Source organism: Nocardioides allogilvus (genome assembly GCF_003047285.1).
Classification (GTDB): domain Bacteria; phylum Actinomycetota; class Actinomycetes; order Propionibacteriales; family Nocardioidaceae; genus Nocardioides; species Nocardioides allogilvus.
On record NZ_PZYX01000012.1, the window covers coordinates 1 to 56,259 of the forward strand.

Consider the following 56,259-nt stretch of genomic DNA (forward strand, 5'->3'; position numbering starts at 1 on the left):
GCCTCCGGTTCGGTGAGATGCGTCGCTGCTCCACACCTCACCCGGAGGCCTTCACCTGTGTCTAGAGCCGCTGCCTAACCTCCGTGGACAGAACACCTAGGCCGGAGCAGCGACGCTGAGCCGTTGTTCGCGCCTCAGCGCGCAGGCAGCAGGCGCTTCATCGCCTCGTGGGCGCCGAGCACCAACCGCGCACGATCCATCCCGTTGCGCTTCTCCGCCGCTGTGTCGTTCCCGCCGGCGATCCACACCGGCCCGTCGGCGAGATGGGCGAGCCCCTCGCGGGCGATGTCGTCGGGCTCGCCGACGTTGAGGCCGGGGATGTCGAAGTTCAGGCCCGCTCGCTCCATGGCCGGGGTGCGGGTGACACCGAGGACGAGCTCGAGCACGTCGACGTCGTGATCGCGCAGCTCGAGCCAGAGGCCCTCGGCGAAGACGCGGCTGAAGGCCTTGACAGCTCCGTAGATGCTCTGTCGGGCGGAGCCGAGGTAGCCGGCGAGCGAGCCGACGAGGATGATCCCGCCGCGACCGCGGGACTTCATGAGCCCGCCGAAGTGGTGGGTGAGGGCGAGCTGCGCGGTGATGTTCAGGTCGAGGACGCCCTGATGCCCGTCGAGATCGCCGTCGAGGAAGTCGTGGCCATAGCTGTTCGCGCCGGCGTTGAAGATCAGGAGACCGACCTCGATGTCGGACGTGGCATCCACGATGGCCGAGACCGACGCAGGATCCAGCAGGTCGAGCGCGAGCGTCCGGACCTCGACTCCGCGTCGCCGTACGGCAGAAGCGGTGTCATCCAGTGGGCCGGGCTTGCGCGCGATGAGCACCAGGTTGACCCCGGCGTCCGCGAGCTGGTGGGCGAATGACGCCCCCACACCCTCCGAGCCTCCGGCGATCACGGCCCAGGGGCCGTACTTCTCGAGCATCAGTGGGACTCTCCTTCAGGATTGACAGGCAGTGGATCGCCCGACTGCACGGGGAGGGCGCCACGCACGGCGGCCTCACGGATCGCGATGTCGAGCGCCGAGCAGCCCGCGAACGTGGCGTTGGGCCGACACCCGGGATCGGTGGCGCGCCGCTCCAGGCAGGCGCGCAGGGCCTCGCCGTGCCACTGGATGCTGGTCTGTTCCCAGCTGCTCTTGCGGACCTCGACCCGAGCCGAGCAGGTGGTGCACGTGACCGGCTCCATCGCCCCGTCGTCCAGTCGGACGTCGGGGCGCGGAGCGGGACGGTGGGTGGTCATGACGAAGCGCGAGCCGCGATGTTCGCGGCGACCTCGGCCCGCCAGGCCTCGTTGGGCTTCGTCGTGTCGATCTCGAACTCGAAGCGCTCGGTCATCTCGTCGGAGACGTCCTCGACGTCGACGTAGAACTGCTCGTACCAGCGACGCACCTGGTAGACCGGCCCGTCCTCCTCGCAGAGCAGCGGGTTGTCGATGCGGGCCTTGGACTTCCAGATCGTCACGTCCTGCTCGAAGCCGATCTTGATGAAGTCGCCCATCTTGCGGGCCATCTCCTCGGGCTCGGGGAGGTGGTCGGCCTTCTGCACGATGACGCCGTACTGCAGGACGAACGCGTTCTCGCTCACCGGGTAGTGACAGTTGATCAGCACGCTGTCGACGTCGCCGTCCTCGTAGTGATAGGTGAGGTCGTCGATCATGAACGAGGGACCGTGGTAGGCCGCGACGGAGGTGTTGCCGAGCATCTTGGGGACGCCGCTCTGGGTGGCCTGCGGGCGTGCGTCCTCACGTCCGACGCCGTTCATCCACTGGGTGGCGACGTGACCCTCGAAGACGTTCTTGAAGTGGGTGGGGAAGGAGTAGTGCACGTAGAAGAAGTGCGCCATGTCCACGATGTTGTCGACGACCTCGCGACAGTTCGCGCCCTCGATGAGGGTGGTGTACCAGACCCAGTCGGTCCAGTCGTCGCGCGAGGCGCCTTCGATCTCCGGGATCGTCACGTCGTCGGGCGGAGGATTGCCCTGCGGGTCGTTCCAGACGAAGAGGAGCTGGTTGCGCTCCATCGTCGGCCACGACGCCGTTCGCGCGCGGAGCGGGACGCGGCGGGCATAGGGGATGGCCTTGCACTTGCCGTCGCCGCCCCAGCGCCAGTCGTGGAAGGGACACGCGAGCTCGTTGCCCTTGATCGTGCCCTGCGACAGGTTGCCGCCCATGTGCCGGCAGAACGCGTCGAGGACGTTGATCGTGCCGTCCTCGCCCGCGAAGACCACCAGCTCCTGGCCGAAGGCCTTGACCGGGTGGGGCACTCCGTCGCGGAAGTCCTTCGCCAGTCCCAGGCAGTGCCAGCCGCGGGCGAACCTCGTCGGGGTTGCATCGGTCTCGATCCGACGGACCTCGTCTACTGCGGTCATGTTCTTCTCCGGTTCCTGGACAGCGGGATGGACGCTCCGCAGTCTCCGCCGCACAGGGGGGCCGATCGGGTCCTAGTCCCACTCACCGGTAGACGCCATCGGGAGGCGGTCCGGCCGCCCGCATCCTGAGCCCATGAGCAATGACGTCCTCGCGGCAGTCCGGCCACTCCTGAGCGGCATCGCCGAGCGTGCCCGCGCCACCGACGACGCCCGCCGCGTGCCGACCGAGACGATCAAGGAGCTGACGGCAGCCGGCGTGTTCCGGATGCTCCAGCCCACGCGGTACGGCGGCGCCGAGACCGACCCGGTCGACTTCTACGAGGTGGTCCGCGCGATCTCCGGGGCGTGCGCGTCCACGGGCTGGGTCACGTCGGTCACCGGCGTACACCCCTGGCAGCTGGGGCTCTTCCCCGACGAGGCTCAGCGCGACGTCTGGGGCCAGAACCCCGACACGCTGGTGTGCTCGTCGTACGCACCGGTCGGCCGCCTCACCGAGGTCGACGGCGGCTTCGAGCTGACCGGCCGCTGGAGCTTCTCGAGCGGCTGCGACCACGCCGAGTGGGCGCTGGTCGGTGCACTGGTGATGGGGGAGAAGGGCAAGGCGGTCGACTTCCTGACCGTGCTGGTGCCGCGTGCCGACTACGAGATCGACGATGTCTGGGACGTTATCGGCTTGCGGGGCACGGGCAGCAACGACCTGATCGTCGAGAAGGCCTTCGTGCCGGCCCACCGCATCCTGCGCAACTACGAGCACTCGCAGCTGCGCGGCCCCGGCCAGAAGGTCAACACCGGACCGCTCTACAAGCTGCCCTTCGGCGCGATCTTCACCACCGCGATCACCGCGCCGATCGTCGGCGTCGTCGACGGGTGCCTGTCGTCGTACATCGCGATGATGGGGGACCGGCACCGGCTCAGCCTCGGTGGTGGCCGGTTCGCCGAGGACCCGTTCGCACAGGTCGCCGTCGCGCGCGCCGCCTCGGAGACGGACGCCGCGATCCTGCAGCTCGACCGAAACATCCGGGCGCTGTTCGACTGTGCCGTCGCCGGCGAGGAGATCCCGATGGAGCTGCGCCTGCGCACCCGTCGCGACCAGGTGCGCGCCACCGAGCGCGCGCTGACGGCGGTCGACATCCTCTTCAAGACCGCCGGCGGCAACTCGCTCAAGCGCGGCAACCCGATCGAGCGCGCCTGGCGCGACGCCCACGCCGGCAGCGTGCACGTCGCCAACGACGTCGAGCGCGCGTTGGCGATGTACGGCCGCGGCGCCTTCGGCATCCCGGTCGAGGACAACCTCGTCTAGAACAGCGCCTTGACGAAGGCGAGCACGTCGTCGAACGAGTCGGCCACAGCTTGGCGGTGGTCGGCGCCGTCGTACGTCGCGTAGGTGACCGCGTCGGCCGGCAGTGTCGAGACCAGGTGCTCCGTCGCGCGCGGCGTCACCAGGTCGTCCTGGAGGCCCTGCACGATGAGCATCGGCACGTGCACCGGCAGACCGGTGACCTCCTGGGTGAGGAGATAGGCCGTCAGCGGGCCCAGGTCGGCATCCGGTCGGAAGACGTCCTCGGGGAGCAGCGTCTCGGCCACGAGCGTCGACTGCGGGAGGCAGGCCGTGCGGATCGTGTCGAGCAGGACGTGCGCCTTCTCGGTCAGCAGCGCGTCGGGATCGACCCGCGGGTCCGCGGCGGCCGCACCCACGAGGAGCGGCGGCAGGAAGCGGATCGCACCGGCCGAACCTGGCCGGGCCTCCTTGATCACCGGGGCCAACAGGCTGAGCCCGGTGCCGCCGGGCGCGATCGGGACGGCGCCGACCAGGCCGGGGGAGTCCTCGCGGGCGGCTGCGAAGAGTGCCGCCTGACCGCCCTGGCTGTGGCCAACCACGACCCACTGTGCGCCGATCCGCGGCTCGGCCGACCGGGCGGCGACGACGATGTCCTCGAGGCAGTTGGCGGCACTGTCACCGTGCATGTAGGGGTGCTCGCCGTCGGTGCCGAAGCCTTCGTAATCGGTCTTCAGGACGACGTAGCCCGCGGCCACCCAGCGATCGAGGGTCTGGTCCATCAGCCCGACGTACTCGTCCACCAGTCCGTCGCGGGTGTTCGCGGAGGGGGCGCACACGTTCGCCGTACCAACCGTGCCGTGGGCCCAGTTGATCACCGGCCAGCCGCCGTCGGGAGGCGTCGTCGGCGGGAGGGAGACGGTGCCGGTCACCACGATCGGCCCGTGCACGCCCTCGGAGGCATAGCGCACCAGCAGGTTGGTGGCCGCACTCGGCAGGGCAGCGTCGGTGGTGAGGGGCTCGACATCGAGCAGGGTGCCGCGGGTCTGGATCACTGAGGGCTGCGTCGTCACTGAGGGCTGCGTCATGCGGGCCATCGTCACCGCGCCTCCCTCGGCCTCGACGACCAGAGTCCCACTCATCGGTATCGGATGTCCCCGACCGGCGGTCTCTTCGCCAGTATCTTCGTCAGAACCAGTCGTCACAGGGGGAGACCATGCCCAGGATCGCCGAAGCCAGACCGTCCGCGGAGCCGAGCTCTGCCGGGCAGAAGGCGCGCTACCAGCGGATCCTGCGCGCGGCCGCCAAGCACGGTGCCGCCAACGGGCTCGAGCGGGTGCAGATGCACGACGTCGCCAAGGACGCGGGCGTCGCGATCGCCACGCTCTACCGCTACTTCCCGTCCAAGACCCACCTCTTCACCGCAGTCATGGCTCAGCAGGTCGCGCAGCTCGAGGAGGCGACCACCGCAGCAGACCTTGGCCAGGACCCGGTCGCGGCGGTCACCGAGATGCTGATCCAGGCCAGCCGTCAGCTGCTGCGCCGACCGCTCCTGGCCAACGCCATGATGCAGTCCAACAACGCCGCGCACGCCAGCACGGTCTCCGACGCCATCCGCATCGACAGCGCCTTCCGTGACCTGATCCTGCGCACCCTCGATCTCGACGAGCCCACTGAGCACGACTATCGGCTCGTGCGACTGTTGGAGCAGGCTTGGTACGGCGTGCTGACCCAGAGCCTCAACATGCGCGTCGAGCTCGCGGACGCCGAGGCCGACATCCGCCTCGCGTGCACCCTGCTGCTCGCCGAACGCTCCAACGCCGTCACATGAGTGGACTGAACCGCTTCGACGGGACCAGGGCGCTGGTGACCGGGGCGGCCTCCGGCATCGGCAGGGCCACCGTGCAGCGCCTCGCCGCCGAGGGGGCGCAGATCTTCGCCGTCGACCTGGATGCCGCCGGGCTCGCCTCGCTGGAGGGCATGCACACGCGGGTCGTCGACGTCAGCTCGGAGACCGAGGTCGTCGACGCGGTTGCCGCCGCCGCGCAGGTCCTCGGCGGCCTCGACGTGCTCGTCAACGTCGCCGGCATCCACCGGACCACCCCGATCGACTCCCTCCGTGTGGAGGACCTGACCCGGCTCTTCGAGGTCAACACCGTCGGACCGGCGATCTTCTGTCGCGAGGCCCTGCGCCACCTTCCCGACCACACGGGCGTCATCGTCAACGTGACGTCGTCGTCGGCGGCCCACGGCAACCCCTACATGTCCGCCTACTCGGCCTCGAAGGGTGCGCTGCTCAGCTTCTCGCTGGCGCTGGCGGCCGAGGTGGTCCACCGCGGGATCCGGGTCGTGCCCGTCTCGCCCGGCACCGTCGCCACCCCGCTCGTCGCCGGTGTCTCCAGCGACCTGGACATGAGCTACTACTCCCGCATCCGCTCGTTCATGGGCGCAGCAGATCCCGAGCAGATCGCCGGGACCATCGCCTTCGCGGCGTCGCCCGACGCCGCCTACCTGACCGGCGCGGAGATCCGCGTCGACGGAGGATCACATGTCTGAACGCACAGTCGCCGTCACCGGCTCCGCCTCCGGGATCGGCGCCGCCCTCACGAACCTCCTGCAGAAGCAGGGCGATCGCGTGATCGGCGTCGACCTTCGCGACGCCGATGTCATCGCCGATCTCTCCACCCACGACGGCCGCCTGGCCGCTGCCGCCGCAGTGACCTCTGCGGCCGGTGGCGTGCTCGACGGTGTCGTCACCTGTGCCGGCACCTCGGTGCCCGGTGAGCTGATGGTCAGGGTCAACTACTTCGGCACCACGGACTTCGTCACCGCGCTGCAGCCCGCGCTGGCGGCGTCCGCCGCTCCGCGCGTTGCGGTGGTCGGCTCGATCTCCGCCACGCAGCAGGCCGATTCCGACGTCGTTGCTGCGTGCCTGGCCGGCGACGAGAGCCTTGCCCTGGAAGCTGCCGCAGTCGTGATCAGCGACCGCCGCGCGCAACAGCTCTATCCGTCGTCAAAGTCCGCGTTGGCCCAGTGGGCACGCCGTACGGCGATCGAGCCGGGCTGGGCAGATGCCGGGATCCCGCTCAACGTCGTCGCACCCGGCGTCGTGCTCACGCCGATGACCGAGGAGCTCATCGCCGACCCGGTGATGAAGGAGGTCATGGACGCGGCGGTGCCGATGCCGCTGAACGGCTACCTCCAGGCTGAGGACGTCGCGCAGGTGCTGGCGTTCCTGGTGTCGCCGGAGAACAGCCACATCACCGGCCAGGTCGTCTTCGTCGACGGGGGCGCCGAAGTCACCCTGCGCTAGGTCGTTCTGAGCCTCCGCAAAGAAAAACTTCTAGGGTCGATGTCGAAGAGCCCGGCAGTCGCTCGACGTATGTGCGACCAGCAACTCACCGGCAACCACTAGGAGTGATCGCAATGCCGCGTTTCATGGGATTCGTCAGGATGCAGGAGAACCTCGGCACGCCGCCGCCGCAGTCGCTCTTCGACGCGATGGACGTCTACATCGGCGAACGGCAGGCCAGTGGCGTGTTCATCGACGGTGGCGGGCTCTACGGCACCGAGGACGCCGTGAACTTCGTGGTCCGCCAGGGAGAGGTCACCCGCGTCGACGGGCCCTACGCCGAGGCCAAGGAGATCGTGGGCGGCTGGTCGCTCCTGGACTACGCCACGGTCGAGGAGGCCGTGGCCGACCAACAGGAGTTCGCCGAGCTGCACGCGAAGCACTGGCCCGAGGTGACGGTGGTCGCCACACTGCGCCAGGTGTCCGAGGGCCCCGAGGCACCCGACGCCTGAACTGGACTCACTACGCTGGCCCCGTGCCGGCAGAGACCACGACGGACGATCCGATCGAAGCCGTCCATGCCGCGTGGCGGGCCGAGTCGGCCCGCCTCGTCGGCGCTCTCACCCGGATGACCCGGGACCTGGAGCTCGCCGAGGACCTGGCGCAGGAGGCGCTCGTGGCCGCGCTGGAGCAGTGGCCCACGACCGGCGTGCCCGCCAACCCGGCGGCGTGGTTGATGACCACCGCGAAGCGGCGCGGCATCGACCACTTCAGGCGCGCCGACAACCTTCGCCACAAGCTCGCGGAGCTCGAGCACGCTCGCAGGGGAGAGGAGGACGAGATGCCCGACCTCGACGACCAGGTCGACCACATCGAGGACGACGTCCTGCGGCTCATCTTCTTGTCCTGCCACCCCAGCCTGACCGTCGAGTCCCGCGCTGCCCTGACGCTGCGACTGGTCGGAGGGCTCACCACCGCCGAGATCGCTCGCGGCTTCCTGGCCGCGGAGTCCACCATGGGCCAGCGCATCTCGCGCGCCAAGAAGACACTGTCCGAGGCTCGCGCCGAGTTCGAGCTGCCCACAGGTCCGGAACGGACCAGGCGTCTCGACGACGTCATGGCCGTGATCTACCTGATCTTCAACGAGGGCTACACCGCCACCGCCGGCGAGGACTGGATGCGTCCAGACCTGGCGGGCGAGGCGATCAGGCTCGCGCGGATGCTGGCCTCGGTTGCACCCGACGAGCCCGAGGTGCTCGGACTGCAGGCGCTGCTGGAGCTGCAGGGCTCACGGACGGCGGCCCGCGTCGATGAGCACGGCGGGCCGGTGCTGCTGGAGGCGCAGGTCCGGACGCGGTGGGACCAGTTGATGATCCGTCGCGGGATGACCGCCCTGCAGCGGGCCGAGCTGCTCGCCAGCCGCGGGGCGCCGGTCGGCAAGTACTTCCTGCAAGCCTTGATCGCTGCACAGCACGCAAGCGCACAGCGTGCCGACGACACGAACTGGCGCCGGATCGCGGCGCTGTACGACGTCCTGGCCGAGGCTGCGCCGGGGCCGGTCGTCGAGGTGAACCGGGCGGTCGCCCACGGGCGGGCGTTCGGCCCGGACGCGGGGCTTACGGTGCTGAGTGAGCTGGACCCGGAAGTCCTCGGCGACTCGCCGCTCGTGCCGAGTGTGCGCGGAGATCTGCTCGAACGGGCCGGGATGCATGCGCAGGCGAGCGAGGCGTTCACGGAGGCGGCCGCGCGTACCAAGAACGAGAGCGAGCGTGCGCTCCTGCACGGCCGGGCCGTGCAGAACGCGGAAGTTCATTTTGGTAAATGAACTTCGCCGAGGGAGCCCGGGCCAGCATCGGGGCTTGACCCGTCATTCCACCGACGTGTCCTTCGTCGAGCATCACCGGAGCGAGGAAGATCCAGCCCGCTCAGTTCGCGATGTTCTCGATGCCCGTCGTGTCGAGCTCGGCCACGCTGTAGGCCGCATAGTTCTGGTACGGCGATCGGCCGGTGAAGTACGGCGACAGCTGGGTGTCGAGCTCGTCGACCGAGAAGGTGCCGGCGACGGAGGTGAACTTCTGCTCGACCTTGGGCGAGTCCATGAGCGCCACCATGTCGCCGTACACGACGAAGACCTGGCCGTTGATGCCCGCCGAGGCGGGGGAGGCGAGGTAGGAGACGAACGCGCCGACGCGCTCGGGGGCGAGCATGTCGAGCTGGTCGGGGCGGGTGTCCTCGGCGAAGACGTGGGCGGTCATCTCGGTGCGGGCACGCGGGCAGATGACGTTGGCGGTCACGCCGTAGCGCGACAGTCCCTGGCTCGCGGAGAGGGTGAGCGCGGTGATGCCGGCCTTGGCGGCGGAGTAGTTGGGCTGGCCCGCGGCGCCGAAGAGGAAGGCCTCGGAGGAGGTGTTGATCAGCCGGCCGTAGATGGGACCACCGGCCGCCTTCGAGGCTGCCCGCCAGTGCACGGCGGCGGCTCGGGAGAGCGAGGCGTGGCCCTTGAGGTGGACCCGGATGACGTCGTCCCAGGCCTGCTCGGTGAGGTTGAAGATCATCGTGTCGCGCAGGACGCCGGCGTTGTTGACGACGATGTCGAGGGAGCCGAAGGTGTCGACTGCGGCCTCGACCATCTGGTCGGACAGCGACCAGTCGCCCACGTCTCCCTTGACCGCGACGGCGCCGGGGCCGAGCGCCCGGATCTCGGCGACGACCGCGTCCGCGGCGTCGCCGATGTCGTTGACGACCACGTTGGCGCCGGCCTGCGCGAGGGCGAGGGCTTCGGCGCGACCGAGGCCGGAACCGGCCCCGGTGACGATGGCGGTCCTGCCGGCAAGGTTCGTTGTGCTCATGGGGCGAAGTTAGGAGCGGTCGGGCCCGGCGCGTCGGCGGTGCCCCGCTGAGTGGGACCGCGCCCGTCCCTCGCGGGCGGACGGTGGGAATCTGCGAGGGTGAACACTGAAGCCGTCATCGTCGACGCCGCGCGCACCCCTGTCGGTCGCCGCAACGGCGTCCTCTCGCACCTGCACCCCGCCGAGCTGCTCGGCGCCGCCCAGCTCGGCCTGCTCGCGCGATCGGGTCTCGACCCGGCCGTCGTCGGGCAGGTCATCGGCGGGTGCGTGACCCAGGCCGGCGAGCAGTCCAACAACGTCACCCGCAACGCCTGGCTGCACGCGGGGCTGCCCTACACGACCGCCTGCACCTCGATCGACTGCGCATGCGGCTCGTCCCAGCAGGCCGTGCACCTCGTCGCCGGGCTGATCGCGAGCGGCTCCATCGACGCGGGTATCGCCTGCGGCGTCGAGGCCATGAGCCGGGTGCCGCTCGGGTTCGCGCTGGCCGCCGGCGGCATGCCGATCCCGGAGACGTGGTCCGTCGACATGCCCGACCAGTTCACCGCGGCCGAGCGGATCGCCACGAAGCGCGGCATCACCCGCGAGATGGCCGACGAGCTCGGCCTCCGCTCCCAGCAGAACGCCGCCCGTGCCTGGGCCGAGGGCCGCTTCGACTCGCAGATCATCCCGGTCGGCGACGTGACCCGCGACCAGGGCCTGCGCGACACCACCGCCGAGGCGCTGGCCGGCCTGAAGCCGGTCATCCCCGACGGCATCCACACCGCGGGCAACTCCTCGCAGATCAGCGACGGTGCCGCCGCGGTCCTCCTGATGAGCAGAGAGCGCGCCGCGGCCGAGGGCCTCAGGCCCCGCGCCCGGATCGTGGCCAGTGCGCTGGTCGGCTCGGACCCCTACTTCCACCTCGACGGCCCCGTCGACGCCACCGCCCACGTCCTCGACAAGGCCGGCATGAAGCTCGGCGACATCGACGTCGTCGAGATCAACGAGGCCTTCGCCTCGGTCGTGCTCAGCTGGGCCCAGGTGCACGACGCCGACATGGGCAAGGTCAACGTCAACGGCGGCGCGATCGCCCTCGGCCACGCGGTCGGCTCGACCGGCGCCCGACTGATCACCCAAGCGGTCAACGAGCTCGAGCGCACCGACCGCTCCACCGCGCTGGTCACGATGTGCGCCGGCGGCGCGCACGCGACCGCCACGATCATCGAACGGATCTGACGTGAGCCTCGCCCTCGACCTGGAGCACCTCGACCTGCGCGATTCGGTGCGCGCCTTCACGACCCGCCACGTCACCGAGACCGTCATCCGCAACGCGGTCGACGCCAAGACCGAGGAGCTGCCGCCGTTCTGGCAGGCGCTCGCCGACCAGGGCCTGCTCGGCCTGCACCTGCCCGAGGAGCACGGCGGCTCCGGTGCCGGACTGCTCGAGCTCGCCGTCGTCGTCGAGGAGCTCGGTCGCGCGATGGCGCCCGGGCCCTTCCTGCCGACGGTGCTCAGCAGCGCGATCCTGTCCGCAGCGGGCCACACCGACCTCCTGCCCACTCTTCTCGACGGTACGGCGACCGCGGCCGTCGGCCTCGGCGAGGGCAGCCCGGTCCTGGGCGGCCAGACGGCCGATCTCTTCGTCCTGCCGGTCGACGGCGGCTGGGTGCTCGCCGAGCGCGACGTCGTCACGGTCACGGCGCTCGACAGCCACGACCTGACCCGTCGCCTGGCTGCGATCGAGGTCACCGGACCGACCACGCGGCTGGACATCGACCCGCAGCTCCCGCTCGACCTCGCCGCCGTGCTCTTCGCCGCCGAGGCCACGGGGATCGCCGGCTGGAACACCCGGACCGCCGCGGACTACGCACGAGTGCGCGAGCAGTTCGGCCGCCCCATCGGCCAGTTCCAGGCGGTCAAGCACCGCTGCGCCCGGATGCTGGCCCGGACCGAACAGGCCCGCGCCTGCGCCTGGGACGCCGCCCGCGCCCACGGCCCCGAGGCGACGCTCGCGGCGGCGGTTGCAGCGACCGTCTCCGTGGAGGCCGGCTTCTCGACGGCCAAGGACTGCATCAACACCCTGGGCGGCATCGGCTTCACCTGGGAGCACGACGCCGGCCTCTATCTCCGCCGCGCCCAGACGCTGCGGCTGCTGCTGGGCTCGACCGGCCACTGGCAGCAGCGGGTCGCTCGGCTCAGCCTGGAGGGCGTCCGCCGTTCGCTCGCGGTCGACCTCCCACCGGAGGCCGAGGAGATCCGTCAGCGGGTCCGCGCGGAGCTCGTCACCGCCACCGCCGCCGAGAAGCCGCAGGCCTGGCTCGCCGCGCACGGCTACACCTCGCCGCACCTCTCCGCGCCGTGGGGCAAGGACGCCGATGCCGTGACGCAGCTGGTCATCGCCGAGGAGCTGCGCGCGGCTTCGCTCGAGCCGGTCGACATGATCATCGGCAACTGGGTGGTGCCGACCCTGATCGAGCACGGCAGCGCCGTACAGCAGGAAGAGCTGTTGCCCGCGAGCCTCAACGGCGAGATCGTCTGGTGCCAGCTCTTCAGCGAGCCCGGCGCCGGGTCCGACCTGGCCGGCCTGACCACGCGCGCCGAGAAGGTCGACGGCGGCTGGCGGATCAACGGCCAGAAGGTGTGGACCTCCGGCGCCCGCGAGGCGCACGTGGGCGTGCTGCTGGCCAGGACCGATGCCGAGGTGCCGAAGCACAAGGGCATCTCCTACTTCGTGCTCGACATGGCGGCGCCGGGGATCGACATCCGCCCGCTGCGCACGCTCAACGGCGACGCGCACTTCAACGAGGTCTTCCTCGACGACGTGTTCATCCCGGACGACATGCTGGTTGGTTCGCCCGGCGACGGTTGGAAGCTGGCGCGCACGACCCTCGCCAACGAACGCGTCGCGCTGTCGCACGACTCCGCGATCGGCTCCGGCGAGAAGCTGCTGAGCCTGGTCGACCGGACCGACGGCGAGCAGCTCGCCCGCCTCGGGCAGATCCTCTGCGACGCCCAGTCCGGCGGACTGCTCGGCCTGCGCCAGACGATCCGCTCGCTCACGGGCCAGCAACCGGGCGCCGAGTCGAGCATCGCCAAGCTGGTCGGCGTGGAGAACATCCAGCAGGTCTGGGAGACCTGCATGGAGTGGCAGGGGCCGACCTCACTGACCGTCGATCCCGACGAGCGCAACGCGACGTGGTGGTTCCTGAACAGTCGCTGCCTCTCGATCGCCGGCGGCACCACCGACGTGCAGCTGAACATCATCGGCGAGCGCATTCTGGGACTGCCCCGTGATTGACCTCGCCGCGGTGGACGCCGCTGAGCCGACGACGCACGAGATCAGCTGGACGAGTCGCGACGTGCTGCTCTACCAGCTCTCGCTCGGCGCGTCCGAGCCCCGCTACACCTACGAACGCGGACTCTGCGTGCTGCCGACCTTCGCGATGGTCGCCGGCCAGGGCATCTCCGCCGGCGATCGCCCGTCACGCGGCCTCGACCTCCCGGGAATCGAGATCGACCTGAGCAAGATCCTGCACTCCGGCCAGGCGCTGGTGGTGCACCGGCCGATCCCGACTGCGGGTCCTGCCACCGTCACCTCCCGCGTCGCCGAGGTCTTGGACAAGGGCAAGGCCGCAGTGGTGGTGCTCGAGAGCTCGGCTGCCGACGAGGACGGCCCGCTCTGGACCAGCCGCATGCAGATCTGGGCGCGCGGTGAGGGCGGCTTCGGGGGCTCGTCCGGACCCGATGCTCACTGGGCCGTGCCGGACCGATCGCCCGACGTCGTCCTCGACGCGCGGACGACTCCCGACCAGGCGCTGATCTACCGGCTCAACGGCGACCTCAACCCGCTGCACGTCGACCCGGCGTTCGCCGCACGGGTCGGCTTCGAACGGCCGATCCTGCACGGCCTCGCGTCCTACGGCATCGTCGCCAAGGCCTTGGTCGACGGGGTGCTCGAGGGCGACGCCTCGCGCCTGGTCGGCCTCGACGTGCGCTTCGCCGGCACGCTCTTCCCGGGCGAGACGATCCGGACGTCGGTATGGCGTGAGGGCACCCACCTCACGCTCGCCGCCACCTGCCCCGAGCGCGACGACGCGCCGGTGCTCAGCCACGCCTACGCGGAGGTCACGCCATGACGCTCGAGCTCACCGCCGTACCGAACAACAAGGGCGTCGACGCCGCAGTCGCGGCCGCGCGCCGCGTGATCGAGACGCTGCTGCACGCCGGCGACAACAGCGCTGCCGAGATGAGCGACGTGGCTGATCGGCTCAACGCCGTCGCCGACCACCTCGAGGACCACGTGCCGACCGTGCAACAACGACTGGTCGACATGTGGGCCGGAGAAGGAGTCACCCGGCACGACCCGGTGACGGGTCCGGAGAACGCGATCGCGCCTCCGCTGCACCTGATCGGCCAGGAGAACGGTTCCATCGAGGCCCGCGTCACCCTCGGGCTGGCCTACCAGGGCCCGCCGGGCTGCGTCCACGGCGGCGTCTCGGCGCTGCTGCTCGACCACACGCTCGGCGTCGCCAACCACTGGGCGGGGGATTCCGGCATGACCGGCACCCTGACGCTGCGCTACCACCGGCCGACCCCGCTCTTCGAGGAGCTGACCATCAGCGCCCGCCAGGAGTCGGTCGACGGCCGGAAGATCCGCACCCTGGGCACCATCTCGGTCGGCGGTGAGGTCTGTGTCTCCGCCGACGGGCTCTTCATCAACACGCACCTGCCGCGACCGCAGTAGGACGCCGGGCGCTCGGCGCCGTACTCCCTCCTGAACTTCCACTCGCACGGGTGGAAGTTCAGGCCCGACCCGGCCATTGCACGCCCAACGCCCGATGGACTTCCACCCGCTCGGGTGGAAGTCCATCGGGTCGGGAAGCTTCACACCGCGACGTCGCGCCGGATCACCTTGCCGGTCGCGTTGCGGGGGAGCGCGCGGTCGGTGAACCGCCACTGCGTCGGCACCTTGTAGTGCCCGAGCCGCTCACCGGCGAACGCACACAGCTCCGAGGTGTCGAGGGGGGAGCCGGACACGATCACCGCCGCCACCTCCTGGCCCAGGTCGGCGTGCGCCACGCCCAGCACGATGCACTCGCGCACCAGCGGGTGCTCCAGCAGCACGCCCTCGACCTCGGCCGGGTAGACGTTCTCACCGCCGCGGATGATCAGGTCGGAGCGCCGGCTGCTGAGGCGGACCCGGCCCTGTCGGAGCTCGCCGATGTCGCCGGTGCGCAGCCAGCGGTCACCGTCGATCGAGTTGGCCGTCGCATGCGGATCGTTCCAGTAGCCGAGCATCGTGTAGGCGCTGCGGACGCAGATCTCGCCCTCGACGCCGTCGGGCACGGCGTTGCCGAGCGTGTCGCGGATCTCGAGCTGGACGCCCACGATCGGATGGCCCAGCGTGCCGGGGTCCTCCGCGAGGTCGGGGGTGGTGGCCACCGAGATCGCGGTGCACGACTCGGTCAGGCCGTAGCTGTCGACGAGCACGTTGGTGGCGAACGGCAGCCCGGCGCGCAGGCGCGCCTGGAAGGCCGGCGACGAGGGTGCGGAGGCCAGCGAGAAGGAGGTCAGGGACGACAGGTCGTAGGCCGACAGGTCGCCGTGCTCGAGGAGGCGGTTGGCCATCGTCGGCACCGCGCCCCAGTTGGTCACCTTCTCGTCCTGGATCAGCTTCAGCACGCGGTCGACGTCGAAGGCCCCGCGGTGCAGGGCGATCTTGCTGCCGTTGGCGAGTCGCGGCACGGCCAGGTTGTGCAGGCTGGCGATGTGGAACAGCGGCATCACCAGCAGGTAGGTGCGATCGCGCGGGTCGACAGGGTCGCCGAACGCGGCGGCCAGCGCGTCGTTCAGCCGGTGGTACTCCACGACGGACAACACGTTGCGATGCGTGTGGGTCGCGCCCTTGGGGCGGCCGGAGGTGCCCGACGTGTAGAGGATGATCGCCGGGTCGTCCTCGGCCACCTCGCAGGTCGGCAGCGGCGAGTCCGGGTGGAGGGCACACAGTCGCGGCACGTCGGACTCGATCGACAAAAGAGGTACGCCGCAGTCCTCGAGCAGCACGGCGCGCTTGGCGTCCGCAATGATCACCGTGGGGGTGGCGTGCTCGACGCCGTAGGCCAGCTCGCGCGCAGACCACCAGGCGTTGTAGCCGACGCAGACGGCGCCGATCGAGACGGTCGCCCAGAAGGTGACGATCCACTCGGGGGAGTTCGCGGCCGCGATCGCGACCCGGTCGCCGGGTCGGACGCCGTGGTCCTCGCGGAGCGCCCGCGCCAGGGATGCGACCTGGGAGGCGTGCTCCCGGAAGGTCAGTCGCGAGTCGGCGGTGACGATGTAGTCGCGCTCACCGTGCTCCAGCGACTCGGCCAGCAGCTCGTGCAATGCCCGGCGGCGGTTCGTGAAGACGGGCAGCCTGGTGCCGAGGACGTCGTCCTCGGCCAGCTCGAAGGGGCCGCCTGGTCCCGTGAGGTCTGCCACCACGGCGCGCGCCATTGCTCGCGGATCGGTGGTGGTCGTCGTCTGGCTGTTCCTCATGCGGTGGCGCCTCCTGTGTCGATTCTGGACCTACTCTCGCCGCAGTGACACGCCGGGTGAGGGCTCACTTCCGGTCACCGGGACGCCCGAGCCCGCCCCGCTCGCGCGTCTTCGAGCATGGCCGCATGAATGATCTCAAGGGCAAGGTCGCACTGATCACCGGTGCGGGTCAGGGAGTGGGCAAGGGCATCGCCCTCGCACTCGCCACCGAGGGCGTCGACGTTGCCGTCGTGGGGCGCACGCTGGCCAAGCTCGTGTCGACCTGCGAGGCGCTCCGTGCTCGCGGGGTGCGCGCTTCGCCGTACGAGGTCGACGTCTCGGACACCGCCTCCCTGCCGGACCTCGTGGACCGTGTCGTCACCGACTTCGGGCGCCTCGACATCCTGGTCAACAACGCCTACGCCGGTGCCTACGGCCCGCTGCTGGACATGAGCGACGAGGACTTCCGCAGAGGGTTCGAGTCGGCCCCGTTCGCGGCCTTCGCACTCATGAAGGCCTGCCACCCCCACCTCAGGGGCGGCGGGTCGATCGTCAACCTCGTGACCTCGGCGATGGTGCGCTGGGACCCCACGACGTACGGCGCCTACGCGGCCGCCAAGAGTGCGCTGCGGTCGCTCACTCGGACCGTGGCCGTGGAGTGGGCGCCCGACGGGATCCGGGCCAACTCGATCGCGCCGCACGCGATGTCGCCGGGCCTCGAGGGCTGGACCAAGGCACGACCGGAGGAGGCGGCGGCGTTCGTGGCCAGCATCCCGATGCGCCGGATCGGAGACCCGGAGGCCGACATCGGTCGGGCCGTGGTGGCGTTGGTCGGACCCGACCTCGGCTACCTCACCGGCGCGACGATCCCGCTCGACGGAGGCCAGGCGTTCTTCGGATGACACGAGACGACCGCCGCTGGCCCGACAGCGTGTACGGCGTCGGCGACGAGCCCGACGCGCGCGTGAGCCTCGCCAACGAGCGGACGCTGCTCGCGTGGGTGCGGACCTCGCTGGCGCTGATCGCCGGGGGCGTGGCCGTCGACGCACTGGGCCTGGCGGGTGCGGTCTCGACGCGACCCTGGCTGGCGGTCCTGCTGATCGTGATCGGGCTCGCTGCGGCCGTGGGCGGCTGGTTTCGCTGGATGGCCGCGGAGAGGGCGATCCGGCTGCGGCACCCCTTGCTGTCCGCTCGGCTGCCGTTGGTCGTCGTGCTCGGGGTGGTCGTGGTGGGACTCGGGCTGGTCGCGGTCGTGCTGTGGGGCTGAGCGACGAGTCGCACGCGCTGGACCGGACGTTGTTGGCGTGGTGGCGCACCGCGCTCGCCCTGGTCACGGGAGCGGCGGTGGCCGCACGACTGCGGTTCCCCGACCTGGATCCGCTGGTGTTCCTCGTCGCGGTGGGGCTGACGACTCTCGGCTTCGTGCTGACGTTCGGCGTGCTGGCTCGGGATGATCCTGACGCTCGGCGGGACGGTCGCGCTGCTGCCCTCGTCGTCCTTGCCACCGCGACGGTGGCAGTCGCAGAGCTCGCGCTGCTCGTCGCCGGCCCGTGACCCGAGACCCGGTCAGACGGGGCAGCGCAGGAGGGCGACCTGCATCTCGACCAGCTCGCGCACGACGAGCTCGGTGCCGGGCGCGGACGGCCGCTCGGCGTGGCGGAGCTCCTCGTGGTCGGCCAGGATCCGCAGGCTGATCCGGGCCGACCAGTCCAGCCGCCGTTCGAACACCTTGCGGGGGAGGTCGGGGAGCAGCCTGCCGATGTCGCGCTGCACCTGGCGCAACGTGCTCTGACTGGGACGAGGCTCGGCGAGCCAGGCCTCGCGGAGTGCGGGGTCGTGGACGGCGTTGGCCAGGAAGCGCAGGTAGAAGCGGCTGCGGGAGGGGTCGTCGATCGACTCGGCCAGCGGGACGATCATCAGGGTCACCAGCGTGGACAGGTCGGCCGGTGTTGCGGCCTCCTCGAGGAGCTGCCGGCGACGCTGCTCGATCACCGCCGACCGCGAGTCGATGATCGCGTTGACCAGACCGAGCTTGGAGCCGAAGTGATATTGAGCGGCTGAGTTGTTCTTCTGACCGGCCCGCTGGCCGACCATGCGCAGCGAGACCGCCGCGATGCCCTGCGTGGCGAAGAGCTCCTCGGCCACGTCGACGAGGCGCGCGCGGGTGCCTGCGCTGTCGGGGCTGGCGGTGGTGGCAGTGCCGGTGGCGGTCATGTCGAACGTTCCTCCCGAGGTCTTGACGATCGTAAGGCACGTGACTTACGGTCCGCAATAAGACACCTGCCTTAAAGGAGCGTTCATGACCACGACATTCCCCGAGAACCAGCGGGCTGCGGCCCGTGCGGCCTTCGGACTCTTCAGCCCGACCCAGGGCCGCCGGATCTTCGACAAGCAGACCGGCTCCGGCTTCGAGCCGAAGGTCATCGAGGTGGCACCGCGGACCTGGTTCATCCAGCCGGGGATGGTCAACGTCGCGCTGTTCGAGACCGACGAGGGCCTGCTCCTCGTCGACGCCGGTTGTGCGGGGGACGGGCCGTCGCTGCTGCGGGCCGTGCGCGGGCTCAGCGACAAGCCGCTCCACACCGTCGTCTACACGCACGGTCACAGTGACCACGCCTTCGGTCTCTGGGCCTTCCTGGAGGCGGGGGAGGCACCGCAGATCGTCGCCCACCGCGACCTGCCCGCACACTTCGGGCGCTACATGAAGACGTCCGGCCTCAATGCCCGCATCAACGGTCAGCTGCCCGGCGAGGACGGCAAGGCCTGGCCCGACGCTCCCGAGGACTTCGTCTGGCCGACCGTGCTCTTCGACGACACCCTGACGCTGACGATCGGGGGCGAGACGTTCGTCGTCCGGCACGGGAAGGGGGAGACCGACGACGCCGCCTGGGTCTGGGCCCCCGAGCGCGGAGTGATTGCCGCCGGCGACCTCGTCACCGGCTACCTCCCGAATGCCGGCAACCCCAAGAAGGTCCAGCGGTACGCCGAGGAGTGGGCCACCGCCGCCGAGGAGATGGCGGAGCTGCGGCCTGAGGTCGTCATCACCGGCCACGGCGACCCGGCCGTCGGCGTCGATGCCATCGTCGACGAGCTCACGACCTTGGCCGGCTATCTGCGCCACGTCGTCGACCACGCCATCCAGGGCCTCAACGAGGGAGTCCTGCCCGACCACATCGTCGCCACCTTGGAGGTGCCGGAACGCTTCCGTGACCACCCGCGGCTACCGGCGATCTACGACAAGGCGGAGTTCATCTGCCGCAACGTGATCCGCCGCTACTCAGGCTGGTGGGACGGCTACCCGTCGCACCTGCTGCCGTCCAGCCAGGAGCAGCAGGCCGCCGAGATCGCCGCGCTCGCCGGCGGCACCGGACGCCTCGTCGAGCGTGCGCGCGAGCTCGCCGCGACCGACGTACGCCTGGCCAGTCATCTTGCCGAGTGGGCCTTCCTGGCCGACAGGTCGGACTCCGCGGCACAGGACTGCTATCGCGAGGTGCTCGAGTCCCGTGCCCAGGCCGAGCCCTCCCTGATGGCGCAGGTCAATCTGCGCATCAGCGGGGCCTGGGTCCGGTCAGTCTCGGACAGTCCTGCGAGCACCTCCCAGTGAGTGGGACGCGTCACATTCGCCGCTCCCGGCGTCCGTAGCGTCCCGATTCGACAGGCGTGGCCCCCGATGGCTTTTTGACCCCGCGCCCCTGAATCTGGAGGAATGAAGATGAAGCGACTTGCCCGAGGCCGTTCCGGCCTCGCAATCGCGACCGTTGCCCTGTCGGTGATGGTCTCTGCCTGTGCGTCCTCGTCGGACGACACCAAGACGGCCTCGGCCGAGCGCGGCCGCTACGAGTTCGGGCTCGTCGGCGACCAGTCGGACGCCGGGGACCCCGTGCGCGGCGGCACGCTGACGTTCGCCGACTACGCCGAGGCCCGCAGCCTCAACCCGACCCAGACCTACGCGACCGGCTCGTCCGGTGGCGACGCGCTGGCTGCGGTCTACGACGTGCTGATGCGCTACAACACCGAGACCGGCGAGCACGACCCGTGGATCGCCGAGTCGCTCGAGAGCAACGACGACTTCACCGAGTGGACCCTCACGCTGCGTGGCGGCGTGAAGTTCAGCGACGGCACCACGCTCGACGCCGACGCCGTGGTCGCGAGCATCAACTACTTCATGGAGAACCGTGGCTCGGACACCGCGCTGCTGGCTCCGAACGTGAAGTCGATGAAGGCCACCGATGACGCCACCGTCGTCTTCACGATGAACTCCGCCTGGGCGAAGTTCCCGTCCATGCTGGCCCAGGGTGCGGGCATGATCCTGGCTCCCGCGGCCTATGCCGGTGCGGAGTTCAAGCCGATCGGCGCTGGTCCCTTCACCCTCGACAGCTACGCGCCGGCCGAGGAGATGGTCCTCAAGGCCAACAAGTCCTACTGGAAGGGCGAGCCCAACCTCGACGCGATCCGTTTCATCTGGCCGCTGTCGGACGACGCCAAGCTCGCTGCCCTGAACGACGAGAGCGCCGACGTCGCCTACCTCCGCAACCCGGTGGCGGTCGACCAGGCCCTCGAGGAGGACCACGTGGGCTCGCTGCAGCTCACCAGCTTCGGCAACATCCTCCAGATCAACAACCGGGAAGGTCACCCCGGCCATGACGTCCGGGTGCGCAAGGCGATCGCCCTGGCGCTCGACCCGGAGGTGGACTTCGAGCGCACCTACGGCGGCAAGGGCCTGCCGGGCAACGAGCTCTTCCCCGCCGAGTCGACGTGGTCCTCGAGCGTCGAGCCGTTGACGATCGACGAGGCTGAGGCGAAGAAGCTGGTCGAAGAGGCCAAGGCGGACGGATTCGACGGCACGGTCAGGTACATGGACGGCACCGACCCCACCTCGCGCGCCGAGAGCGTGGCCACCAAGGCCCTGCTCGAGCGCGTCGGCTTCAAGGTCGACATCGAAGGCGTGGCCTCGATCGCCGACCAGATCCAGAAGATCTACGTCGAGCAGGACTTCGACCTGTCACGCGGCGCCACCAGCGTCTCGGAGAGCGACCCCTACCAGCGCCTCCAGACCAGCCTCAGCTCCACCTCGCCGAGCAACGCCCTGGGCTACGCCAACCCCGACATGGACGCGGCCCTGGTCGAGCTGCAGGCAGCGGGCACCGACGACGCGGCCCAGACTGCGATCGACAAGATCGTCACCATCTGGAACGAGACCGTGCCGGCTGTCGTCGTGGGCGCCAACGCGACCTACATCGCCTGGGACCAGGACGTGCACGGCATGGTCTCCACCTCGGAGCAGATGATGCTCCTGGGTGAGGCCTGGAAGAGCCAGTGACGCGTAGATTGACCCTGCGGGTTGGCGAGATGGTGCTGGTTCTCCTGATCGTCAGCCTCGGGGTCTTCGCCCTGGTGGCCCTGCTGCCGGGTGACCCGGCAGTGGCGATCCTCGGGGAGGGCCACCCGGCCTCGACCTATGACGACCTGCGAACCGAGCTCGGTCTCAACGATCCGATGCTCACCCGGTACGCCGACTGGCTCGGGGGCGCCCTCACCGGCGACCTCGGCCGGTCGGTGGTGCCGCCCCGGTCCGACGTCAGTGACCGCGTGGTCTCGGCGCTCCCCGTGAGCGTCGAGATCGCGGTCCTCGGTCTCCTGATCGCGCTGCTGGTGGCGGTGCCGCTGGCCATGTGGTCGGCCTACCACGAGGACGGCGTGCTGGACCGGATGATCAGCGCGGGCACCTTCGCGGTGCTGTCCGTCCCGGGCTTCTTGGCCGGGCTCCTGTTGATCATGGTGTTCGTCAACGCGCTGGACTGGTTCCCCCGATCGGAATGGGTCCGGATCAGCGACGGTGACCTGCTCGGCAACCTGCACCATGCATTCCTCCCGGCGCTCACCGTCGCTCTCGTCGAGCTGGCGATGTTCACCCGGGTGCTGCGCAGCGACCTGATCGTCACCCTCCGCGAGGACTACATCCTCGCCGCGCGTGCCAAGGGCATGCCGCCGCTGCGGATCCTGTTCACCGATGCCCTGCGGCCCTCGTCCTTCTCGCTGGTGACTCTGTTGGGCCTGAGCCTCGGCCGACTGATCGGCAGCACGGTGATCGTGGAATACCTGTTCTCCCTCCCCGGGATGGGCTCGCTGGTCGTCAACGCGGCCAACCAGGGCGACTTCCCGATGGTGCAGGGTGCCGTGCTCGTGATCGCGGTGATCTACGTGCTGATCAACGCCGGCATCGACCTCTCCTACGGCTACCTCGACCCAAGGACGCGTAAGGCCCATGTCTGAGACCGCGCTCCTTCCGGCTGCCCCGGAAGCCCCCGCCGTGCCCGCCGCCCGCGGGCGCTCCGCACGAGTGCTCGTCCTGAGCATCGCCGGGCTCGTCGCCTCGGTCGCGATGATCCTGCTGTCCGCGTCACCGGACTACTTCGTCACCACGCTGCGACTCGTCGTCGCGGCCGCCGGCGTGGCCCTCATGGTCGTGAGCGGGTCGGCCCTCGGCCGGCAGCTGTTCGGCCCCGCCTTCGACCTCTCGTTCTGGTTCTCGGTGGCCTGGCTGCTGCTGCTGGGCCTCGCGGTGACGTTTGCACCCTGGCTCCCGTTCGGCGAGCACCTCGACGTCGCCAACAGCCTCGACCAGCCCATCAACGCCTCACCCGACCCGTTCTCGGCCAACCCCCTCGGCACCAACCTGTTCGGCCTCGACCTCCTCGCCCGATCGGTGTACGGCGCCCGGTCGTCGCTCGTCATCGCCGTGACCGCCGTCGTCATCGGCACCGTGATCGGTGGCGCCATCGGGATGGTCGCCGGCTACTTCCAGAAGTCCGTCGACCGGGTCGTCGGCATCTTCACCAACTCGCTGCTCGCCGTACCGCCCCTGATCCTGTTGATCGCCCTGGCCACCGTGCTGGAGCCGAGGATCCGCAACATCGCCTTCGCCCTGTCCCTGCTGACGATCCCCGGCATGGTGCGCCTCGCGCGGGCCACCACGATGCTCTATGCCCCACGCGAGTTCGTGGTCGCCGCGCGCGCCCTGGGGGCGACACGAGTTCGAATCCTGTTCCGCGAGCTGCTCCCCAACGTGCTGCTCCCGATCGTCTCGCTGGCCATCGTGATGATCTCGATCCTGATCGTCGCGGAGGCCTCGCTGAGCTTCCTCGGTCTCGGGATCGAGCCACCGGAGCCGACGTGGGGAAACATGATCGCCGAGGGGGAGGGCACCGTCTTCGAGGACCATCCCCACATCGTGCTCGTACCGGGCACCTTCCTCTTCCTCACCGTCTTCGCCTTCAACCTCGTGGGCGAGAAGGCCCGCCGTCGCTGGGACCCCAGGAGCGTGAAGCTGTGACCGCACCACTGCTCGAGGTCGACGACCTCCGCACCCGATTCCTCACCCCGCGGGGGCCGATGGTGGCCGTCGACGGTGTCTCCCTCACCCTGGCCGCCGGCGAGACCCTCGGCATCGTCGGCGAGTCCGGCTCCGGCAAGTCCGTCCTGGGCCGGACGATCATGGGGCTGATCACCAACGGCCCGACGACCACCGTCACCGGCGCCGTGCGCGTCGACGGAGCGGACATCCACCAGCTCACTCCCCAGGGCCGGCGCGCGCTGTGGGGAACGAAGATCGCCATGGTCTTCCAGGACCCGATGACCTCGCTCAACCCGACCAAGCGGGTCGGCACGCACCTCTCCGAGAGCCTCCGCTTCCACCGCGGACTGTCCCGAGGCGCCGCCCGGACCCGAGCTGTCGAGCTGCTCAAGCTGGTCGGCATCCCCGAGCCCGAGCGTCGCGCCGGGCAATATCCCCACGAGCTCTCCGGCGGCATGCGCCAACGCGTCGTGATCGCGATGGCGCTGGCGTGCGACCCCAAGCTGCTCATCGCCGACGAACCGACGACGGCTCTCGACGTGACGGTGCAGAAGCAGATCCTCGACCTGCTCCAGTCGCTGGCCGAGCGCCTGCAGATGGCCACCATCCTGATCAGCCACGACCTCGGGACCGTCTCGGGCCGCACCGACCGGGTCGCGGTCATGTACGCCGGACGCGTGGTCGAGTCAGGGGAGACGCGCGACGTCTTCGCGCAGCCGCGCCACCCCTACAGCGGCGCGCTCATCGAGTCGATCCCGCGGCTCGACGCCGCGTCGCACAGCCTGCTCCCGGCGATCGTCGGCCAGCCGCCCAACATGCTGAACCCTCCGAGCGGCTGCCGCTTCGCCCCGCGCTGCGCGTTCGCCCAGGACAGGTGCCGCACCGAGACCCCCGCGCTGGTGGACGACGTCGCCTGCCACTTCCCGCTGACGCAAGCACTGGAGGTACACGCATGACGACCCCAGCACTCGAGGCCACCGACCTCGTGGTCGAGTTCCCCGTCGGCCGCGGCCAGAAGGTGCACGCCGTCTCCGGCGTCAGCCTGAGCGTCGCGCCGGGGGAGACCCTCGGCATCCTGGGGGAGTCCGGCTGCGGCAAGTCCACGATCGGCCGCGCGCTGATCCAGATGCCGGCACCCGACTCGGGCACCGTCCGGCTCGGCGACCGCGAGCTCACCGGCCTCAGGGCCAAGGAGCTGCGCGGTGCGCGGGCCCGGATGCAGATCATCATGCAGGACCCGATCTCGTCGCTGAACCCGCGACGCAAGGTCAAGGACCTCGTCTGGGAGAGCCACGCCATCTGGGGCTACGACGGCGACGACAAGGAGGCCAAGATCGACGAGGTGCTGCGCGCCGTCGGCCTCGATCCCGAGACCGTCCGCGAGCGCCGCCCGCACGAGCTGTCGGGTGGCCAGGCGCAGCGGGTCTGCATCGCACGCGCCCTGATGATGGACCCGGTCGTGCTGATCTGCGACGAACCCGTGTCCAGCCTCGACGTGTCCGTCCAGGCCCAGATCCTCAACCTGCTCGAGGCCACCAAGGCCCGCTACGACCTGAGCCTGGTCTTCATCGCCCACGACGTCGCCGTGGTCAAGAACATCAGCGACCGGGTGATGGTGATGTACCTCGGCAAGTCCTGCGAGGTCCTGCCGTCCGAGGACCTGCACCTGCGCGCCGTCCACCCCTACACGCGACTGCTGCTGTCGTCCCTCCCCGAGGCGCAGCAGAGCAGCAGCGCCAACGGCGATGTCGTCGTGGAGCGGGTCGCGGCCGAGCTGCCGTCGCCGCTGAACCCGCCGTCGGGCTGCCGGTTCCGCACGCGTTGCCCGCTCGCGACCGACCGTTGCGCGGCCGAGGAACCACTGCTCCGCGACATCGGCGCCGGCCACCAGGTGGCCTGCCACAACGTCGCGCTCTGACGGCTTCCGGTGACCGGGACATCACCCGGCACCACCCGCTGCGGCTCCATAGCGTGCGGAGCATGACCTCTCCTGATGTGCTGGCGCCCGCGAAGCTGGGACCGTTGACGCTCCGCAACCGTGTGATCAAGGCGGCGACGTACGAAGGACTCAGCCACAAGGCGCGCGTGACGCAGGACCTGATCGACTTTCACGTCGGGTACGCCGCCGGCGGGGTCGGCATGACGACGGTGGCCTACTGCGCGGTGGCCCGGGAGGGCCGCACCGACCGGCACCAGATCCTCTGGACCGACGAGGCGATGCCGGGGCTGCGCAGGCTGACCGAGGCGGTGCACGCCCACGGCGCCGCCGTCTCCGCCCAGATCGGCCACGGGGGACCGGTCGCCAGCCCCAAGGCCAACGGACTGCCCGCTCTCTCGCCGACGAAGCACTTCCACTCCACCTCGCTCAGCTGGGCACAGGAGGCGAGCGTCGCCGACCTGACCCGGATCACCGAGGCGCACGCCGAGGCGGCCCGCCGGGCGATCGACGCCGGCTTCGACGCCGTCGAGGTACACCTCGGCCACAACTACCTGGCGAGCTCGTTCCTGTCGCCGAAGATCAACCACCGCACCGACGGCTACGGCGGCAGTCTCGAGAACCGGGCCCGCTTCGCGCGCGAGATCATGCGCGCGGTCCGCGACGCCGTGGGGGACAAGATCGCGATCATCGCCAAGATGAACATGGACGACGGCGTGCCCGGCGGCTTCTGGCTGGACGAGGCGATCCCGGTCGCCCAGTGGCTCGAGGCCGACGGCTCGCTCGACGCGCTGGAGTTGACCGCCGGTTCGTCGCTGCTGAACCCGATGTACCTCTTCAAGGGCGACGCTCCGCTCAAGGAGTTCGCCGACGTCATGCCGCAGCCGATCAAGCTCGGCGTGAAGCTGGTCGGCAAGCGCAAGCTCAAGGCCTACCCCTACACCGACGCCTACCTCCTCGAGGACTCCCGGCAGATCCGCGCCGCGGTGAAGCTGCCGATGATCCTGCTCGGCGGCATCACCACGAAGTCGGTCATGGACCTCGCCATGGACGAGGGCTTCGAGTTCGTCGCGATGGCCCGCGCACTGCTGCGCGAGCCCGACCTGGTCAACCGCATCGAGAAGGACGCATCGACCCCGTCGCTGTGCAACCACTGCAACAAGTGCATGCCCACCAACTTCACCGGCACGCGGTGCGTCCTCGTCCAGCGCAGCACCACGCGGACGGCGACCTGGGGCAAGCCGGAGGGCTACGCCTCGTGAGCGAGACGATCGCCGACCTGCTGCTCGACCGGCTCGGGGACGACCACCCGGGCCTGCTCTCGCACGACCGGTCCTGGACCTGGGACGAGGTGGTGCGCGAGAGCGCGGCCCGCGCCGAGCTGGCTCGCTCCTTGCGGGTCGACGGGCCGTTCCACATCGGGGTGCTGCTCGAGAACGTCCCCGAGTTCATCCTCTGGCTCGGCGGCGCAGCGCTGGCCGGCGCCTCGATCGTCGGCATCAACAACACCCGCAGCGGCGCCCACCTCGAGGAGGAGGTGCGCAACACCGAGCTGCAGCTGGTCATCACGGACGCGGCCGGACTGGCGCTCCTGGACGGCCTGGACATCGGCGTTCCGCGCGACCGCTTCCTGCTGGTCGACGATCCGGCGTACGGCGACCTGGTGGCCAAGCACGCGTGCGAGCCGACTCGTGACCCCGAGATCGACGCGACCACCCAGCTGCTGCTGCTCTTCACCTCCGGCACGACCGGCGCGTCCAAGGCGGTCCGCTGCAGCCAGGGGCGGCTGCTCGGGCTCGGCCGGATGAACGCCGAGAAGTACGGCGTCCGGCGACACGACATCTCCTACTGCTGCATGCCGCTCTTCCACGGCAACGCGCTGATGGGGCTGTGGGCACCGTCCCTGGTCGCCGGTGCGACCGTCGCGCTGACGCCGAAGTTCTCCGCCTCCCGGTTCATCGACGACGTCCGCCGCTTCGGCGCGACCTACTTCACCTACGTCGGCAAGGCGATCAGCTACGTCCTCGCAACACCACCCGCCGACGCCGACGCGGACACGACGCTGACCCACGGCTTCGGCACCGAGGCCTCACCCGAGGACCAGGCCGAGTTCCGCCGCCGGTTCGGGGCCACGCTGCTCGAGGCCTACGGCTCGAGCGAGGGCGCCGGGATGATCACGCTCGCGCCCGACGGGCCGGTGGCCACCCTCGGGCGGCCCGCCCACGACGGCGTCCGCGTCGTGGACCCGGAGACGCGCGAGACCTGCCCGCCGGCGGTCCTCGACGAGCACGGTCGCGTGCTCAACGCAGAGCAAACAATCGGCGAGCTGGTCAACACCGAGGGCGCCACGAGCTTCGAGGGCTACTGGAAGAACCCCGAGGCGGATGCCGAGCGCGTGCGTCACGGCTGGTACTGGACCGGCGACCTCGGCTACGCCGACGAGCAGGGCTTCCTCTACTTCGCCGGCCGCTCGGGCGACTGGATCCGGGTGGACGGCGAGAACACCTCCGCCCTGCTGATCGAGCGCATCCTCAAGCGGCACCCCGCGATCGTGGCGGCCGGCGTGTTCGCCGTACCCGACCCGACGTCCGGCGACCAGGTGATGGCCGCCATCGAGGTGCCTGCCGGCACGACGTTCGAGTCGCTCGACCTGCCCGGGTTCCTGGCCGGCCAGCAGGACCTCGGCAGCAAGGGCGCGCCGCGCTTCGTTCGGTTCTCGCACGCGCTGCCGACCACCGGCTCCAACAAGCTGCAGAAGAAGGCGATCCAGCTCGAGGGGTGGCGGACCACCGACCCGGTCCACCGCTGGGAGGGACGCGGCGCTCCGGCGTACGTCTCGATGACCGAGGCCGACAAGGCCGCCCTGCGCGCGGAGTTCGAGGCCGCCGGCCGGCTCCGCTTCCTGCCCTAGAACCGCCACACGAAGAGGTATTGATGAATCACCTGCTCCGCCGTCGCAGTGTTCCGGTCGCCCTGGCCTGCGCCGGGCTCTTCCTTGCCGGCTGTGCCGAGACCCTGAAGAACACCGAGATCGAGCGCACCACGTCCGACTTCTACGAGGTCGGCATCGTGCGCTCCGACGACGAGGGCACTCCCGTCGACGGCGGCACTCTGACCTTCGGTGCCTACTCCGAGCCCGGTTACCTCGATCCGGCGCAGACCATCGTGGCCGGATCGACCGGTGGCGTGGAGATGGCCGCGATCTACGACACGCTCATGCAGTACGACACCGCCACTGCGGAGGTCACCACCAACCTCGCCGAGTCCCTCGAGAGCAATGACGACTCCACCGTCTTCACCCTCACGCTGCCCGAGGGCGTGTCCTTCAGCGACGGCAGCGTCCTGGACGCCCACGCCGTGAAGTGGAGCCTGGAACGCTACGTCGAGGCGGGGGCCGACGAGGCGCGCCTGTGGGCCGACAACGTGACGGCGGTCGAGGCCGTCGACGACCTCACCGTCGAATTCACGCTCAAGTCGGCTTGGCCCAGCTTCCCCTTCATGCTCACGACCGGCCCCGGCATGATTGTCGGGAAGGGCTCGGACCGGGACGGCGAGTTCACCCCGATCGGCGCCGGCGCCTTCACTTTGACCCGTCACCGGCCGAAGGAAGAGATGGTGCTGAGCGCGCGCACCGACTACTGGGGCGAGGCGCCGCACCTGGCGACGATCCGTGTGGTCTACCTGCCTGACCCCAACGCGCTCTACGAAACCCTGCAGGCTGGCGACGTCGACGCCGCCTTCTTCCGTGACGCCCAGGTGGTCCGCGAAGCGGTCAAGGCCGGCCAGCCCGGCTTCATGAACCTCGTCGCCCTCGGCAACGTGGCTGTGATCAACAGCCGCGAGGGCCACCCGGGTGAGGACCAGCGGGTCCGTCAGGCGATGGCCTTGGCTATCGACCCCGAGGTCGTCTCCGACCGCGCCTACGCCGGCGCCGGTCTCCCGACCAACGAGGTCTTCCCATCCTTCTCGCGCTGGCACTCCGACATCGGCGGCAACGACTTCGATCCCGAGTCCGCGCGCAAGCTTCTCGATGAGGCCAAGGCCGACGGTTACGACGGCAAGGTCACCTACCTCGACGCGTCCGACCCCGCCTCGCGCAACACCGCGGTCGCCATCAAGGCGCTCCTCGAGGGCGTCGGCTTCGATGTCGAGCTCGACCTGGTGAGCAACGTCCAGGACCAAATCCAGAAGGTCGCGATCGACGGCAACTACGACGTCGCAGGGTGGGGGATCAGCTGGCGTGAGGCCGGACCGTACGGCCGGATGTTCGCGACCTTGCACTCGCAGGGAAACCTGACCGTAGGCATGCACACGAGCCCGGAGATGGACTCGCTCATCACGGAGCTCCAGGGCGCCGAGGGTGAGGACGTGCAGCGCGATGTCATGGCGCGGATCCAAGAGCAGTGGAACACCGACGTGCCCGCCCTAGCGGTAGGCCCGACGCCCGAATTCCTCGCGTGGAACAAGGACGTCCACGGCGTCGATGACTCCGTGAACTCCATGGTGCTGCTCGACCAGGCCTGGATGGACTGACATGGACCTGCGCGAGACCCCCGCCCAGCAACAGCTTCGCAAGGAGCTGCGCGCCTACTTCGCCGCGCTGCTGCCTGACGACGTACGGCGACGCGTCGGCGAGGAAGGCGTCGGTGGCCCGCGCTTCCGCGAGGTCGTGAAGATGCTCGGCCGCGACGGCTGGCTCGGGATCGGCTGGCCGAGCGAGTACGGCGGCCAGGGCCGCTCGATCGAGGAGCAGTACGTCTTCTTCGACGAGGTCCAGCGCGCCGGGCTGCCCTTCCCCTTCGTCACCGTCAACACCGTCGGTCCGACGCTCATGCAGTACGGCACGGAAGCGCAGAAGCAGGCCTACCTGCCCGGCATCCTGGCTGGCGACATCGTCTTCGCGATCGGCTACACCGAGCCGTCCGCGGGCACCGACCTGGCGTCGCTCACGACCCGGGCCGTGCGCGACGGCGAGGACTTCGTGGTCAACGGCCAGAAGATCTTCACGTCCGGGGCCAACACCGCCGACTACGTGTGGCTGGCCGTGCGCACCGACCCCGACGCCCCGAAGCACCAGGGCATCTCGATCCTCATCGTGCCGACCACCGATCCCGGCTTCACCTGGAGCCCGATCCAGGCCGTCGGCGGGATGGTCGTGACCGCGACCTACTACACCGACATCCGCGTCCCGGCCGGCGACGTCGTCGGCGATGTGGACGCCGGCTGGTCGCTGATCACCGCCCAGCTCAACCACGAGCGGATCGGGCTGGCCGCGCTCGGCGGCCGGATGATCCAGCTCTGGGAGAACGTGCTGGCCTGGGCTCGCGAGACGGGAGTCATCGAGCAGCCGTGGGTGCAGTCCGAGCTGGCGCGCACCTACGCGAAGCTCGAGGCGATGCGGTTGATGAACTGGAAGATGACGACCGCCGTTGCGGCCGGTGACCTGACCGGCGCGACCGCCGGCGCCGCCAAGACCTACGGCACCGAGACCCACATCGACGTGCAGCGCACCCTCACGCAGGTCCTCGGCGCGGCGGGGCGGATCCGTCCCGAGTCGTCTGGCGCCGTGTTGCACGGACAGGTGGAGCAGCTCTCCCGCCAGGGCATCGTCAACACGTTCGGCGGGGGAGTCAACGACATCCTGCGCGACATGGTCGCCACCCAGGGCCTCGGACTCCCGAGGTCCAGGCGATGAGTGCGTACGACGACCGGCTGGCCGCCTTCGTCGGCCGCCCGCTCGTCGCGCTCCGCCCGGCCGCCGACCCGGTCAACGTGCCGATGATCCGGCACTGGGTCGAGGCGATGGGGGACACCAACCCGCGCTACCTCGGTGCTTCTCCAGTCGCCCCGGCCTCGATGATGCAGGCCTGGACGATGCGTGGCTTCGGCGCTCCGGTGGTCGCCGGCGGGTTCGACGAGCTGGTCGCGCTGCTCGCCGAGGGCGGCTACACCTCCGTCGTGGCCACCGACTCGGACTTCGAGTTCGTGCGCGAGGTCGTGCCCGGTGACCACGTCAGCGTCGAGGAGGTCGTCGAGGCGATCTCGCCCGAGAAGGCGACCGGTCTCGGGGCCGGACGGTTCGTGACCACGCTGAAGACCTACTGCGACGCGGCCGGGTCAGTGGTGGCGACCCAGCGCTGGCGGACGTTGCGCTTCCAGCCTGTCGCATCGTCGCCGGTCGAGCCTGTCGAGACCCCACGGCCACGTCCCGCCGTCAACCTCGACAACGCGTTCTGGTTCGAGGCCGCGCGCGAGCACCGGCTCGTCGTCCAGCGCTGTCTGGCGTGCAAGACCCTGCGGCACCCGCCAGGCCCGGCGTGCCCGGAGTGCCAGTCCTTCGACTGGGACACCGTCGAGGCCAGCGGCCGCGGCACGCTCTACTCCTTCGTCGTCGCGCACCACCCCCGACACCCGGCGTTTGACTACCCGCTGCTGATCGCGGTCGTCGAGCTCGACGAGGGCACGCGCTTGATCACGAACCTGACGGGCGTCACCGCCGACGCCCTGAGCATCGGCATGCCGCTCGAGGTCGAGTGGCTGGACGCCGATCCCGAGCTGACCCTGCCGGTTTTCCGGCCCGTCGCAACCTTGGAGCACTGATGGACTTCACCTACGACGAGGACCTCGTCGCCGTCCGCGACCTGGCTCGCGAGATCTTCACCGACCGGGCCACCACCGACCGCGTGCGCGAGGTCGAAGGATCCGCCACCCACCTCGACGAGGAGCTCTGGCAGCACCTCGCCAGCGCCGGCCTCCTCGGCCTCGCCCTTCCGGAGTCGTACGGCGGAGCCGGGCTCGACCTCGCCGCGCTCTGCGTCGTCCTGGAGGAGCAGGGCCGGACCGTCGCACCGGTGCCGCTCTGGTCCGCCGGCGTCGCCTCGCTCGCGGTCGCGTCCTTCGGGACACCTGCCCTGCGGGACGCACTGCTCGCCGGTGCGGCCGACGGTTCGCTGCGGATCACGCTCGCGCTCGAGGAGTTCGACGGAGCGGCGCCCGCGGCCCCGCGCTGTGCCGCCACCCGCGCCGTAGATCGTTTCCGCCTGACCGGCACGAAGGCGGTCGTGCCCTCGCCGTGCGGTGCCTCGCACGTGCTGGTGTCGGCGACCGGCCCGTCCGGTCCGGGCCTCTTCCTGGTCCCGGCCGAAGGTGACGGGATCTCGTGGGAGCAGACCGAGACCACGACCCACGACCTGGCCGGCCACCTGACCCTGACCGACGCGGACGCCGAGCAGATCGGTGACGGCGAGACGCTCGCGGCCGTGCTTCGCCTGGCCGCGGTCGCGCTCGCGGCCGTGCAGGTGGGCGTCGCCGACGGGGCGCTGCGGCTCGCTGCGGAGTACCTCTCGACGCGGGAGCAGTTCGGCCGCCCGCTCGCGACCTTCCAGTCGGCCCAGCACCAGCTGGCCGACTGCTGGATCGACATCGACGCCATGCGGGTCACGCTGTGGCAGGCGCTCGCCTCGCTCGGTGAGCCCGACGCGGCGCGCGCTGCGCTGGTCGCGAAGTGGTGGTGCGACCAGGCCGGCCTCGACGTCGTGCACCGGGTCCAGCACCTGCACGGCGGCATCGGCGTGGACGTCGACTACCCCGTGCACCGCAACTTCCTGTGGGGCAAGCAGATCGCCAGCACGCTCGGTGGTTCGGCCGCCGCGCTCGCCGACCTCGGTGCGGTGCTCGCACGCGAGGGCGTGGCCTCGTGAACATCGGAGACGTGCTGCCCCCGCTGGAGATCCCGCTGACCCGCAGCCTGATCGTGGCCACCGCGATCGCCAGCCGCGACTACCAGGACGTGCACCACGACCCGGCACTCGCGCAGGAGCGCGGTTCGCCGGACATCTTCATGAACATCCTCACCACCAACGGTCTCGTCGACCGGTTCGTCACGTCCTGGGCCGGACCGACGGCCGTGGTGAAGAGGATCCGGATCCGGCTCGGCGCGCCGAACCACCCCGGCGACACGATGACGCTGACCGGCTCGGTGTCCGCGATCGACGACCGACGGGTGACCGTCGACGTGGTCGGCACCAACCAGGTCGGCGTGCACGTGTCCGGTCTCGTCGAGGTGGAGCTGTGAGCGGCTTCTCGGGTGCCACCGCGATCGTCGGCATCGGCGCGACCGAGTTCTCCAAGGAGTCCGGCCGCAGCGAGCTCCAGCTCGCCTGCGAGGCGGTCACCGCCGCGATCGCCGACGCGGGGCTCCGGCCCTCCGACGTCGACGGCATGGTCACCTTCACCGCCGAGACCAGCGCCGAGATCCACGTCGCCCGCAATGTCGGCATCGGCGATCTCTCGTTCTTCTCCCGCGTCCCGCACGGCGGTGGCGCGGCATGCGGCACCGTGGCGCACGCGGCCGCCGCCATCCACGCCGGGCTCGCCGAGGTCGTCGTCTGCTGGCGCGCGTTCAACGAGAGGTCGGGGGAGCGCTACGGCCTCGGCCAGGCGGACCGTCCGATGGACACGAACGCCGACCGCGCGGCCTACGCCTGGATGACGCCCTTCGGGCTCTCGACCCCCGCACAGTGGGTGGGCATGTTCGCCCGCCGCTACATGCACGAGTACGGCGCCACGTCGGAGGACTTCGGGCGGATCTCGGTCATCGACCGGGCGCGAGCCGCGACCAACCCCAAGGCGCACTTCTTCGGACGCCCGATCACCCTCGAGGAGCACCAGGCCTCGCGCTGGATCGCCGAGCCGCTGCACCTGCTGGACTGCTGCCAGGAGACCGACGGGGGACAGGCGCTCGTCGTCGTCTCCGCGGAGCGCGCTCGCGACCTGCCCCACGTGCCCGCCCTGGTGGTCGGTGCCGCCCAGGGCTCCGGCCACGACCAGCACATGATGACCTCCTACTACCGGCCCTCGATCTCCGGCATCCCGGAGATGGGCCTGGTCGGCAACCAGCTCTGGGCCCAGTCCGGGCTCGGCCCGAGCGACATGCAGGCGGCTGTCCTCTACGACCACTTCACGCCGTTCGTCCTGCCCCAGCTGGAGGAGCTCGGCTTCTGCGGTCGCGGCGAGGCCGCCGACTTCATCCGCGACGGCCACCTCGAGCTCGACGGCTCGCTCCCGCTCAACACCCACGGTGGCCAGCTCGGCGAGGCCTACCTGCACGGCATGAACGGCATCGCCGAGGCCGTACGCCTCGTCCGCGGCACCTCGGTCAACCAGCCCGGCGACGTCCGCAACGTCGTCGTCACCGCCGGCACCGGCGTGCCCACCTCCGGCCTGGTCCTGGGGGCGGCATGAGCACCTGGCTCGGCCGCGACCTCGGCACCCGCACCGTGTCGTACGGCGACCGCGACCCCATCCTCTATGCGCTGGCGCTCGGAGTTTCCCCGTCGCGGCTCGACCTCGTCTTCGAGGAGCAGCTGCGCGTGCTGCCCACCTTCGGGCTGACCCTGGCCCAGTGGGCGCCGGACGCGCTCGGCTCCGCGGGCGCGTTCGACACCTCCACCGCCGTCCACGGCGCCCAGGCCCTTCGGGTGCTGGCGCCGTTGCCTCCCGCCGCCACGGTCGAGATGACCGCCCGCGTGAGTGCGGTGTGGGACAAGGGCGCGGCGGCGGTCTTCGAGCTCGAGGTGACCTGCGACTACTTCGTCGCGACCTGGTCGATCTTCGCGCCCGGGTGCGGAGGCTTCGGCGGCGAGCGAGGTCCGTCGGCTGCCGGCCGTCCCGCGGACGACGCCGACCTGACCCTGGGCGTGACGACTTCGCCGGTCCAGCCGGCGCTCTACCGCCTGCTCGGCGACCGGCACGCGATGCACGTCGATCCCGCCGCCGCGGCGGCCGCGGGCATGCCGCGACCCTTCATGCACGGCTTGTGCACGATCGGGATGGCGGTCGTCGCCCTCGCGGATGCGCGTGGCGTCCACCCCGCGTCGCTGACGTCGCTCTCGGGCCGGTTCGCGGCGCCGGTGTTCCCGGGGGACACTCTGGAGGTGCGTGCCTGGGGATCTTCGTTCGAGGCGACTGCCGACGGTCGCCAGGCGATCACGGCCGGGGTCGTCGCGTTCGGTGACTGAGCTCCTGGTCGTCGCCGGCATCGGCGTCGTGGTGTTCCTGCTGGCGGCCCTGGCCCAGGCAGTGAGCGGGTTCGGGTCGGCCCTGGTGGCCGTGCCGCTGCTCGCCCTCGCGGTCGGGCCGTCGACCGCCGTGGTGGCCGCCACGGTGATCAGCATGGTGATCTCGGCCCGCGCCTGGCGCCGCGAGCCGGCCGAGGTCGACCGGCCCCTGGCCCGGACGCTCACGGTCGCCGGCGTGCTCGGCATGCCGTGCGGGCTGCTCGTGCTCACCCGTGCCGACGACCGGACCCTGACGCTCGTGGTCGCGGTCGCGCTGCTCGTCGCGGTCGCACTGATGTGGAGCAGGGTGGTGCTGCCCACGGGACGCCGCTCCGTGTGGGCCTCGGGTGTGACCAGCGGCCTGCTGCTGACCGCGACCGGGATGAACGGCCCGCCGCTCGTCCTGTCGCTCCAAGCGGCCGGCCTCCCACCCCGTAGGTTCCGCGCGACCCTCCAGGCGGTCTTCTGCGGCCAGGGTGCAGTCGCGGTGACGGCCTTCGCCCTGACCGGGCAGCTGCACGCCACCACTCTGGCCGCGATTGCCGGGGGCGTCGTCGGCCTGCCGGCAGGCTGGGCGGTCGGCAACCGGATCTTCCAGCGGCTCTCCCCGGAGCAGTTCCGGTCCATCGTCCTCTCGGGACTGGTCGTCACCGCGGTGGTGGCTCTCGGCAACGTGTTCGTGGGCGCCTAGCCCTCGACGACGGCCCTCCCGCGAAGTTCATTGACCTCAATGAACGTCGCGGGCCCCCGGGCCAGCCCGTCAGTCCTTGGTCGCCTGTTCCTTGTTCTTCGCCGCCATGCCCTTCGCGTCCAGGCCGCCCAGCGAGTCGCTGGAGACCTCCGCGTTGTGGGCGTGGGCGAAGTGGTGAAGTCCGAAGACCGAGTCCATGCCGGAACGCATGCCCTGCAGGTCCTCGGCCTGGTTGACCGCCTTCTTCGTCAGCGCCAGCCCGAAGCGGGGCATCTGGGCGATCCGCCCGGCCATCGCGAGGACGGTCTCCTCGAGGTCGTCGCGCGGCACGACCTGGTTGACCATGCCGAGCTCCTGCGCCCGGGTGGCCGTGAACCGGTCGCCGGTGAAGAGGAACTCCTTGGCAGCGCGCGGGTTCATCACCCAGGGGTGGGCGAAGTACTCGACGCCCGGGATGCCCATCCGGACCACCGGGTCGGAGAAGAACGCGTCCTCGGAGGCGACGATGAAGTCGCACGCCCAGGCGAGCATCAGGCCGCCCGCGATGCAGGCGCCGTGCACCATCGCGATCACCGGCTTGGGCACCTCGCGCCAGCGGCGGCACATGCCCAGGTAGACCTCGGACTCGCGTGCGTAGCGGAGGTCGCCGCCCTCCTTGCCGACGTGCGTCCAATGGATGACGGCCCGGCGCTCGAACTCGACGTCGACGTCGCGCCCGGGCGTGCCGATGTCGTGACCGGCCGAGAAGTGGTCGCCGTTGCCGGACAGCACGATCACCGCGACGTTGTCGTCGTCGGTCGCCCGCCGGAAGGCGTCGTCCAGCGCGTAGGTCATCGCCGAGTTCTGCGCGTTGCGGTACTCCGGGCGGTTCAACCTGATCCGCGCCACGGCACCCGTCACCTCGTAGGTGACCTCTGGTTCGTTGGTCATGGCTTGCTCCTCAGCTCGTCCTTCAGCACCTTGCCTGCCGCGTTCCGCGGCAGCTGATCGATGAAGACCACGTCACGTGGCATCTTGAAGTTCGCGACCCGCTCGCGCAGGAAGCTCGTCACCTCGTCGGCGCCGAGCGCCTCGTCGGAGGTTCGTACGACGAATGCTCGGCCGACCTCGCCCATCCGCTCGTCAGGCATGCCGACGACGGCGGACTCGACCACGCCGTCGAGCCGCGCCAGTGCCTGCTCGACCTCGGCGGGATAGACGTTGAAGCCGCCGGAGATGTACATGTCCTTGAGCCGGTCGGTGATCGTCAGGTGGTCCTGCTCGTCCACCCTGCCCACGTCGCCCGTGTGCAGCCAGCCGTCCCGGTCGATCGCCTGGGCGGTCGCCTCCTCGTCGTCGAGGTAGCCCACCATCACCATGTCGCCGCGGAACTGCACCTCGCCCTCGTCGCCGGGGTCCACGACCGCCCCGGTCTCCGGGTCGACGATCCGCACCTCCACTCCCGGGACGGGGGCGCCGCACGTGCTGGCCACCAGGGCGTCGGGATCTCCCGGGCGGCACATCGTGGCGACCACGCACTCGGTCATGCCGAAGGCGGTCAACACGTGGTCGAAGCCCAGCTCGGCCTGCATCCGCTCGACCAGCGCCACCGGGACCGACGCTGCGCCGGTCACTGCGATCCGCAGCGACGACCGGTCGATCGAGGCGAGGCCGGGGGAGGCGAAGAGCGAGGTGAAGATCGTCGGGGCGCCCGGCAGCACCGTGATCCGCTCCTCGCCGATCAACCGCAGCGTCTCGTCGACGTCGAACGTGGCCTGCGGGTAGAGGCAGCAGCCGCTGAGCAACGCCACCACGATCCCCGCCTTGTAGCCGAAGGAGTGGAAGAACGGGTTGACGACGAGGTAGCGGTCCTCCTCGGTCACCCCGCAGGTCGAGCCCCAGAGGCGCGCCGCCTCGACGGTCTGCCGGTGCGCTGACACCACACCCTTCGACCGGCCGGTGGTGCCGGACGTGAAGAGGATGTCGGCGACGTCGTCGGCGTCGACCGCGGCGGCTCGCCGATCCGTCTCGGTGAGTGACGCGTCATCGGCGAGGGCCGCGAGGTCGTCGAACGCGTGCACCCCCGTGGCCGGGTCCCCGTGGCCGATCCGGACGACCACACGCAGGTCGGGGAGCCCGGTCCCGTCGTCATCCGCGGCGGCGGACAGCTCGTCGAGCTGGGAACGTCCGAGGAAGCCGTCCGCCACGACGACGAGCGTCGCCCCGGTCCGGCGCAGCACGTCCACGACCTCGTGGCCCTTGTAGCGGGTGTTGATCGGGACCAGCGCGGCTCCGGCATGGCTCACGGCGAGTGCCGCGACGACCCATTCAAGGCTGTTGGGGGCCCAGATCGCCACCCGGTCGCCCGGTGCCAGGCCCAGCCGGACGTAGGCGGCCGCGGTTCGCCGTACGTCATCGCGCAGCGCCGCCCAGGACCTCGACCGGTCGCCGTCCACGACGGCCGGCCGGTCACCGTGTCGCTCAGCCGCGTGCAGCAGCGCCTGCGGCAGCGTCGTCGGCCGGGGTTGGGTCATGATCTGTTCCACTCCTTGGTCGTGTGGGGGCGTCTGGTGGGTCCGGGACTCGTCACGCGAGCAGGCTGTGACTGCGTCGCATGCTGTCAGCTGCCTGGGTGACGACCCGGTCGATCAGCTCCTCGCAGGTTGGCAGGTCGTCCAGCACGCCGACGACCTGGCCCGCGGCGAGCACGCCGGCGCCGGTGTCCCCGTCGACGAGGCCGGCCTTCAGCATCGTCGGGGTGTTCGCGGCGAGGGTCATCTGGGCCAGGGACCGGCCCTGCGCCTTGCGCATCGCCCGGCCGTCGACGGCGAGCTGGCGCCAGGACATGCCCGAGTCGCGCTTGAACTCCAGGGTGCGCCGCACGGTCGGGGTCAGCCTCCTGAGCCGCGAGGACTCCTCGATCTCGTCGACCAGCGGCGTGCGCAGCATCCGGTGCGGCATGCCGTCGACCTTGTCGGTGACGACGGTGCCGTTGAGGTCGTGGTCGAGATACAACCGCTTCACTGCGTCGGGTACGGCGCTGTCCGCCGTGAGCAGGAACCGCGTGCCCATGCCGATGCCGGCGGCGCCGTACGCCAGTGCGGCAGCGAGGCCGCGGCCGTCGAAGTAGCCACCGGCCGCGATCACCGGGATGTCCACGGCATCGAGCACGGTCGGCAGCAGCAGCGACGTCGGCACGCTGCCGGTGTGCCCGCCACCCTCGCCGCCCTGGATCATCACCGCGTCGGCGCCCCAGCTCGCGACCTTGACCGCGTGCTTGGGCAGGCCGACGCTCGGGATGACGACGATGTCGTGCTCCTTGAGCCTCGCGATCAGCTCGGGCTTCGGAGCCAGCGCGAAGCTGGCCACCTTCACGCCGTGCTCGATCAGCAGGTCGCAACGGGCCGGGGCATCGGCCGCGTCAGCGCGCAGGTTGACGCCGAACGGCGCGTCCGTGCGGCCCTTCACCTCGATGATCGCGGCCTCCAGCTGGGCGATCGTCATGGTCGCGCTGGCGAGGATGCCGAGGCCGCCGGCGTTGGCGGTGCCGCTGACCAGGCGCGGACCTGCGACCCAGCCCATGCCGGTCTGCACGACCGGGTGCCGGACGCCGGTGAGCTCGGTCAGCGGGGTCCTCAGCAGCTGCGCGATCACGTCGAGACCTCCTTGGTGCGGAGCCCGCGCGGGTCGAGCACCTCACGGATCAGCATCAGCTCGCCGGGCGTGGGTTCGCGCGTGGTCGTGACGTCGGTGGGCACGTGGACCTCGAAGCCTGTCGCCGCCCGGACCTCCTCGACGCTGACGCCGGGGTGGGTGGACAGGAGTCGCACCGTGTCATCGGGACCGCCGACGTCGAGGACGGCGAGGTCGGTGACGATCCGGTGGATGTCGTTGTACGTCGACGCCGCCGGTCCGGCTTCCTTCGCCAGCCTGGGCCCGACGCCGGTGACGACGTCGACCCGCTCGACGAAGACGCGCGGCGAGTGCCTGGGCACCCAGTAGGACGTGCGGTTGTTGACGGTGTTGCCGGGGGCACCGCGGCTGCCCAGCAGCTGGCGCTTCGGACGGGCGAAGTCGCCGATCGCGGAGATGTTCTGGTTGCCGTGGCGGTCGATCTGGGTGGCGCCCATCATCACGTGCCGCCGGCCGTGGGCGACCACGTCGAAGACGCGGCGGAACGGGATCCAGCCCTCGACGACCTCGGCCTTCGCGAACAGCGGGGGGACACCGGCGAGGAACAGCGACTCACCGTCGGAGATCACCAGGTCGGGGTTGGAGGTCAGCTTGGCCAGCCGCACCCCGAGCATCGGCATGATGCCCATGGGGGAGCCGAAGATCTCGCCGTCGTCCTTGAACGCGTCGGCGACGGCGGTGGCGCAGACCTCCGCGCGGGTGATGTCGTTCATGCCTGCTCCTCTGCGAACGCAGCGACGGCTGCTTGGTAGGCGGCCTCGTTGCCGGACAGGAACCGCTGCTTGAACGCGCTCCACGCCTCGGGGTCGGCAGCGCTCGTGGCGTAGTGGCGCTGGAACTTCTCGTCCCGCTCGTAGTCGGGCGTGCAGGTGGTGAAGTGGGCGCCGTTGGGCGTCTCGACCACCCCGGTGACCAGCATCCGGCTGAGCAGCAGCCGCTGGACGGGGGTGTCGAGGGTGAGCCCGGCGGTGTCGACGACCTGCTCGCAGGACACGTAGACCTCGTCGGCGGCCATCGCGAAGAGGTCGTCGAAGTAGGGGTCGGGCCCGAGGTAGGTCGCGTTGCCGTGCGCGTCGGCGCGGTTGAGGTGGACGAGCGCGGCATCCAGCTTCAAGGCCGGTACGGCGACGAACGTCTCGCCATCGCCGTACGGACTCGTGATCGTCGTGATGTCGGGGTTGTTGACGAGCACGTCGGAGCCGAGCCCGGCGCGCATCGGCAGGAAGGGCAGGCGCTCGGACGCGGCCTTGAGGCCGGTGAAGAACATGCCCTCGTCCCACTCGCAGACCTCCGGGATGGTCGCGTCCTGGCGGGCCCTGGCGAACAGCGGCTCGAGGGGGATCGAGTCGAGGGAGACGAAGGCGTAGACGAGCCGCTTGATCTTGCCGGCATCGGCGAGCAGGCCGACGTCGGCGCCGCCCCACGACACGATCGTCAGGTCGGTGAGGTCGGAGCGCAGGATGGCCCGCACGAGTGCCATCGGCTTGCGCCGGGGTCCCCAGCCGCCGATGCCGATGGTCATGCCGCTCTTCAGCCGGCCGACCACCTCGTCGATGGTCATCTGCTTGTCGCGTGGCTTCACTTGGCCTTCTCCGTCCCGGCGCTGTGCCCATTTACAAACGTGTCTCTGAGTTCGTCGCTGACGCCCAGCAGGTTGAGCTCCATCGTGAAGCCCTGCTCGAAGCGGTAGCTCTTGTTCACGTCGATCGGGTCGATCCCGTTGAGCGCCTCCTTGGCGGCCCGGATCACCCGGGTGTCCTTGTCTGCGATGTCGGCTGCGAGCGCGAGGGCGGCGTCGTCGAGCTGGTCGCGGGGGACCACCTCGTAGACCGAGCCGTGCTGGACGAGGTCGGCGGCCTTGATCGTGCGCGCGGTGAAGTAGAGCGTGCGCATGAGGTGCTGGGGGACCAGCCGCGCGAGGTGGGTGGCAGCGCCGAGTGCGCCCTGCTTGACCTCCGGCACGCCGAACCAGGCGTCGTCGCTGGCGACCACGATGTCGGCGTTGCCGACCAGGCCGACGCCGCCGCCGAGGCAGAAGCCGTGGACTGCGGCGATCACGGGCACCTGGCACTCGTAGACCGCCTTGAACGCGGCGAAGCAGCCCTTGTTCGCACCGATCAGGGCGTCGAAGCCCTCGGTGTTCTGCATCTCCTTGATGTCGACGCCGGCATTCCAGCCCTTGCCCTCCGCGCGCAGGATCACCACCTTCGTCGCGGGGTCCGCTCCGGCTTCGTCGAGCGCCGTGGCGAGGTCGAACCAGCCCTGCACGGTCAACGCGTTGACCGGGGGACAGGCGACGGTGACGACGCGGATGCCGTCGTTCCTGAGGTGTGACGAGATGCCCATTGAGGACCCTTCCGAATGACAAACCAAGCACTTGCTTGGTAGCCTAGCACTTGCTTGGTTCAGCCGCTGCTGCGGAACTCGAAGGTGGAAGGCTCTCCATGACCGTGTCGATCGACCTCTCGGGCCGCGTCGTGCTCGTCACCGGCGGCTCCCGCGGCATCGGGCTCGGCATCACCCGCGCCTACGTCGCGGCCGGCGCGCACGTCGTGACCCTCGCCCGCTCCGCCGTGGAGGTGCTCGAGCCCGGGACGTCCCACGTGCAGTGCGACGTGCGCGACCCCGAGTCGGTGCACGCGAGCGTCGACGCCGTGGTCGCCGAGCACGGACGACTCGACGTCCTGGTGAACAACGCCGGCGGTGCGCCGTACGCCCTGGCGGCCGACGCCTCGCCGCGCTTCCACGACAAGGTCCTGGGTCTCAACCTCACGGGCCCGCTGGTGGCGATGCAGGCGGCCAACGCAGTCATGCAGCGCCAGGAGCACGGCGGCGCGATCGTCAACATCTCCTCCATCAGCGCCCTGCGCCCGTCGCCCGGCACTGCGGTGTACGGCGCCGCCAAGGCCGGCCTCGACTCACTGACCCGGTCGTTGGCGATGGAGTGGGCCCCCAAGGTGCGCGTCAACGCCATCAACGTCGGCCTGTGCCGCACCGAGCTGACCGGGGAGCACTACGGCAGCGACGACTCCGTCGCCGCGATCGAGCGCACCATCCCGCTCGGCCGGATGGCCCGACCCGAGGAGGTCGGCCACGTTGCCCTGTTCCTCGGCTCGGACCTGGCGTCCTACGTCTCCGGCGCCAGCGTGGCGTGCCACGGAGGCGGCGAGCCCCCCATCTTCCTCTCGGTCGTCGGCACCGGGAGCTGACGCCGGGACCGAGCCTGCCGGGCCCAAGAACCACGATCGTGATCGCCCGTTCTACGTGGTGACCACGTAGCGCTGAGGTGTCCGTCGTCGTTGGTACTCCGATAGGTCATGGCCACCCGTTGTGCCCATGACCAGCCGTGTGCACACACAGCTGCACGCACAACCCTTGCGGGGGAGTACCCGATGCTTCGTTCCCTGATCCGACGCCGCGACACCAAGCCGCGCCCCGTCGCGCAGGCCCCCACGCCACACATGTCCCGCTCTGTTGCCTTCCGCGTTCCCTTCCTCGTGGGCGCGACCCTCGGCCTCGCTGTGTCGGTTGTGGCGATCGACAGTGGGCTGTACTTCGGTCAGGAGCAGCGTGAGGTGGTCGCTGAGGCCCAGCATCCGACCGCTGAGGCCCTGGTCGTTGCCTACGACTGCTGGTCGGGTGAGGCGCCGGCGGACATGGCCGGCCAGTTCCCGAGGCGCGTCGTCGTCACAGTCGGTGGTGAGGTCCGGTATGCGGGGGAGCGGATGGTCGGGAAGGCCCTCGACCAGATCTTCGACGGCGCCAACCACGGGCTGACCGTGCACGGCTTCTGCAGGTAGGGGATGACGACCACGCGAGAGCTCGGCCCTGCCGACATGGCGCCCTCGTGCCCCCGCGGCGCACTCCACAAGGGGTCGCTGCACACACACTGCACGCACAAGGGGGTGAGAACGAGGAAGAGGCCGCCCCCGCGATTCGCGGAAACGGCCTCTGACCTGCAATTTCTTCGGTCGGGCTGACAGGATTTGAACCTGCGACCCCCTGACCCCCAGTCAGGTGCGCTACCAAGCTGCGCTACAGCCCGAACGCCCAGTTCGCGATCGGCGAGCCGACGCGGTGAGCGAGCGAAACCATACCGCAGCGCACGCGGGAGTCGTGCATCAGGTCGCCCTCGGCGAGGGCACCGCTCAGAGCGGGTCGGGCAGCACGCCGAAGGTGTCGTTGCAGGTCCAGCCCCGACAGCTCAGCAGCTGCAGCCGGCGCTGCTCCAGCAGCGCCCGGATCGCCGCATAGCCCGGGTCGTCGAACCGGTTGACCAGCTGGTCGGGATCGCGCAGGTCGTCGTAGAGGAAGCCGTCGGAGCCGTTGACGCCGTAGAGGTAGCGCGAGGTGCGCACGCCGCGGTAGGCCCAGCCGTCGCCACCGTCGTCACCGGTCTGGACCAGCGTCGTGTCCCGGAAGGGCTGGTCCATGCCCTGCAGGGTCGGGACGAAGGAGACGCCGTCCAGGAGCCAGCCGGGCTGCACCGCTGACAGCGACGTGAAGGTGGCGGGCAGGTCCACCAGCGTGACGGGCAGGTCGGAGGTGGTGCCGGCACCGACGCCGGGACCTCGGACGAGCAGCGGCACCTGCAGCGTCTCGTCGGTCAGCACGTTCTTGCCGACGAAGCGGTGCTCGCCGAGGGAGTAGCCGTTGTCGGAGGAGAAGACGATGACGGTGTCGTTGAGCTCGCCGACGCTGCGCAGCGTCTCGACCAGCGACTCGACCGCGCGGTCGACCGACTGCAGGGCCCGCAGCCGGGCCCGGTGCTCGGTCGTGACGACCCCGGGATCGGCGAGGCGCCGGGAGCGGAACGTCCGGGGCTGGTCGAGCACGTTGCGCTCGTTGAAGGCGGGGGAGGTCAAGGAGGGCGGCACGGCCCGGTCGAAGCGCCCCTTGTCCCGGGGCGCCGCCGGCGGCGGCACGGGCTTCCCGCTGTTGTTGAGCCGGTAGTGCGGGGCGAGGTGCCAGGAGTAGACGAGGAAGGGCTGGTCCTCCTCGGCGAACTCGCGCACCGTGTCGTTGGTGCGCTCGGCGATGACGTCGGTGACATAGCTGTCGCGGTAGGACTGCGGGTCGCCGTCGTTGTCGAACGCGAAGTCGAAGTAGTCGTAGACCCCAGCGCTCAGCGCGTCCCAGCGGTCCCAGCCCGAGGGGCGGACGTCGCGGGCGGAGTAGCCGTTGAGGAACTTGCCGACGAAGCCGGTCTGGTAGCCACCCTGCTTGAACCACGAGCTGATCTCGTGCGCGGGGTCCAGGGCCTGGAAGCCGCCGAACGGACCGGCGTTGTGCTGCACGCCGTTGTTCTGGCCGTACTGCCCCGTGACCAGCTGGGCGCGGGCCGGGCAGCACAGGGGGTGAGGGGAGATCGCGTCGGTGAAGTCCATCCCGCGCTCGGCCAGCAGCTCACGGGTGTGCGGCATCCACCGCAGCTCGTCCTCACGCATGTCGTCGGTCATCACGAAGACGATGTTGGGGCGGTCCGGACCGTCGGCGCTCGTGGCGGCAGGTGACCCGGCGGCGGCCTGTACGGCGCTGGGCAGCGTCGTGGCCTCGTCTGCCAGTGTCACCCCGGAAGCCGCGAGGAGCAGGACGATCAGAGCGGTTGTCCCGCTGCGTGCCCACACCTGCATTGCGTCCCTTGGATATCCCCGACCGAAGGGCACAGCGTAGGGGGTGAGGAGCGCCTGACCCAAAGCGCAGGGAGCGCCCCGACTGGGGCCTGCTCACCTGTCCTCGCTTACGCTGAAGTGTGACCCCGTGGCTACTTCTGCTCGCCTCGCTGGCGCTGATCGCCATCTGTGGGCTCTTCGTCGCTGCTGAGTTCTCCTTCGTCACCGTCGACCGCGGAAGCGTCGACCGGGCGGCCGCCGCAGGCGATGCGGGAGCAGAGGGCGTGCAGCGCGCGCTCCGCACCCTGTCGACCCAGCTGTCGGGTGCCCAGGTGGGGATCACGGTCACCAACCTCGCGGTCGGGTTCCTGGCCGAGCCGGCGATCGCGCAGCTCGTCGACACGCCGCTCGAAGCGGCCGGTGTCCCCGCCGACTGGGTCTCGCCGATCGCGCTCGCCATCGGCCTGACCCTCGGCACCGTGCTCACGATGCTCTTCGGTGAGATGGTCCCCAAGAACGTCGCCCTTGCCATGCCCCTGGAGACCGCGCGCAACACCCAGCGGTTCATGCGCGGCTTCACGGCGCTGAACAAGGGGCCTATCCGGGTGCTCAACGGCTCCGCCAACGCACTCGTACGCCGCTTGGGCATCGAGCCCCAGGAGGAGCTCCGCTCGGCGCGCAGCTCCGAGGAGCTGGCCTCGCTGGTGCAGCGCTCCGCCGACCAGGGCACCCTGGACGCCGAGACGGCCGAGCTGATGGAGCGCAGCGTCGAGTTCGGCACCCGCACCGCCGGCGAGATCATGACGCCGCGCGTGCGCACCACCACCGTCGACGAGACCGACCGGGCATCTGCCGTGATCGAGCTGACCCGGCAGACCGGGCTGTCCCGCTTCCCGGTCCTCGACGCCGAGGACGCCGTCGTCGGCACCGTCCACGTCAAGCACGCCGTCGCGCTGCCGATGCACGAGCGCTCGACCACGCGGGTGCGACACATCATGGTCAAGCCCACCGTCGTGCCCGACAGCCTGCGGCTCGACCCGCTGCTGTCCCTGCTGCGCGGTGACGGCTTCCAGATGGCGATCGTCCTGGACGAGTACGGCGGTCACGCCGGCGTCGTCACGCTCGAGGACGTCGTCGAGGAGATCGTCGGCGACATCTCCGACGAGCACGACCGGCTCGGCGCGCGCGCCCGCCAGCGCCGAGACGGCAGCTGGAGCCTCTCCGGGCTGCTGCGCCCCGACGAGGTCGAGGACGCCACTGGTGTCGAGCTGCCCGACCACGAGGACTACGACACCATCGGCGGGCTCGTCATGCGCGAGCTCGGGAAGATCCCGACCGCCGGTGACCGGGTCGAGGTCGCCGTACCGGACAGGACCGATCCGGACGAACCCGGCCAACACCTGGCCACCTTGACCGTCGAGCGGATGGACGGCCTGCGGGTCGACCGCATCGAGCTGCGACTGGTGACGGGGGAGGAGTCGCATGGGTGACTTCGGGGGAGTCCTGCTCGCAGTCGTGCTGCTGGCCTTCAACGCGTTCTTCGTGGGCGCCGAGTTCGCGCTGCTGTCCGCACGCCGCAGCCAGATCGAGCCGCGCGCCCAGGAGGGCTCGCGGTCCGCACGCACTGCGCTGCGGGCCATGGAGCACGTCTCCCTGGTGATGGCCGGCGCGCAGCTCGGCATCACGGTCTGCTCGCTCGGCCTCGGTGCCGTCGGCGAGCCGGCAGTCGCCCACCTCCTCGAACCCGTCCTGCACGCCCTGCACGTGCCGGACGCCGCGCTGCACCCGGTGTCCTTCGTGATCGCGATGTCCATCGTGGTCTACCTGCACGTCGTGCTCGGCGAGATGGTGCCCAAGAACATCGCCCTGGCCGGACCTGATCGCGCCGCGCTGGTGCTCAGCCCGCCGATGATGGTGATCGTGACCCTGCTGCGCCCCTTCATCAGCCTCCTCAACCTCACCGCCAACGGCATCCTGCGGCTGCTCGGGATCGAGCCGAAGGACGAGGTCAGCTCGAGCTACACCCGCGAGGAAGTGGCAGCGCTGGTGGAGGAGTCGCGCGGCGAGGGGATGATCGCGGCCGACGAGTACGACCGGCTCTCGGGAGCGCTCGGCTTCACCGAGAAGATGGTCACGGCGGTGCTGATGCCGGTCGAGGGACTCAGCACCGTGCTGACCGGTTCCACGCCGGCCGACGTCGAGGCGCTCTGCGCGGCGACGGGCTTCAGCCGGTTCCCGGTCACCACCGCCGACGGCACCTTCCAGGGCTACCTCCACATCAAGGACGTGCTCGAGAGCGACGAGACGCGCCGGCAACGCCCCATCGACGACAAGTGGGTGCGCCCGCTGGCCACGGTGGGGCCCGACGACGTGCTGCACGAAGCGCTGGAGAACCTCCAGCGTCGCGGTGCCCACATGGCGCGGGTCGTCACGCGGGAGGGGACGGTCCTCGGACTGGTCACGCTGGAGGACGTGCTCGAGGAGCTCGTCGGAGAGATCCGCGACGGCTCGCACCACGAGTGGGCCGGAAGCACGGGCGAGGCTGGATAAGGTGAGGTCGCAGCGACACCCACGTCCACAGACGGCAACCCCGATGGCAGGCGATTCAGTGCAGGAGCAGACCGGACAGACAACCGGGCTCTCGCGCGTGTGGACGATCCCCAACATCCTCAGCATGCTGCGGCTGGCGGGCGTCCCGCTCTTCCTGTGGCTGGTGCTGGGGCCGGAAGCCGACGGCTGGGCCCTCGCCGTCCTCATGATCTCGGGCGTCACCGACTTCCTCGACGGCTATCTCGCCCGCCGGCTCGACCAGTTCTCCAGCCTCGGCGAGATCCTCGACCCGGTGGCCGACCGGCTCTACATCCTCGCGGTCGTGATCGGCCTCGCGCTGCGCGACATCATCCCGTGGTGGGTGGCGATCATCCTGCCGCTGCGCGACCTGCTCCTGTGGGGACTGGTGCCGCTGCTGCGCACCCGCGGCTACAGCGCCCTGCCGGTGCACTTCCTGGGCAAGGCCGCCACCTTCAACCTGCTCTACGCCTTCCCGTTGCTGCTGCTGGGGGAGGGCACCGGCGTCCTGCCGACGATGGCGCAGGTCTTCGGGTGGGCCTTCGCCTTCTGGGGCATCGGCCTCTACTGGTGGGCCGGTGTGCTCTACGCCTGGCAGGTCCGCAAGCTGCTGCGCGTCACCCCGCGCCGACCCCGGTCGCCGGCACAGCCCGAGGCCTGATCGTGCCCGACCTCACCGAGACACGTGGTCGGCCGGCGCCGCTGCCGCACCACGTCACGACCCCGTTGCTGACGCTGATCACCGAGCGCTCGCTCGACGAGGACTACGCCCACGTCGCTGCCCGCCGCGCCGTCACCGCCGAGCCGCAGCGTCCGCGGTCGCGGGTGTGGAGCACGGCGCTGGTCGTGGCCACCTTCGGCGCGCTGGCCACGATCGTGACCGTCCAGACCTCCCGCGACTCGGAGGTGCAGGAGCTCAGCCGCGCTGCGCTGATCAGGCAGATCGAGTCCGGTCGGGCCGAGGTGGGCGACCTCCAGGCGCAGATCCGCACGCTCACCGACGAGACCCTCGCGCTCGACGACACCAACGCGGAGCTGGGCGCGGAGGCCGCCACCCTGGCCAGCCGCCGTCAGCGCCTCGAGGTCCGAACCGGCTACGTCCCGGTCCGCGGGCCGGGCGTGCGGATCAACATCGACAGCGCGCCCGCCGCCGTCCCCAACGACGAGCTCCGCGACGAGGACCTCGCACTCCTCGTCAACGGGCTGCTGACCGCCGGCGCCGAGGCGATCGCCGTCGACGGTGAGCGCATCGTCGCCCTGGGCGGCATCCGCAACACCAGCCGTGCCATCCACATCAACGGACGCCCGCTGACCTCGCCCTACGTCGTCGAAGCCATCGGCGATCCCGGCACCCTGCAGGCGCGCCTGCTCGAGTCCAGCGCCGGACTGGAGTGGTTCACCCGGGTCAGTACCCTCGGATTTTCCTACGTGCCGCAGAATGTCGATGAGCTCCGGCTGCCCGCCGCAACCCTGCGGCCCCTGCGGCAGGCGCGCGAGCCCTCGACCACCGACGACCGACGCCTCGACGAGGAAGGAGCCACCCCGTGATCGCCGCCCTCGGACTGTTGCTCGGCATCCTGGCCGGGCTCGTCTTCGCCCCTGACGTGCCGCTGGTGCTCGAGCCCTATCTCCCGATCGCGGTCGTCGCTGCCCTGGACGCCGTGTTCGGCGGACTGCGCGCCTTCCTCGACGGCATCTTCGACGACAAGGTGTTCGTCGTCTCGTTCGTCAGCAACGTCGTGATCGCGGCCGCGATCGTCTTCCTCGGCGACAAGCTCGGGGTCGGTGGACAGCTCACGACCGGTGTCGTGGTGGTGCTCGGGATCCGGATCTTCTCCAACGCCGCGGCCATTCGCCGCCACCTGTTCCATGCCTGACGAGATCCCCGACGAGCTGCCTGCCGACGACCCGCCGGGCCGCGAGCTGAGGCCCACTGGCTCGAGCGATCCGCGTCCGGACGACGCGCCGCCCGAGACCGGGCGTGACCGGCTGCTGGCCACGATGCGCCGACCCACCCGCGCCCAGGCGATCGTCGGCGTCCTGCTGGCCGTGCTCGGCTTCTCGGCCGTGGTGCAGGTCAACAACAACGAGCAGGACAACACCTACGCCGGCCTGCGCGAGCAGGACCTCATCGAGATCCTCGATGCCCTGACCGGCACCGCCGAGCGTGCACGTCGCGAGGTCGACCGGCTCGAGAACACCCGTGACCAGCTCCAGTCCGAGTCGACCAGTCGCAAGGCTGCGCTCGCGGCCACCGAAGAGCGGGTGGAGACGCTCAACATCATCGCCGGGCTCGTCCCCGTGACCGGTCCGGGCATCCGGATCCGGATCGAGGAGGACACCGGCCGGCCCACGCTCACCTCCCTGCTCGACCTGGTCCAGGAGATGCGCACGGCCGACGCCGAGGCGATGGAGTTCAACGACACCCACCGGCTGGCCGCGCAGAGCTCGTTCAACACGGTCGTCGGTGGCATCGAGCTCGACGGCAACCTCCTCGAGCCGCCCTACGTCATCGACGTGATCGGCGACCCGCACGCGCTGCGCAGCGCGATGACCTTCGAGAACGGGCCCATCGAGCAGCTCGAGTTCGACGGCGCGTCAGTGGAGGTCACCGAGCTCGAGTCGCTCGACATCGAGAGCATCCGCGATCCGGAGCGCCCCGTGAATGCCGAAGCGGACCCGGGCCAGTAGCCTTCCGCACAACCGAGCCGAGGAGAAGGAGTCACCGTGTATCCCGAGGACCTGAAGTACACCAGTGAGCACGAGTGGGTGCGCAGCCCCGGCGAGGCCGAGGGATCGGTTCGGATCGGCATCACGCACTTCGCCCAGGACGCGCTCGGCGACATCGTCTATGTCTCGCTCCCTGAGGTCGGGGAGCAGGTCACCGGCGGCGAGACGTGCGGCGAGCTCGAGTCGACCAAGTCCGTCAGCGACGTCTATGCGCCGCTCACCGGTGAGGTCGTGGCCCGCAACGAGTCGCTCGACGCGACGCCCGAACTCGTGAACACCGACCCGTACGCCGCTGGCTGGCTGTTCGAGGTCGTCCCGACCGACGCCGGGGCCGTCGACGCCCTGATGGACGCAGCGGCCTACCAGGCCGGCCTCGAAGGCTGATCGACCTGACTGATCGCCTCGACGTGCCGCGCCGGGCATGGTGCGGCTGATAGGTTCGAATCAGTAGTCAGAGTTGAGTTTCGCGCCAGTGATCCGACCGTGGGGACCTGGCAACCGAGGAGGTTTCATGCCGTTCTGCACCGCCTGTGGCAAGCAGAACCCGGACGACGCGCGGTTCTGCTCGCAGTGCGGCACGCGCCTGGTGACCGACGACGCCGACGCGCCCGCCACCGGTGGTCCGGAGGGCGCCGTGCCGGCGACCGACGCCACCGCGACGATCACCTTCGGGGTCACGACGCCGACCGACACCTCGGACCGCAAGCTCAGCCCGGTCGACGCCGCAGCCGTCGACGCGCTGCCCGATGGGCACGCCCTGCTGATCGTGCAGCGCGGCCCGAGCGCCGGCAGCCGCTTCCTGCTCGACGCCGACCTGATCGGTGCGGGACGCCACCCCGACAGCGAGATCTTCCTCGACGACGTGACCGTGTCGCGTCGCCACGCGGAGTTCCGCCGCAACGGCAACGCGTTCACCGTCAGTGACGTTGGCAGCCTCAACGGCACCTACGTCAACCGGGACCGCATCGACTCCGTCGAGCTCTCCGACGGTGACGAGGTCCAGATCGGCAAGTACCGGCTCGTCTTCTTCACCAGCGCCGCAGGCTGATCGATGGCAGAAGCCGCTGCGTCTCGGGCGCGGATGAACATCGGGCAGGTCCTCGACCACCTGCGCAGTGACTTCCCGGGTGTGACCATCTCCAAGATCCGGTTCCTCGAGGACCAGGGCCTGATCAAGCCCGAGCGCACCCAGTCGGGCTACCGCAAGTTCTGCGGCGAGGACGTCGACCGGCTCCGCTACATCCTGCGGATGCAGCGCGACCACTACCTCCCGCACAAGGTGATCGGCGAGCACCTCGACGCGATCGACCGCGGCCTCGAGCCGCCGGCCATCGACGGCGTGGTGCCGACGGTGCCCAAGGTCTCGCTGGCTCCGGACGGTCTCCCGTCGCCGGAGTCCTTCCGCAGCACCAGCGACGTGCGCCTCTCGCGTCGTGAGCTGATCAAGATCGCCGAGATCTCCGAGGAGCTGCTGGTCCAGCTGGAGCAGTTCGGACTGATCTCCCCGCGCGCCGGCACCGGCCACTACGACACCGACGCGCTCGTCGTGGCGCAGACGGCCCGCGAGCTGGCCGACTTCGGCTTCGAGCCGCGCCACCTGCGCGCGTTCAAGACGGCCGCGGACCGGGAGGTCGGCCTGGTCGAGCAGGTCGTGGCGCCGCTCCAGCGTGGCCGCGACGCCGCCGCGAAGGGGCGCATCGAGGACGCCGTGAGCGAGATCGCCGCCCTGTCGGTGCGCCTGCACGCCACCTTGGTCAAGTCCGGCCTGCGTCGCTCCTGACGGCGCCCGAGTGCCCTGATCGAGGCGGAGTAGGGTGAACGTGTGCGCGAAGTAGACGTCATCGGAGTCCGGGTGGAGATGCCCTCCAACCAGCCCATCGTGTTGTTGCGCGAGGCCGGGGGAGAGCGCTATCTCCCGATCTGGATCGGCGCGGTCGAGGCCACGGCCATCGCCTTCGCCCAGCAGGGCGTCACCCCGCCAAGGCCGCTGACCCACGACCTGATGAAGAACGTGCTGGAGGCCACCGGCCAGGAGCTGAGCGAGGTGCGCATCACCGACGTCCGTGACGGGGTGTTCTACGCCGAGCTGGTCTTCGCCAACGGCCAGGAGGTCAGTGCGCGACCCTCGGACTCGATCGCGCTGGCGCTGCGCACGGGCACCCGGATCGTGTGTGCCGAGGAGGTCCTCGACGAGGCGGGCCTGGCCGTGCCGGCCGAGCAGGAGGACGAGGTCGAGGCCTTCCGCGAGTTCCTCGACCACGTCTCACCCGAGGACTTCGAAGCGCAGTGACCCTCACCCTCAGGTTGAGGTTGAGGGTTGCGACACGCCGCACCCATGATTGACCGGGCCGCCTTCGCGGCCTACCTTGAAATGTCTCTGTTGTAACTCCACCTGTGTGGTTGCTCTTCCCCGCAGCCCCTTCCCCCGGAGTTACGCCCAACGGAGTAGGACCGTGGAGGGTCGCTGTGGCTGTGAACGAGAACGACCAGGACCGCCTGGCCGCCGCACGTGCGGACATCGCTGCTGAGCGAGCCGCCGAGGCTGCCGAGGAGCAGGGCCTGCTCTTCGCGGACGACGTCTCTCCGCTGCCCAGCGACACCGGCTACCGCGGCCCGACGGCGTGCAACGCCGCGGGCATCACCTACCGCCAGCTCGACTACTGGGCGCGCACCGGACTGGTCGAGCCGACCGTCCGCGGTGCCACCGGGTCGGGTTCGCAGCGGCTCTACTCCTTCCGCGACATCTTGATCCTCAAGGTCGTCAAGCGGCTGCTCGACGCCGGCATCTCGCTGCAGCAGATTCGCACCGCCGTGCAGCACCTGCGCGAGCGCGGCACCGACGACCTGACGCGCGTCACCTTGATGAGCGACGGCGCCAGCGTCTACGAGTGCACCAGCAACGACGAGGTCATCGACCTGCTCCAGGGCGGCCAGGGCGTGTTCGGCATCGCCATCGGTGGCGTCTGGCGCGAGATCGAGGGCACGCTCGCCGAGCTGCCCAGCGAGCGTGCGGCCGAGGACGTCACCGACGTCGCGGGCGACGAGCTCGCCGCGCGGCGTGCCGCGCGCAAGATCGGCTGAGCCGGGCGCTGCCCTGACCCGGGCGACACGGTAGGCTGGGGTCGCTGACGATCCCACGCGGGAGAGTCGACGGCGCGATCGGTCCTTCTCGGAGGAGTGGTCGCGTGCGTTGCGCCGAAGGGGCAATTCCTCCCCGGAACCTCTCAGGCACCCGAACCGCGCGGAGCAGGCAACTCTGAAGGTCCGTCCGGACTGACAGAGGGGGAGGCCGCCTGCTGACCGCCAACCAGGGAGCCTCCATGACGGACCCGTCCTCGCCGCACTCACCCTTCGTCGACCGCCACATCGGTCTGCGGCCCGAGGACATCGACAAGATGCTCGCCGCGCTGGGGCACGACTCGCTGGAGTCGTTGATGCTCGCGGCCGTGCCAGGCGGCATCCGGGCCGCTGGTGACCTCGATCTACCCGAGGCCGTGAGCGAGGAGGCCGCAGCCAAGGAGCTGCGCCAGCTCGCCGCGCTGAACCGGCCCGCCGAGGCAATGATCGGCTGCGGCTACCACGCGACCATCACGCCGCCCGTGATCCGCCGCAACGTGCTGGAGGACCCCAGCTGGTACACCGCCTACACGCCGTACCAGCCCGAGATCTCGCAGGGCCGCCTCGAGGCGCTGATCAACTTCCAGACCGTGATCGGCGACCTGACCGGTCTGCCCACGGCCAACTCGTCGCTGCTCGACGAGGGCACCGCCGCTGCCGAGGCGATGACGCTCGTGCGCCGGGGGAACAAGAAGGCAGCCGGGCCGTTCGTCGTCGACGCCGACGCGCTGCCGCAGACCATCGAGGTCGTGCGCACCCGCGCCGACGCCATGGGCATCGAGGTGGTCGTCGCCGACCTCACGGACGGCCTGCCCGACGGTGAGCTGAGCGGCCTGCTGGTGCAGTACCCCGGCGCCAGCGGCCGGATCCTCGACCCGCGGCCCCTGATCGAGACTGCCCACGAGCGCGGCGCGCTCGCAGTGGTGGCGGCCGACCTGCTCGCGCTCACCCTGCTGGAGGCGCCGGGCGAGATGGGCGCCGACGTCGTCGTCGGGTCCTCGCAGCGCTTCGGGGTGCCGTTGTTCTACGGCGGTCCGCACGCCGGCTTCATGTCCGTCAGCAGCGGCCTCGAGCGGCACCTGCCGGGTCGGCTCGTCGGGGTCTCGGTGGACGCCGAGGGACGCCCGGCCTACCGCTTGGCCCTGCAGACCCGCGAGCAGCACATCCGCCGGGACAAGGCGACCTCCAACATCTGCACCGCCCAGGTGCTGCTGGCGGTCGTCGCCTCGATGTATGCCGTCTACCACGGCCCCGAGGGCCTGAAGGCCATCGCCCAGCGCGCCCACGACTACGCCGGTCGGATCGCGACCGCGCTCCGGGCCGGGGGAGTGGAGCTGGTCAACGACACCTTCTTCGACACCCTGACCGCCAGCGTCCCCGGTCGCGCCGCTGACGTCGTCGCCGCCGCCCGCGCCCTGGGCCTGCACCTGCGTCTCGTGGACGCCGACCACGTCGCCCTGTCCACCTCGGAGACCACCACCGAGTCCACCGTGACGAGCGTCCTGCGGGCCTTCGGCGTCACGGAGGACGGACAGTCCGCCGAGGGTGCGATCCCGGCCCCGGTGGCCCGCCACACGCCGTACCTCACCCACGAGGTCTTCGGTAGCCACCACAGCGAGACCCAGATGCTGCGCTACCTGCGGCGTCTCTCGGCGCGCGACTACGCGCTCGACCGCGGCATGATCCCGCTCGGGTCCTGCACGATGAAGCTCAACGCCACCACGGAGATGGAGCCGGTGAGCCTGCCGGGCTTCGCCGACCTGCACCCGTTCGCGCCGGCCGAGGACGCGGCCGGCTACCGCAGGCTGGTCGACGACCTCGAGGGCTGGCTGGCCGAGGTGACGGGCTACGACCGGGTCTCGATCCAGCCCAATGCCGGCTCGCAGGGCGAGCTCGCGGGTTTGCTCGCGATCCGTGGCTTCCACCTCGCCAACGGCGACACCGAGCGAACGGTCTGCCTGATCCCGTCGTCGGCTCACGGCACCAACGCGGCGTCCGCGGTGATGGCCGGCATGAAGGTCGTCGTGGTCAAGGGGGCGGAGGACGGCTCGGTCGACCTGGCCGATCTCGAGGCCCAGTGCGAGAAGCACTCCGACACGCTGGCCGCGATCATGGTCACCTATCCGTCGACGCACGGCGCCTACGAGGACTCCATCACCGAGCTGTGCCGGATCGTGCACCAGCACGGCGGCCAGGTGTACGTCGACGGCGCCAACCTCAACGCGCTGCTGGGCTTCGCCAA

The 56,259-nt window shown here is 70.3% G+C and carries 57 protein-coding genes, 1 tRNA gene and 1 riboswitch (1 of these 59 only partly in view); of the genes, 43 read left to right on the forward strand and 15 right to left on the reverse strand.

Features of this window, described 5'->3' with window-relative positions; genetic code table 11:
* Positions 1-134 precede the first annotated feature (134 nt).
* Genes C9J87_RS15745 through C9J87_RS15755 form a run of 3 tightly spaced genes read right to left on the reverse strand, consistent with a single transcriptional unit; the run spans position 135 to position 2,364 of the window.
* Positions 135-920 (reverse strand): SDR family NAD(P)-dependent oxidoreductase, encoded by a 786-nt coding sequence (locus C9J87_RS15745; RefSeq protein WP_107705995.1) that lies wholly within the window; start codon positions 918-920, stop codon positions 135-137.
* Positions 920-1,237 carry a ferredoxin gene (locus tag C9J87_RS15750; RefSeq protein WP_107705996.1) on the reverse strand — a complete coding sequence of 106 codons (318 nt, stop codon included), beginning with the start codon at positions 1,235-1,237 and terminating at the stop codon, positions 920-922. The genes C9J87_RS15745 and C9J87_RS15750 overlap by 1 nt, the downstream gene beginning before the upstream one ends.
* Positions 1,234-2,364, reverse strand: coding sequence for a Rieske 2Fe-2S domain-containing protein (locus C9J87_RS15755; RefSeq protein ID WP_107705997.1), 1,131 nt, complete (start codon positions 2,362-2,364; stop codon positions 1,234-1,236). The genes C9J87_RS15750 and C9J87_RS15755 overlap by 4 nt, the downstream gene beginning before the upstream one ends.
* Before the next feature lie 133 nt (positions 2,365-2,497).
* Between C9J87_RS15755 and hsaA the strand changes: the two genes are divergently transcribed.
* Positions 2,498-3,664: a 3-hydroxy-9,10-secoandrosta-1,3,5(10)-triene-9,17-dione monooxygenase oxygenase subunit gene (hsaA, locus tag C9J87_RS15760; protein ID WP_107705998.1), complete on the forward strand. Its 1,167-nt coding sequence runs from the start codon at positions 2,498-2,500 to the stop codon at positions 3,662-3,664.
* Here hsaA and C9J87_RS15765 read toward each other — a convergent pair.
* On the reverse strand, positions 3,661-4,728 hold the full coding sequence (locus C9J87_RS15765; RefSeq protein ID WP_198652378.1) for an alpha/beta hydrolase: 1,068 nt from the start codon (positions 4,726-4,728) through the stop codon (positions 3,661-3,663). The two genes, hsaA and C9J87_RS15765, sit on opposite strands and share 4 nt — an antisense overlap.
* A gap of 128 nt (positions 4,729-4,856) precedes the next feature.
* On the opposite strand from C9J87_RS15765, the gene C9J87_RS15770 reads away from it, so the two are divergent.
* The 5 genes from C9J87_RS15770 to C9J87_RS15790 all read left to right on the forward strand — a co-directional run bounded on the left by C9J87_RS15770 (position 4,857) and on the right by C9J87_RS15790 (position 8,757).
* The gene (locus tag C9J87_RS15770) at positions 4,857-5,471 is read left to right on the forward strand and encodes a TetR/AcrR family transcriptional regulator (protein WP_107705999.1); all 615 of its coding nucleotides are present in this window, start codon (positions 4,857-4,859) and stop codon (positions 5,469-5,471) included.
* Positions 5,468-6,196 (forward strand): SDR family NAD(P)-dependent oxidoreductase, encoded by a 729-nt coding sequence (locus C9J87_RS15775; RefSeq protein WP_107706000.1) that lies wholly within the window; start codon positions 5,468-5,470, stop codon positions 6,194-6,196. The genes C9J87_RS15770 and C9J87_RS15775 overlap by 4 nt, the downstream gene beginning before the upstream one ends.
* A complete protein-coding gene (locus C9J87_RS15780; protein WP_107706001.1) occupies positions 6,189-6,953 on the forward strand; it encodes an SDR family oxidoreductase in 765 nt (254 codons plus the stop codon). Before C9J87_RS15775 ends, C9J87_RS15780 begins: the two co-directional genes overlap by 8 nt.
* Positions 6,954-7,066: 113 nt before the next feature.
* Entirely contained in the window at positions 7,067-7,444 is a 378-nt protein-coding gene (locus C9J87_RS15785) for a YciI family protein (RefSeq protein WP_107706002.1), read from the forward strand.
* 23 nt (positions 7,445-7,467) lie between these two features.
* A complete protein-coding gene (locus tag C9J87_RS15790) occupies positions 7,468-8,757 on the forward strand; it encodes an RNA polymerase sigma factor (protein ID WP_107706003.1) in 1,290 nt (429 codons plus the stop codon).
* Positions 8,758-8,857: 100 nt separating this feature from the next.
* On the opposite strand, the gene C9J87_RS15795 is transcribed toward C9J87_RS15790, so the two are convergent.
* Positions 8,858-9,781 (reverse strand): 3-oxoacyl-ACP reductase, encoded by a 924-nt coding sequence (locus C9J87_RS15795; protein ID WP_107706004.1) that lies wholly within the window; start codon positions 9,779-9,781, stop codon positions 8,858-8,860.
* A gap of 99 nt (positions 9,782-9,880) precedes the next feature.
* On the opposite strand from C9J87_RS15795, the gene C9J87_RS15800 reads away from it, so the two are divergent.
* From C9J87_RS15800 to C9J87_RS15815, 4 genes are read left to right on the forward strand one after another with little or no spacing between them, the layout of a single operon-like run.
* Positions 9,881-10,999: a steroid 3-ketoacyl-CoA thiolase gene (locus tag C9J87_RS15800; RefSeq protein WP_107706005.1), complete on the forward strand. Its 1,119-nt coding sequence runs from the start codon at positions 9,881-9,883 to the stop codon at positions 10,997-10,999.
* Position 11,000: 1 nt separating this feature from the next.
* The gene (locus tag C9J87_RS15805) at positions 11,001-13,061 is read left to right on the forward strand and encodes an acyl-CoA dehydrogenase (protein WP_107706006.1); all 2,061 of its coding nucleotides are present in this window, start codon (positions 11,001-11,003) and stop codon (positions 13,059-13,061) included.
* On the forward strand, positions 13,054-13,899 hold the full coding sequence (locus C9J87_RS15810; RefSeq protein WP_107706007.1) for a MaoC/PaaZ C-terminal domain-containing protein: 846 nt from the start codon (positions 13,054-13,056) through the stop codon (positions 13,897-13,899). The genes C9J87_RS15805 and C9J87_RS15810 overlap by 8 nt, the downstream gene beginning before the upstream one ends.
* Complete coding sequence (locus tag C9J87_RS15815) at positions 13,896-14,507, forward strand: PaaI family thioesterase (protein ID WP_107706008.1); 612 nt, start codon at positions 13,896-13,898, stop codon at positions 14,505-14,507. Before C9J87_RS15810 ends, C9J87_RS15815 begins: the two co-directional genes overlap by 4 nt.
* Before the next feature lie 140 nt (positions 14,508-14,647).
* Here the strand turns inward: C9J87_RS15815 and C9J87_RS15820 are convergent, their stop codons facing one another.
* The gene (locus C9J87_RS15820; protein WP_107706009.1) at positions 14,648-16,300 is read right to left on the reverse strand and encodes a class I adenylate-forming enzyme family protein; all 1,653 of its coding nucleotides are present in this window, start codon (positions 16,298-16,300) and stop codon (positions 14,648-14,650) included.
* A gap of 125 nt (positions 16,301-16,425) precedes the next feature.
* Here C9J87_RS15820 and C9J87_RS15825 point away from each other — a divergent pair, with 125 nt between their 5' ends.
* The 3 genes from C9J87_RS15825 to C9J87_RS15835 are packed head-to-tail and all read left to right on the forward strand — an operon-like array spanning position 16,426 to position 17,833.
* A complete protein-coding gene (locus C9J87_RS15825) occupies positions 16,426-17,181 on the forward strand; it encodes an SDR family NAD(P)-dependent oxidoreductase (protein WP_107706010.1) in 756 nt (251 codons plus the stop codon).
* A complete protein-coding gene (locus tag C9J87_RS15830; RefSeq protein ID WP_107706011.1) occupies positions 17,178-17,546 on the forward strand; it encodes a YidH family protein in 369 nt (122 codons plus the stop codon). The genes C9J87_RS15825 and C9J87_RS15830 overlap by 4 nt, the downstream gene beginning before the upstream one ends.
* The gene (locus C9J87_RS15835) at positions 17,537-17,833 is read left to right on the forward strand and encodes a DUF202 domain-containing protein (RefSeq protein ID WP_107706012.1); all 297 of its coding nucleotides are present in this window, start codon (positions 17,537-17,539) and stop codon (positions 17,831-17,833) included. The genes C9J87_RS15830 and C9J87_RS15835 overlap by 10 nt, the downstream gene beginning before the upstream one ends.
* 12 nt (positions 17,834-17,845) lie before the next feature.
* On the opposite strand, the gene C9J87_RS15840 is transcribed toward C9J87_RS15835, so the two are convergent.
* Positions 17,846-18,493, reverse strand: coding sequence for a TetR/AcrR family transcriptional regulator (locus C9J87_RS15840; protein WP_107706013.1), 648 nt, complete (start codon positions 18,491-18,493; stop codon positions 17,846-17,848).
* An 85-nt stretch (positions 18,494-18,578) separates the two neighbouring features.
* On the opposite strand from C9J87_RS15840, the gene C9J87_RS15845 reads away from it, so the two are divergent.
* The 16 genes from C9J87_RS15845 to C9J87_RS15920 all read left to right on the forward strand — a co-directional run bounded on the left by C9J87_RS15845 (position 18,579) and on the right by C9J87_RS15920 (position 36,318).
* Positions 18,579-19,883, forward strand: coding sequence for an MBL fold metallo-hydrolase (locus C9J87_RS15845; RefSeq protein WP_107706014.1), 1,305 nt, complete (start codon positions 18,579-18,581; stop codon positions 19,881-19,883).
* Positions 19,884-19,991: 108 nt separating this feature from the next.
* Positions 19,992-21,599, forward strand: a complete 1,608-nt coding sequence (locus C9J87_RS15850; protein WP_157953228.1) for an ABC transporter substrate-binding protein — start codon at positions 19,992-19,994, stop codon at positions 21,597-21,599.
* Complete coding sequence (locus C9J87_RS15855) at positions 21,596-22,552, forward strand: ABC transporter permease (protein ID WP_269801753.1); 957 nt, start codon at positions 21,596-21,598, stop codon at positions 22,550-22,552. The genes C9J87_RS15850 and C9J87_RS15855 overlap by 4 nt, the downstream gene beginning before the upstream one ends.
* Positions 22,545-23,612, forward strand: coding sequence for an ABC transporter permease (locus C9J87_RS15860; protein WP_107706017.1), 1,068 nt, complete (start codon positions 22,545-22,547; stop codon positions 23,610-23,612). Before C9J87_RS15855 ends, C9J87_RS15860 begins: the two co-directional genes overlap by 8 nt.
* Positions 23,609-24,589, forward strand: a complete 981-nt coding sequence (locus C9J87_RS15865) for an ABC transporter ATP-binding protein (RefSeq protein WP_232820082.1) — start codon at positions 23,609-23,611, stop codon at positions 24,587-24,589. Before C9J87_RS15860 ends, C9J87_RS15865 begins: the two co-directional genes overlap by 4 nt.
* Positions 24,586-25,551, forward strand: coding sequence for an ABC transporter ATP-binding protein (locus tag C9J87_RS15870; RefSeq protein WP_107706018.1), 966 nt, complete (start codon positions 24,586-24,588; stop codon positions 25,549-25,551). Before C9J87_RS15865 ends, C9J87_RS15870 begins: the two co-directional genes overlap by 4 nt.
* A gap of 62 nt (positions 25,552-25,613) precedes the next feature.
* The gene (locus C9J87_RS15875; RefSeq protein ID WP_107706019.1) at positions 25,614-26,831 is read left to right on the forward strand and encodes an NADH:flavin oxidoreductase; all 1,218 of its coding nucleotides are present in this window, start codon (positions 25,614-25,616) and stop codon (positions 26,829-26,831) included.
* Positions 26,828-28,480, forward strand: coding sequence for an AMP-binding protein (locus tag C9J87_RS15880; RefSeq protein ID WP_107706020.1), 1,653 nt, complete (start codon positions 26,828-26,830; stop codon positions 28,478-28,480). The genes C9J87_RS15875 and C9J87_RS15880 overlap by 4 nt, the downstream gene beginning before the upstream one ends.
* A gap of 23 nt (positions 28,481-28,503) precedes the next feature.
* Positions 28,504-30,102 (forward strand): ABC transporter substrate-binding protein, encoded by a 1,599-nt coding sequence (locus C9J87_RS15885; protein WP_107706021.1) that lies wholly within the window; start codon positions 28,504-28,506, stop codon positions 30,100-30,102.
* Position 30,103: 1 nt separating this feature from the next.
* On the forward strand, positions 30,104-31,264 hold the full coding sequence (locus C9J87_RS15890; RefSeq protein ID WP_107706022.1) for an acyl-CoA dehydrogenase family protein: 1,161 nt from the start codon (positions 30,104-30,106) through the stop codon (positions 31,262-31,264).
* Complete coding sequence (locus tag C9J87_RS15895) at positions 31,261-32,169, forward strand: bifunctional MaoC family dehydratase N-terminal/OB-fold nucleic acid binding domain-containing protein (RefSeq protein WP_107706023.1); 909 nt, start codon at positions 31,261-31,263, stop codon at positions 32,167-32,169. Before C9J87_RS15890 ends, C9J87_RS15895 begins: the two co-directional genes overlap by 4 nt.
* Complete coding sequence (locus C9J87_RS15900) at positions 32,169-33,269, forward strand: acyl-CoA dehydrogenase family protein (RefSeq protein WP_107706024.1); 1,101 nt, start codon at positions 32,169-32,171, stop codon at positions 33,267-33,269. Before C9J87_RS15895 ends, C9J87_RS15900 begins: the two co-directional genes overlap by 1 nt.
* The gene (locus C9J87_RS15905; RefSeq protein WP_107706025.1) at positions 33,266-33,643 is read left to right on the forward strand and encodes a MaoC family dehydratase; all 378 of its coding nucleotides are present in this window, start codon (positions 33,266-33,268) and stop codon (positions 33,641-33,643) included. Before C9J87_RS15900 ends, C9J87_RS15905 begins: the two co-directional genes overlap by 4 nt.
* The gene (locus C9J87_RS15910) at positions 33,640-34,812 is read left to right on the forward strand and encodes a lipid-transfer protein (RefSeq protein ID WP_107706026.1); all 1,173 of its coding nucleotides are present in this window, start codon (positions 33,640-33,642) and stop codon (positions 34,810-34,812) included. Before C9J87_RS15905 ends, C9J87_RS15910 begins: the two co-directional genes overlap by 4 nt.
* Positions 34,809-35,588 (forward strand): MaoC/PaaZ C-terminal domain-containing protein, encoded by a 780-nt coding sequence (locus tag C9J87_RS15915; RefSeq protein WP_107706027.1) that lies wholly within the window; start codon positions 34,809-34,811, stop codon positions 35,586-35,588. Before C9J87_RS15910 ends, C9J87_RS15915 begins: the two co-directional genes overlap by 4 nt.
* The gene (locus tag C9J87_RS15920) at positions 35,581-36,318 is read left to right on the forward strand and encodes a sulfite exporter TauE/SafE family protein (RefSeq protein WP_157953229.1); all 738 of its coding nucleotides are present in this window, start codon (positions 35,581-35,583) and stop codon (positions 36,316-36,318) included. Before C9J87_RS15915 ends, C9J87_RS15920 begins: the two co-directional genes overlap by 8 nt.
* A 69-nt stretch (positions 36,319-36,387) precedes the next feature.
* On the opposite strand, the gene C9J87_RS15925 is transcribed toward C9J87_RS15920, so the two are convergent.
* Genes C9J87_RS15925 through C9J87_RS15950 form a run of 6 tightly spaced genes read right to left on the reverse strand, consistent with a single transcriptional unit; the run spans position 36,388 to position 42,336 of the window.
* Entirely contained in the window at positions 36,388-37,248 is an 861-nt protein-coding gene (locus C9J87_RS15925; RefSeq protein WP_010832952.1) for an enoyl-CoA hydratase, read from the reverse strand.
* Complete coding sequence (locus C9J87_RS15930; RefSeq protein ID WP_036492760.1) at positions 37,245-38,831, reverse strand: FadD3 family acyl-CoA ligase; 1,587 nt, start codon at positions 38,829-38,831, stop codon at positions 37,245-37,247. The genes C9J87_RS15925 and C9J87_RS15930 overlap by 4 nt, the downstream gene beginning before the upstream one ends.
* A 52-nt stretch (positions 38,832-38,883) precedes the next feature.
* The gene (locus tag C9J87_RS15935) at positions 38,884-39,951 is read right to left on the reverse strand and encodes an NAD(P)H-dependent flavin oxidoreductase (protein WP_010832950.1); all 1,068 of its coding nucleotides are present in this window, start codon (positions 39,949-39,951) and stop codon (positions 38,884-38,886) included.
* Positions 39,948-40,703 carry a CoA-transferase subunit beta gene (locus C9J87_RS15940; protein WP_010832949.1) on the reverse strand — a complete coding sequence of 252 codons (756 nt, stop codon included), beginning with the start codon at positions 40,701-40,703 and terminating at the stop codon, positions 39,948-39,950. Before C9J87_RS15940 ends, C9J87_RS15935 begins: the two co-directional genes overlap by 4 nt.
* Entirely contained in the window at positions 40,700-41,572 is an 873-nt protein-coding gene (locus tag C9J87_RS15945; protein WP_232820083.1) for a CoA transferase subunit A, read from the reverse strand. The genes C9J87_RS15940 and C9J87_RS15945 overlap by 4 nt, the downstream gene beginning before the upstream one ends.
* The gene (locus C9J87_RS15950; protein ID WP_010832947.1) at positions 41,569-42,336 is read right to left on the reverse strand and encodes an enoyl-CoA hydratase family protein; all 768 of its coding nucleotides are present in this window, start codon (positions 42,334-42,336) and stop codon (positions 41,569-41,571) included. The genes C9J87_RS15945 and C9J87_RS15950 overlap by 4 nt, the downstream gene beginning before the upstream one ends.
* A 98-nt stretch (positions 42,337-42,434) precedes the next feature.
* On the opposite strand from C9J87_RS15950, the gene C9J87_RS15955 reads away from it, so the two are divergent.
* Positions 42,435-43,199: an SDR family oxidoreductase gene (locus tag C9J87_RS15955; protein WP_107706028.1), complete on the forward strand. Its 765-nt coding sequence runs from the start codon at positions 42,435-42,437 to the stop codon at positions 43,197-43,199.
* Positions 43,200-43,382: 183 nt separating this feature from the next.
* On the forward strand, positions 43,383-43,790 hold the full coding sequence (locus C9J87_RS15960; protein ID WP_036490684.1) for a hypothetical protein: 408 nt from the start codon (positions 43,383-43,385) through the stop codon (positions 43,788-43,790).
* 171 nt (positions 43,791-43,961) lie between these two features.
* Here the strand turns inward: C9J87_RS15960 and C9J87_RS15965 are convergent.
* A tRNA-Pro gene (locus tag C9J87_RS15965) sits at positions 43,962-44,035 on the reverse strand.
* Positions 44,036-44,138: 103 nt separating this feature from the next.
* Complete coding sequence (locus C9J87_RS15970; protein ID WP_157953230.1) at positions 44,139-45,560, reverse strand: sulfatase family protein; 1,422 nt, start codon at positions 45,558-45,560, stop codon at positions 44,139-44,141.
* 182 nt (positions 45,561-45,742) lie between these two features.
* On the opposite strand from C9J87_RS15970, the gene C9J87_RS15975 reads away from it, so the two are divergent.
* The 12 genes from C9J87_RS15975 to gcvP form a co-directional block, all read left to right on the forward strand.
* A complete protein-coding gene (locus C9J87_RS15975) occupies positions 45,743-47,092 on the forward strand; it encodes a hemolysin family protein (protein ID WP_010832943.1) in 1,350 nt (449 codons plus the stop codon).
* Positions 47,085-48,152: a hemolysin family protein gene (locus C9J87_RS15980; protein ID WP_010832942.1), complete on the forward strand. Its 1,068-nt coding sequence runs from the start codon at positions 47,085-47,087 to the stop codon at positions 48,150-48,152. Before C9J87_RS15975 ends, C9J87_RS15980 begins: the two co-directional genes overlap by 8 nt.
* 43 nt (positions 48,153-48,195) lie before the next feature.
* Complete coding sequence (locus C9J87_RS15985) at positions 48,196-48,831, forward strand: CDP-alcohol phosphatidyltransferase family protein (protein ID WP_010832941.1); 636 nt, start codon at positions 48,196-48,198, stop codon at positions 48,829-48,831.
* A gap of 2 nt (positions 48,832-48,833) precedes the next feature.
* Positions 48,834-49,718: a DUF881 domain-containing protein gene (locus C9J87_RS15990; protein ID WP_010832940.1), complete on the forward strand. Its 885-nt coding sequence runs from the start codon at positions 48,834-48,836 to the stop codon at positions 49,716-49,718.
* On the forward strand, positions 49,715-50,047 hold the full coding sequence (locus C9J87_RS15995; protein ID WP_010832939.1) for a small basic family protein: 333 nt from the start codon (positions 49,715-49,717) through the stop codon (positions 50,045-50,047). Before C9J87_RS15990 ends, C9J87_RS15995 begins: the two co-directional genes overlap by 4 nt.
* Entirely contained in the window at positions 50,040-50,861 is an 822-nt protein-coding gene (locus C9J87_RS16000; RefSeq protein ID WP_010832938.1) for a DUF881 domain-containing protein, read from the forward strand. The genes C9J87_RS15995 and C9J87_RS16000 overlap by 8 nt, the downstream gene beginning before the upstream one ends.
* Positions 50,862-50,897: 36 nt before the next feature.
* Entirely contained in the window at positions 50,898-51,284 is a 387-nt protein-coding gene (gcvH, locus tag C9J87_RS16005; RefSeq protein ID WP_010832937.1) for a glycine cleavage system protein GcvH, read from the forward strand.
* 127 nt (positions 51,285-51,411) lie between these two features.
* The gene (locus C9J87_RS16010; RefSeq protein ID WP_036490683.1) at positions 51,412-51,948 is read left to right on the forward strand and encodes an FHA domain-containing protein; all 537 of its coding nucleotides are present in this window, start codon (positions 51,412-51,414) and stop codon (positions 51,946-51,948) included.
* A 3-nt stretch (positions 51,949-51,951) separates the two neighbouring features.
* On the forward strand, positions 51,952-52,680 hold the full coding sequence (gene ftsR, locus C9J87_RS16015) for a transcriptional regulator FtsR (protein WP_010832935.1): 729 nt from the start codon (positions 51,952-51,954) through the stop codon (positions 52,678-52,680).
* A 42-nt stretch (positions 52,681-52,722) separates the two neighbouring features.
* Complete coding sequence (locus C9J87_RS16020) at positions 52,723-53,190, forward strand: bifunctional nuclease family protein (protein ID WP_010832934.1); 468 nt, start codon at positions 52,723-52,725, stop codon at positions 53,188-53,190.
* 206 nt (positions 53,191-53,396) lie between these two features.
* Complete coding sequence (locus C9J87_RS16025; protein WP_051204440.1) at positions 53,397-53,981, forward strand: MerR family transcriptional regulator; 585 nt, start codon at positions 53,397-53,399, stop codon at positions 53,979-53,981.
* A 48-nt stretch (positions 53,982-54,029) separates the two neighbouring features.
* Positions 54,030-54,150, forward strand: a riboswitch (glycine riboswitch).
* Positions 54,151-54,220: 70 nt separating this feature from the next.
* Positions 54,221-56,259 carry the 5' portion of an aminomethyl-transferring glycine dehydrogenase gene (gene gcvP / locus C9J87_RS16030; RefSeq protein WP_010832932.1) on the forward strand. Its footprint extends 802 nt past the window's final position, so the window shows 2,039 of its 2,841 coding nt (coding positions 1-2,039); it begins with the start codon at positions 54,221-54,223; the stop codon falls past the right edge of the window.

Coding starts and splice junctions, on each gene's coding strand:
- C9J87_RS15745 (WP_107705995.1), bottom strand. CDS start 920: ATGCTCGAGAAGTACGGCCCCTGGGCCGTGATCGCCGGAGGCTCGGAG.
- C9J87_RS15750 (WP_107705996.1), bottom strand. CDS start 1,237: ATGACCACCCACCGTCCCGCTCCGCGCCCCGACGTCCGACTGGACGAC.
- C9J87_RS15755 (WP_107705997.1), bottom strand. CDS start 2,364: ATGACCGCAGTAGACGAGGTCCGTCGGATCGAGACCGATGCAACCCCG.
- hsaA (WP_107705998.1), top strand. CDS start 2,498: ATGAGCAATGACGTCCTCGCGGCAGTCCGGCCACTCCTGAGCGGCATC.
- C9J87_RS15765 (WP_198652378.1), bottom strand. CDS start 4,728: ATGACGCAGCCCTCAGTGACGACGCAGCCCTCAGTGATCCAGACCCGC.
- C9J87_RS15770 (WP_107705999.1), top strand. CDS start 4,857: ATGCCCAGGATCGCCGAAGCCAGACCGTCCGCGGAGCCGAGCTCTGCC.
- C9J87_RS15775 (WP_107706000.1), top strand. CDS start 5,468: ATGAGTGGACTGAACCGCTTCGACGGGACCAGGGCGCTGGTGACCGGG.
- C9J87_RS15780 (WP_107706001.1), top strand. CDS start 6,189: ATGTCTGAACGCACAGTCGCCGTCACCGGCTCCGCCTCCGGGATCGGC.
- C9J87_RS15785 (WP_107706002.1), top strand. CDS start 7,067: ATGCCGCGTTTCATGGGATTCGTCAGGATGCAGGAGAACCTCGGCACG.
- C9J87_RS15795 (WP_107706004.1), bottom strand. CDS start 9,781: ATGAGCACAACGAACCTTGCCGGCAGGACCGCCATCGTCACCGGGGCC.
- C9J87_RS15815 (WP_107706008.1), top strand. CDS start 13,896: ATGACGCTCGAGCTCACCGCCGTACCGAACAACAAGGGCGTCGACGCC.
- C9J87_RS15820 (WP_107706009.1), bottom strand. CDS start 16,300: ATGAGGAACAGCCAGACGACGACCACCACCGATCCGCGAGCAATGGCG.
- C9J87_RS15825 (WP_107706010.1), top strand. CDS start 16,426: ATGAATGATCTCAAGGGCAAGGTCGCACTGATCACCGGTGCGGGTCAG.
- C9J87_RS15830 (WP_107706011.1), top strand. CDS start 17,178: ATGACACGAGACGACCGCCGCTGGCCCGACAGCGTGTACGGCGTCGGC.
- C9J87_RS15840 (WP_107706013.1), bottom strand. CDS start 18,493: ATGACCGCCACCGGCACTGCCACCACCGCCAGCCCCGACAGCGCAGGC.
- C9J87_RS15845 (WP_107706014.1), top strand. CDS start 18,579: ATGACCACGACATTCCCCGAGAACCAGCGGGCTGCGGCCCGTGCGGCC.
- C9J87_RS15850 (WP_157953228.1), top strand. CDS start 19,992: ATGAAGCGACTTGCCCGAGGCCGTTCCGGCCTCGCAATCGCGACCGTT.
- C9J87_RS15860 (WP_107706017.1), top strand. CDS start 22,545: ATGTCTGAGACCGCGCTCCTTCCGGCTGCCCCGGAAGCCCCCGCCGTG.
- C9J87_RS15870 (WP_107706018.1), top strand. CDS start 24,586: ATGACGACCCCAGCACTCGAGGCCACCGACCTCGTGGTCGAGTTCCCC.
- C9J87_RS15875 (WP_107706019.1), top strand. CDS start 25,614: ATGACCTCTCCTGATGTGCTGGCGCCCGCGAAGCTGGGACCGTTGACG.
- C9J87_RS15885 (WP_107706021.1), top strand. CDS start 28,504: ATGAATCACCTGCTCCGCCGTCGCAGTGTTCCGGTCGCCCTGGCCTGC.
- C9J87_RS15890 (WP_107706022.1), top strand. CDS start 30,104: ATGGACCTGCGCGAGACCCCCGCCCAGCAACAGCTTCGCAAGGAGCTG.
- C9J87_RS15895 (WP_107706023.1), top strand. CDS start 31,261: ATGAGTGCGTACGACGACCGGCTGGCCGCCTTCGTCGGCCGCCCGCTC.
- C9J87_RS15900 (WP_107706024.1), top strand. CDS start 32,169: ATGGACTTCACCTACGACGAGGACCTCGTCGCCGTCCGCGACCTGGCT.
- C9J87_RS15915 (WP_107706027.1), top strand. CDS start 34,809: ATGAGCACCTGGCTCGGCCGCGACCTCGGCACCCGCACCGTGTCGTAC.
- C9J87_RS15925 (WP_010832952.1), bottom strand. CDS start 37,248: ATGACCAACGAACCAGAGGTCACCTACGAGGTGACGGGTGCCGTGGCG.
- C9J87_RS15930 (WP_036492760.1), bottom strand. CDS start 38,831: ATGACCCAACCCCGGCCGACGACGCTGCCGCAGGCGCTGCTGCACGCG.
- C9J87_RS15940 (WP_010832949.1), bottom strand. CDS start 40,703: ATGAACGACATCACCCGCGCGGAGGTCTGCGCCACCGCCGTCGCCGAC.
- C9J87_RS15950 (WP_010832947.1), bottom strand. CDS start 42,336: ATGGGCATCTCGTCACACCTCAGGAACGACGGCATCCGCGTCGTCACC.
- C9J87_RS15955 (WP_107706028.1), top strand. CDS start 42,435: ATGACCGTGTCGATCGACCTCTCGGGCCGCGTCGTGCTCGTCACCGGC.
- C9J87_RS15960 (WP_036490684.1), top strand. CDS start 43,383: ATGCTTCGTTCCCTGATCCGACGCCGCGACACCAAGCCGCGCCCCGTC.
- C9J87_RS15980 (WP_010832942.1), top strand. CDS start 47,085: ATGGGTGACTTCGGGGGAGTCCTGCTCGCAGTCGTGCTGCTGGCCTTC.
- C9J87_RS15985 (WP_010832941.1), top strand. CDS start 48,196: ATGGCAGGCGATTCAGTGCAGGAGCAGACCGGACAGACAACCGGGCTC.
- C9J87_RS16000 (WP_010832938.1), top strand. CDS start 50,040: ATGCCTGACGAGATCCCCGACGAGCTGCCTGCCGACGACCCGCCGGGC.
- C9J87_RS16010 (WP_036490683.1), top strand. CDS start 51,412: ATGCCGTTCTGCACCGCCTGTGGCAAGCAGAACCCGGACGACGCGCGG.
- ftsR (WP_010832935.1), top strand. CDS start 51,952: ATGGCAGAAGCCGCTGCGTCTCGGGCGCGGATGAACATCGGGCAGGTC.